The 57,067-nt window shown below is 63.3% G+C and carries 50 protein-coding genes, 1 pseudogene and 2 riboswitches (1 of these 53 running past the window's edge); of the genes and pseudogenes, 32 read left to right on the top strand and 19 right to left on the bottom strand.

The window, feature by feature from the left end:
• On the bottom strand, positions 1-333 hold the beginning of the coding sequence (locus tag OZ911_RS10325) for a sugar transporter (protein WP_023048834.1). Its footprint begins 867 nt before the window's first position; only the first 333 of its 1,200 coding nucleotides appear in the window; its start codon is at positions 331-333; its stop codon lies off the left edge, out of view.
• A gap of 205 nt (positions 334-538) precedes the next feature.
• Between OZ911_RS10325 and OZ911_RS10320 the strand changes: the two genes are divergently transcribed.
• Positions 539-1,855 carry a hypothetical protein gene (locus OZ911_RS10320; RefSeq protein ID WP_023048835.1) on the top strand — a complete coding sequence of 439 codons (1,317 nt, stop codon included), beginning with the start codon at positions 539-541 and terminating at the stop codon, positions 1,853-1,855.
• Positions 1,856-1,996: 141 nt separating this feature from the next.
• Here the strand turns inward: OZ911_RS10320 and calA are convergent, their stop codons facing one another.
• Positions 1,997-3,049: a vanillin reductase gene (gene calA, locus OZ911_RS10315; protein ID WP_070086464.1), complete on the bottom strand. Its 1,053-nt coding sequence runs from the start codon at positions 3,047-3,049 to the stop codon at positions 1,997-1,999.
• 181 nt (positions 3,050-3,230) lie between these two features.
• On the opposite strand from calA, the gene OZ911_RS10310 reads away from it, so the two are divergent.
• Complete coding sequence (locus OZ911_RS10310) at positions 3,231-4,136, top strand: AraC family transcriptional regulator (protein ID WP_060518777.1); 906 nt, start codon at positions 3,231-3,233, stop codon at positions 4,134-4,136.
• 128 nt (positions 4,137-4,264) lie between these two features.
• Here OZ911_RS10310 and OZ911_RS10305 read toward each other — a convergent pair whose 3' ends face one another.
• Positions 4,265-4,864, bottom strand: coding sequence for a TetR/AcrR family transcriptional regulator (locus OZ911_RS10305; protein WP_016486003.1), 600 nt, complete (start codon positions 4,862-4,864; stop codon positions 4,265-4,267).
• Between the two features lie 91 nt (positions 4,865-4,955).
• Between OZ911_RS10305 and OZ911_RS10300 the strand changes: the two genes are divergently transcribed.
• Positions 4,956-5,552 (top strand): NAD(P)H-dependent oxidoreductase, encoded by a 597-nt coding sequence (locus OZ911_RS10300; RefSeq protein ID WP_016486002.1) that lies wholly within the window; start codon positions 4,956-4,958, stop codon positions 5,550-5,552.
• A 139-nt stretch (positions 5,553-5,691) separates the two neighbouring features.
• On the opposite strand, the gene thpR is transcribed toward OZ911_RS10300, so the two are convergent.
• Positions 5,692-6,237 (bottom strand): RNA 2',3'-cyclic phosphodiesterase, encoded by a 546-nt coding sequence (gene thpR, locus OZ911_RS10295; protein WP_070086465.1) that lies wholly within the window; start codon positions 6,235-6,237, stop codon positions 5,692-5,694.
• A 158-nt stretch (positions 6,238-6,395) separates the two neighbouring features.
• Here thpR and lpxO point away from each other — a divergent pair, with 158 nt between their 5' ends.
• The 3 genes from lpxO to OZ911_RS10280 all read left to right on the top strand — a co-directional run bounded on the left by lpxO (position 6,396) and on the right by OZ911_RS10280 (position 8,401).
• Positions 6,396-7,295, top strand: coding sequence for a lipid A hydroxylase LpxO (gene lpxO, locus OZ911_RS10290; protein ID WP_016485997.1), 900 nt, complete (start codon positions 6,396-6,398; stop codon positions 7,293-7,295).
• Positions 7,296-7,408: 113 nt separating this feature from the next.
• Positions 7,409-7,753: a carboxymuconolactone decarboxylase family protein gene (locus OZ911_RS10285; protein ID WP_013973174.1), complete on the top strand. Its 345-nt coding sequence runs from the start codon at positions 7,409-7,411 to the stop codon at positions 7,751-7,753.
• A 78-nt stretch (positions 7,754-7,831) separates the two neighbouring features.
• Complete coding sequence (locus OZ911_RS10280) at positions 7,832-8,401, top strand: GNAT family N-acetyltransferase (RefSeq protein ID WP_016485996.1); 570 nt, start codon at positions 7,832-7,834, stop codon at positions 8,399-8,401.
• Positions 8,402-8,532: 131 nt separating this feature from the next.
• Here OZ911_RS10280 and OZ911_RS10275 read toward each other — a convergent pair whose 3' ends face one another.
• Positions 8,533-9,279: an outer membrane beta-barrel protein gene (locus tag OZ911_RS10275; protein WP_023048891.1), complete on the bottom strand. Its 747-nt coding sequence runs from the start codon at positions 9,277-9,279 to the stop codon at positions 8,533-8,535.
• Positions 9,280-9,439: 160 nt separating this feature from the next.
• Positions 9,440-9,647, top strand: a riboswitch (cobalamin riboswitch).
• Positions 9,648-9,756: 109 nt separating this feature from the next.
• Between OZ911_RS10275 and OZ911_RS10270 the strand changes: the two genes are divergently transcribed.
• The 7 genes from OZ911_RS10270 to OZ911_RS10240 all read left to right on the top strand — a co-directional run bounded on the left by OZ911_RS10270 (position 9,757) and on the right by OZ911_RS10240 (position 18,169).
• Positions 9,757-11,883, top strand: a complete 2,127-nt coding sequence (locus OZ911_RS10270; RefSeq protein ID WP_268968644.1) for a TonB-dependent receptor — start codon at positions 9,757-9,759, stop codon at positions 11,881-11,883.
• 185 nt (positions 11,884-12,068) lie between these two features.
• Complete coding sequence (locus OZ911_RS10265; protein ID WP_023048892.1) at positions 12,069-13,235, top strand: acetyltransferase domain-containing protein; 1,167 nt, start codon at positions 12,069-12,071, stop codon at positions 13,233-13,235.
• A 28-nt stretch (positions 13,236-13,263) separates the two neighbouring features.
• Positions 13,264-13,460, top strand: a riboswitch (cobalamin riboswitch).
• Between the two features lie 111 nt (positions 13,461-13,571).
• Positions 13,572-14,582, top strand: coding sequence for an ABC transporter substrate-binding protein (locus OZ911_RS10260; protein ID WP_023048893.1), 1,011 nt, complete (start codon positions 13,572-13,574; stop codon positions 14,580-14,582).
• Positions 14,582-15,598, top strand: coding sequence for a FecCD family ABC transporter permease (locus OZ911_RS10255; protein ID WP_070086466.1), 1,017 nt, complete (start codon positions 14,582-14,584; stop codon positions 15,596-15,598). Before OZ911_RS10260 ends, OZ911_RS10255 begins: the two co-directional genes overlap by 1 nt.
• A complete protein-coding gene (locus tag OZ911_RS10250; RefSeq protein ID WP_031312375.1) occupies positions 15,595-16,383 on the top strand; it encodes an ABC transporter ATP-binding protein in 789 nt (262 codons plus the stop codon). Before OZ911_RS10255 ends, OZ911_RS10250 begins: the two co-directional genes overlap by 4 nt.
• Positions 16,384-16,400: 17 nt before the next feature.
• The gene (locus OZ911_RS10245; RefSeq protein ID WP_023048895.1) at positions 16,401-16,835 is read left to right on the top strand and encodes a pseudoazurin; all 435 of its coding nucleotides are present in this window, start codon (positions 16,401-16,403) and stop codon (positions 16,833-16,835) included.
• Positions 16,832-18,169, top strand: coding sequence for an OprD family porin (locus OZ911_RS10240; protein WP_016485988.1), 1,338 nt, complete (start codon positions 16,832-16,834; stop codon positions 18,167-18,169). Before OZ911_RS10245 ends, OZ911_RS10240 begins: the two co-directional genes overlap by 4 nt.
• A gap of 47 nt (positions 18,170-18,216) precedes the next feature.
• On the opposite strand, the gene OZ911_RS10235 is transcribed toward OZ911_RS10240, so the two are convergent.
• On the bottom strand, positions 18,217-18,540 hold the full coding sequence (locus tag OZ911_RS10235; protein ID WP_016485987.1) for a hypothetical protein: 324 nt from the start codon (positions 18,538-18,540) through the stop codon (positions 18,217-18,219).
• Positions 18,541-18,662: 122 nt separating this feature from the next.
• Positions 18,663-19,160, bottom strand: a complete 498-nt coding sequence (locus OZ911_RS10230; protein WP_024717700.1) for a GNAT family N-acetyltransferase — start codon at positions 19,158-19,160, stop codon at positions 18,663-18,665.
• Between the two features lie 130 nt (positions 19,161-19,290).
• Here OZ911_RS10230 and OZ911_RS10225 point away from each other — a divergent pair, with 130 nt between their 5' ends.
• The 6 genes from OZ911_RS10225 to OZ911_RS10200 all read left to right on the top strand — a co-directional run bounded on the left by OZ911_RS10225 (position 19,291) and on the right by OZ911_RS10200 (position 26,664).
• A complete protein-coding gene (locus OZ911_RS10225; protein ID WP_016485985.1) occupies positions 19,291-19,770 on the top strand; it encodes a hypothetical protein in 480 nt (159 codons plus the stop codon).
• A gap of 64 nt (positions 19,771-19,834) precedes the next feature.
• Complete coding sequence (locus OZ911_RS10220) at positions 19,835-21,406, top strand: sensor domain-containing diguanylate cyclase (protein ID WP_016485984.1); 1,572 nt, start codon at positions 19,835-19,837, stop codon at positions 21,404-21,406.
• A gap of 146 nt (positions 21,407-21,552) precedes the next feature.
• Positions 21,553-22,329 carry a ParA family protein gene (locus OZ911_RS10215; RefSeq protein WP_023048898.1) on the top strand — a complete coding sequence of 259 codons (777 nt, stop codon included), beginning with the start codon at positions 21,553-21,555 and terminating at the stop codon, positions 22,327-22,329.
• A gap of 169 nt (positions 22,330-22,498) precedes the next feature.
• Complete coding sequence (locus OZ911_RS10210) at positions 22,499-22,909, top strand: DUF2946 family protein (protein WP_016485982.1); 411 nt, start codon at positions 22,499-22,501, stop codon at positions 22,907-22,909.
• 68 nt (positions 22,910-22,977) lie between these two features.
• Positions 22,978-25,128 carry a TonB-dependent receptor gene (locus tag OZ911_RS10205; protein ID WP_023048957.1) on the top strand — a complete coding sequence of 717 codons (2,151 nt, stop codon included), beginning with the start codon at positions 22,978-22,980 and terminating at the stop codon, positions 25,126-25,128.
• A 198-nt stretch (positions 25,129-25,326) separates the two neighbouring features.
• Positions 25,327-26,664 (top strand): MFS transporter, encoded by a 1,338-nt coding sequence (locus tag OZ911_RS10200; protein WP_023048958.1) that lies wholly within the window; start codon positions 25,327-25,329, stop codon positions 26,662-26,664.
• A 132-nt stretch (positions 26,665-26,796) separates the two neighbouring features.
• Here OZ911_RS10200 and OZ911_RS10195 read toward each other — a convergent pair whose 3' ends face one another.
• Genes OZ911_RS10195 through OZ911_RS10185 form a run of 3 tightly spaced genes read right to left on the bottom strand, consistent with a single transcriptional unit; the run spans position 26,797 to position 32,420 of the window.
• Positions 26,797-29,943 (bottom strand): efflux RND transporter permease subunit, encoded by a 3,147-nt coding sequence (locus OZ911_RS10195; RefSeq protein WP_016485979.1) that lies wholly within the window; start codon positions 29,941-29,943, stop codon positions 26,797-26,799.
• Positions 29,944-29,959: 16 nt separating this feature from the next.
• Complete coding sequence (locus OZ911_RS10190) at positions 29,960-31,174, bottom strand: efflux RND transporter periplasmic adaptor subunit (RefSeq protein ID WP_023048959.1); 1,215 nt, start codon at positions 31,172-31,174, stop codon at positions 29,960-29,962.
• Positions 31,167-32,420, bottom strand: a complete 1,254-nt coding sequence (locus OZ911_RS10185) for a TolC family protein (protein ID WP_070086467.1) — start codon at positions 32,418-32,420, stop codon at positions 31,167-31,169. Before OZ911_RS10185 ends, OZ911_RS10190 begins: the two co-directional genes overlap by 8 nt.
• A 247-nt stretch (positions 32,421-32,667) precedes the next feature.
• On the opposite strand from OZ911_RS10185, the gene aroQ reads away from it, so the two are divergent.
• Positions 32,668-33,117: a type II 3-dehydroquinate dehydratase gene (gene aroQ / locus OZ911_RS10180; protein WP_016485976.1), complete on the top strand. Its 450-nt coding sequence runs from the start codon at positions 32,668-32,670 to the stop codon at positions 33,115-33,117.
• On the top strand, positions 33,114-33,962 hold the full coding sequence (locus OZ911_RS10175) for a shikimate dehydrogenase (RefSeq protein ID WP_016485975.1): 849 nt from the start codon (positions 33,114-33,116) through the stop codon (positions 33,960-33,962). Before aroQ ends, OZ911_RS10175 begins: the two co-directional genes overlap by 4 nt.
• A 114-nt stretch (positions 33,963-34,076) precedes the next feature.
• Here the strand turns inward: OZ911_RS10175 and OZ911_RS10170 are convergent, their stop codons facing one another.
• From OZ911_RS10170 to OZ911_RS28875, 3 genes are all read right to left on the bottom strand, one after another.
• Positions 34,077-34,595, bottom strand: coding sequence for a thioredoxin family protein (locus OZ911_RS10170; RefSeq protein WP_031312552.1), 519 nt, complete (start codon positions 34,593-34,595; stop codon positions 34,077-34,079).
• A 10-nt stretch (positions 34,596-34,605) separates the two neighbouring features.
• Entirely contained in the window at positions 34,606-34,881 is a 276-nt protein-coding gene (locus OZ911_RS10165; protein WP_016485973.1) for a DUF2790 domain-containing protein, read from the bottom strand.
• A gap of 1,239 nt (positions 34,882-36,120) precedes the next feature.
• The gene (locus OZ911_RS28875; RefSeq protein WP_349816354.1) at positions 36,121-36,294 is read right to left on the bottom strand and encodes a hypothetical protein; all 174 of its coding nucleotides are present in this window, start codon (positions 36,292-36,294) and stop codon (positions 36,121-36,123) included.
• Between the two features lie 273 nt (positions 36,295-36,567).
• Between OZ911_RS28875 and OZ911_RS10155 the strand changes: the two genes are divergently transcribed.
• Entirely contained in the window at positions 36,568-37,308 is a 741-nt protein-coding gene (locus tag OZ911_RS10155) for a response regulator (protein WP_016485970.1), read from the top strand.
• On the top strand, positions 37,305-38,591 hold the full coding sequence (locus OZ911_RS10150; protein ID WP_070086468.1) for a sensor histidine kinase: 1,287 nt from the start codon (positions 37,305-37,307) through the stop codon (positions 38,589-38,591). Before OZ911_RS10155 ends, OZ911_RS10150 begins: the two co-directional genes overlap by 4 nt.
• Before the next feature lie 107 nt (positions 38,592-38,698).
• Here the strand turns inward: OZ911_RS10150 and OZ911_RS10145 are convergent, their stop codons facing one another.
• The 4 genes from OZ911_RS10145 to OZ911_RS10130 form a co-directional block, all read right to left on the bottom strand.
• Positions 38,699-39,256, bottom strand: coding sequence for a DUF4174 domain-containing protein (locus OZ911_RS10145; RefSeq protein WP_016485968.1), 558 nt, complete (start codon positions 39,254-39,256; stop codon positions 38,699-38,701).
• A 213-nt stretch (positions 39,257-39,469) separates the two neighbouring features.
• Positions 39,470-43,891 (bottom strand): NEL-type E3 ubiquitin ligase domain-containing protein, encoded by a 4,422-nt coding sequence (locus OZ911_RS10140; RefSeq protein ID WP_016485967.1) that lies wholly within the window; start codon positions 43,889-43,891, stop codon positions 39,470-39,472.
• 78 nt (positions 43,892-43,969) lie between these two features.
• The gene (locus tag OZ911_RS10135; RefSeq protein WP_070086799.1) at positions 43,970-46,330 is read right to left on the bottom strand and encodes a DNA polymerase II; all 2,361 of its coding nucleotides are present in this window, start codon (positions 46,328-46,330) and stop codon (positions 43,970-43,972) included.
• Positions 46,331-46,364: 34 nt separating this feature from the next.
• Entirely contained in the window at positions 46,365-47,555 is a 1,191-nt protein-coding gene (locus tag OZ911_RS10130; RefSeq protein ID WP_016485965.1) for an MFS transporter, read from the bottom strand.
• A gap of 118 nt (positions 47,556-47,673) precedes the next feature.
• Here OZ911_RS10130 and OZ911_RS10125 point away from each other — a divergent pair, with 118 nt between their 5' ends.
• Positions 47,674-48,570: a LysR family transcriptional regulator gene (locus tag OZ911_RS10125; protein ID WP_024717702.1), complete on the top strand. Its 897-nt coding sequence runs from the start codon at positions 47,674-47,676 to the stop codon at positions 48,568-48,570.
• Here OZ911_RS10125 and OZ911_RS10120 read toward each other — a convergent pair.
• Positions 48,551-49,471 carry a LysR substrate-binding domain-containing protein gene (locus OZ911_RS10120; protein WP_016485963.1) on the bottom strand — a complete coding sequence of 307 codons (921 nt, stop codon included), beginning with the start codon at positions 49,469-49,471 and terminating at the stop codon, positions 48,551-48,553. The genes OZ911_RS10125 and OZ911_RS10120 overlap by 20 nt on opposite strands.
• Before the next feature lie 159 nt (positions 49,472-49,630).
• Here OZ911_RS10120 and OZ911_RS10115 point away from each other — a divergent pair, with 159 nt between their 5' ends.
• The 7 genes from OZ911_RS10115 to OZ911_RS10085 all read left to right on the top strand — a co-directional run bounded on the left by OZ911_RS10115 (position 49,631) and on the right by OZ911_RS10085 (position 55,114).
• Positions 49,631-50,419 (top strand): YqcI/YcgG family protein, encoded by a 789-nt coding sequence (locus OZ911_RS10115; RefSeq protein WP_016485962.1) that lies wholly within the window; start codon positions 49,631-49,633, stop codon positions 50,417-50,419.
• A gap of 2 nt (positions 50,420-50,421) precedes the next feature.
• A complete protein-coding gene (locus OZ911_RS10110; RefSeq protein ID WP_016485961.1) occupies positions 50,422-51,048 on the top strand; it encodes a LysE family translocator in 627 nt (208 codons plus the stop codon).
• Between the two features lie 39 nt (positions 51,049-51,087).
• Positions 51,088-52,170: a hypothetical protein gene (locus tag OZ911_RS10105; protein ID WP_060518814.1), complete on the top strand. Its 1,083-nt coding sequence runs from the start codon at positions 51,088-51,090 to the stop codon at positions 52,168-52,170.
• Between the two features lie 138 nt (positions 52,171-52,308).
• Entirely contained in the window at positions 52,309-53,004 is a 696-nt protein-coding gene (locus tag OZ911_RS10100) for an SEL1-like repeat protein (RefSeq protein WP_016485959.1), read from the top strand.
• A gap of 264 nt (positions 53,005-53,268) precedes the next feature.
• Positions 53,269-53,961, top strand: a complete 693-nt coding sequence (locus tag OZ911_RS10095) for an AzlC family ABC transporter permease (RefSeq protein ID WP_024717703.1) — start codon at positions 53,269-53,271, stop codon at positions 53,959-53,961.
• Positions 53,958-54,272: a branched-chain amino acid transport AzlD family protein gene (locus OZ911_RS10090; protein WP_010953340.1), complete on the top strand. Its 315-nt coding sequence runs from the start codon at positions 53,958-53,960 to the stop codon at positions 54,270-54,272. The genes OZ911_RS10095 and OZ911_RS10090 overlap by 4 nt, the downstream gene beginning before the upstream one ends.
• Positions 54,269-55,114, top strand: coding sequence for an AraC family transcriptional regulator (locus tag OZ911_RS10085; RefSeq protein WP_016485957.1), 846 nt, complete (start codon positions 54,269-54,271; stop codon positions 55,112-55,114). The genes OZ911_RS10090 and OZ911_RS10085 overlap by 4 nt, the downstream gene beginning before the upstream one ends.
• A 47-nt stretch (positions 55,115-55,161) precedes the next feature.
• Here the strand turns inward: OZ911_RS10085 and OZ911_RS10080 are convergent.
• A pseudogene (locus OZ911_RS10080) lies at positions 55,162-56,378 on the bottom strand (MFS transporter).
• Between the two features lie 402 nt (positions 56,379-56,780).
• On the opposite strand from OZ911_RS10080, the gene OZ911_RS10075 reads away from it, so the two are divergent.
• Positions 56,781-57,008, top strand: coding sequence for a hypothetical protein (locus tag OZ911_RS10075; protein WP_024717704.1), 228 nt, complete (start codon positions 56,781-56,783; stop codon positions 57,006-57,008).
• Positions 57,009-57,067 lie beyond the last annotated feature (59 nt).

The raw sequence follows: 57,067 nt of genomic DNA, 5'->3' as shown, positions 1-57,067 counted from the left end.
CAGCAGCATGGCAAAGCTCTGCGACAGCCACGACAGCAAGTGGCTGACGATGAACACCAGGAACACGAACAACAGCAGGCGCCGCCGTTCGATGTTGCGGGTCAGCAGCATCATCGGCAGCGAGGCCAGCGCCACCACCCAGGCATAGATGGTCAGCATCAGCCCGACCTGGGCGGTGCTCATGTCGAAGCTGCGGCCAATGTCACTGAGCAACGCCACCGGGACGAACTCGGTGGTGTTGAAGATGAAGGCCGCCAGGGCCAGGGCGATGACGCTCAGCCAGCTGCCGCTGCCGGCCGCGGGCGGCATGTGGGTGGGTATGGGTCCGTTCATGGGTGGAAAACGCTTCTCCGCAGACAAGGCAACAGTTCGCACGCCAGCCACCCGCTTGCAGGGGTGCCGACGTACGCGCTGTTATTGATAGGAATGCACGGCATGGTACGCGTCAACCCGGGGCCTCACAACCGCAAGGCAGGCAGAAGGAGTACCATGCGCGCTTTGTGTGAAACGCGTGTGCAACAAGGAGCCCGATCCGCTCATGGACAAGCAGCACCCCCAGCAGCAGTGGCAGCAGGCAGTCATTGCCTATGCCCAGGCCGTCAACGAATACGTCGCGCAGGGCCGTGCGCAAGGCTGGGACAATCTTGAAGAGCCGCAGGCGCCAGCCACCGGGCACCTGCTGGACGCCTGGCTGACAGCCCTGCAGGCAGCCAATCACCCTGGCGCCGACGAACAACAGCGTCGAGCCTTCCGCGAAGCCTGGCCACCTGCGCACCACCCCCTGGTACCGTTGCTCGAAGACCACGGCCAAGGCATCAGCAATGTCCTGCTGCTGGAGGATGGCAGCCTGCTGGCACGCATCGGCATGCCTTACGACAAGGGCCATGTGGTGCGTATCGGCCACCAAGAGGTAACCCCGGTCATCGGTATCGAACACTTTGGCCGCTGCCCGGCCCGTCGCTACTTCGCCCTGGCCAACGCCGAAGGCGTGCGTGTGACCGATGGCTGGGGCGGCCCACACGTGCAGCGCCTGGCCTGGCCAACCGGGCTGGAGGGGTTGCCGCCAGGTTACCCGTTCGAACCGTTCGACCTGCCGCCCACCCCGACCGCGCTGATCCCCTTCCCGGATGGCCAACGCGTGCTGCTGGTGAGTGCCGAAGGTATCTTCGTGCTGTCCACCGAGGGTGCGACTCGCCTGCTGCCACAGCAGACACGCGTGCTCGATGAATTGGCCGAAGGCACCGACCCGGACGACATCAGCCTGGGGCTGAGCATGGAGCATGGCGCGGTGTCGGCGGATGGCCGGCTGATCGTGGTGGGTGAGCAAGGCAGCCGGCACCTGGTGCTGGACGCGCAACTCAGGCTGCTGGCGGACATCGGCCCTGGCAGCGAGTACCCGCACTTTGCGTTGTTCAACCGCGCGGGTGACCACCTGGCCCTCAATGCCTGTCATTTCTACAGCGGCGCCACGTTGGGGGTAAACGTCGCCGATTTGCCGGGGCTGGAAACCGACTACTACAGCCAGGACCCACGTACCCCACTGCTGCAGGATGGCGCGCGGGTATACGCCGGCGTAGCGCGTAATGGCGAGTACATTGTGGGCGATGCCTATGGCTACCTGCGGGCGTTTGGCGAGGACGGTACTGAACACTGGCAGCATTACCTGGGCTCGACCATCAGTGCGATGGATATCAGCGCCGACGGGCAAACGCTGGTGGCGGCTAGCCACGCGGGGGTGGTGTCGGTAATTGCGCTGGATAACGGGCGGCCTGAATGGCAGATCGGCACCGGGGCACATGGCGAGGTGCGGCGGTGGTTGTTCTGGCGGGGGTGGGACAAGGCGATGGTCTGGTAACAGAACCAGGATTTGTTGCAGCCTGTACTGGCCCCTTCGCGGGTGAACCCGCTCCCACGGGACCGCACATAGCGTGAATGCCGTGGTGCAACTGTGGGAGCGGGTTTCCCCGCGAAGAGGCCAGGACAGGCAGCCGATCAATCAGCCTTGCAACGTGGCCATGTCGATCACGAACCGGTACTTGACATCACCGGCGATCATCCGCTCATACGCCTGGTTGATGTTACGGATATCCAGCATCTCGATATCGCAGCGGATGTCGTGCTCGGCGCAGAAGTCCAGCACTTCCTGGGTCTCGGCGATGCCACCGATCAACGACCCCGCCAGCACCCGGCGCTTCAACACCAGGTTGGCCGCATGCACGGGCGGGTCGATCGGTTCGATCAGGCCAACCAGGATGTGCACACCATCGAACTTCAGCGTTTCCAGGTACGGGTTGAGGTCGTGTTGCACCGGAATGGTATCGAGCAGGAAATCGAAACGACCAGCTGCAGCCTGCATCTGCTCGGGGTCGGTGGACACGATCACATGGTCGGCACCCTGGCGACGGGCTTCCTCAGCCTTGGCCTGGGAGCGAGTGAACAGGGTCACTTCCGCACCCAGAGCCTTGGCCAGCTTGATGCCCATGTGGCCCAGCCCTCCCATGCCGAGGATGCCGACCTTGTGGCCCGGACCGACGCCGTGATGCTTGAGCGGCGAATAGGTAGTAATGCCGGCGCACAGTATAGGTGCGGCGCTGGGCAGGTCCATGCCGGCCGGGATGCGCAGCACGAAGTGCTCGCTGACCACGATGCTGCTGGAGTAACCGCCCATGGTGTTGCTGCCGTCGACCCGGTCCGGGGTGGCGTAGGTCATGGTCGGGCCTTCCGAGCAGTATTGCTCCAGGTCCTTGGCGCAGGCTTCGCAATGGCGGCACGCGTCGACCATGCAGCCGACGCCAACCAAGTCACCCACCTTGTGCGCGGTGACCTTGGCGCCCACCGCCGTGACCCGGCCAATGATCTCGTGGCCAGGCATCAGCGGGTACACGGCAATGCCCCATTCGTTGCGTGCCTGGTGGATGTCGGAGTGGCATACGCCGCAGTACAGGATGTCGATGGCGACGTCGTCCGGGCGCGGGCTGCGGCGCTCGAAGGTCATGGGGGCCAGAGGGCTGGAAGGGGTTTGGGCGGCGTAACCGATGGCGGTATACATGCAGGTCCTCGCAGGGAAGTGAAACGATTCAGGCGACGCATTTTGCGCGTCCAACCGCGTCACGCCCACGGCAGATTCTCCGGCATCCATGCCTGATTATCCGAAGATGCCATCTGATAACTCGCGCCATCCCCTTAATCTGCGATGATTAAGCTGTCTGATCCTCTGCCCTTGGTTTAACATGCAACTGACCCGCCACGTCGACGCCAATTCGCCACTTTGTACGCTGATCCGCAGCCTCGCCACGCGCCCGGGCTTTGTGCCCACGCACCTGCCCCAGGTACAGGTGCTGAGCTGGGACCACTATGTGGCCAGCAGCCCGCAGATCTACGAACCCAGCCTGATGATCCTGGCCCAGGGCAGCAAGCTGGCGCGCCTGGGGCCGCGCACCCTGGAGTACGGCGCCGGGCATTACCTGGTGCAGGCGTTGTCGGTGCCGTTCATGTGCGAAACTTTCGCCACCCCTGACGCGCCATTGCTGGGCGTGGCGGTGGACATTGACCGTGGCGTGCTGGGTGAACTGGTGCAGAGCATGGGCTTGGTGCCGGACGCTGCAGTACAGGCACAAACACCGCAATCGATGACCTCGGCGGCACTGGATGCGCCAATGCGTGACAGTGTGGAACGGCTGCTGCACTGCCTGCAGGACCCGCTTGACGCCAAAGTACTGGGCCCAGCGCGCGTGCGTGAGGTGCTGTATACCGCGCTGCGCGGCCCGCAGGCCGGTGTGTTGCGAGCACTGGTGGAGCAACAGGGGCATTTTGCCCGCATCGGCGCCGCCCTCGCCCACCTGCGCGAGCACTACGCCGAGCCGCTGAGCGTGGAGGCACTGGCCGCGCGGGCCAACATGAGCGTTTCGACCTTCCATGAACACTTCAAGCGCTGCACCGACATGGCACCGATGCAGTACCTCAAGCGCTTGCGGCTACTCAAGGCGCAGCAGATGCTGATCGGTGAGGGCCTGGGGGTGGCGCAAACAGCGCACCGGGTGGGTTACCAGAGCACCTCGCAGTTCAGCCGCGAGTACAAGCGCCAGTTCGAGCGCAGCCCGGGGGATGAACAGCCCTACCAGAGCTTGCCTGTGTAGCGAAGCCAGTTATCAAGCATGCTCGATCACTGTGGGAGCGGGCGCGCCCGCGAAGCAGACAACGCGGTGGATGGCACCGGCTATGCCGGTGTTCGCGGGTGCGCCCACACACAATGGTCGCATGCGCTTCATGTTTGCCGTTCGACCATGGCGATAATGGCGGCCTTGAGCTCAGCCTTGGCCTGCCCGGCTTCCAGCTCTCCCGCTGCAGCCGCCTGGGACAGCGCATCCGCTGCCCCGACCAGCAGGCGCATGCCGGCAACCCCTACATTGCCGCTGGGCGAAAACCCGGCCAAGGCTTCGCGGCACTTGTCCAGGAACGGCTGCTCGTACGCCCGTTTCAGCGCCTCCAGTTCCGGCGACCCGGCCAGCGCTGCCGACACCCCGGGTATCTCCCGGCCCTGGCTCATCACGCAGTCCACGTAGGCCTCGGCAATCACCCGGGCGCGGCTGGCCAAGCTGGCTTCACAGCTGGCCAAGGCTTGCGCCAGCATCTGCGACTGACGCGCATCGTATTCCTGGTACAGCGCCATCAGCAGCCCGTTGCGGGTCTCGAAATGGTCATAGACCACCGGCTTGGTTACCCCCGCCTGTTCAGCCAGGCGGCCCAGGCTCAAGGCATCGGTACCCTCCTCCCGCACCAATTGCCAGGCCATGTCCAGCAACTGCCTGCGTCGGTCGTCGCGGCTCAGGCGCTTGCGGGAACGGGCTTGATCGTTGCTTGACATCGATTACCTACCAAAAGTAACTTACTAAACGTAACTTACCTGGAGTATATAACGCTTCAGGCTACCCTGCACCGTTGAATGGAGAGCCACCATGCACGCTCTGATCGTCGTCGGTCACCATGACCCGCAATCCCTCACCCACGCGCTGGCCCGGCAGGTTGCCGACGGCCTGGCCAGCGTCGGCCACAGCAGCGAAATCGCCGACCTGGCCAGCGAAGGCTTCGACCCCCGCTTCAGCCTGGCAGACCATGCCGTGCACCGCCGGCTGGCAGCACCGCCGGCTGATGTACTCAACGAGCAGGCACGCATCGAGCGCGCCGATGCCCTGGTGCTGGTCTATCCGGTCTACTGGTGGTCACTGCCGGCCCTGCTCAAGGGCTGGGTCGAACGGGTATTCAGCAATGGCTGGGCGTTCGACTATGAAGAAGGCGCCACGGTGAAGAAATTGCGTGGCATGAAGGTTCACCTGATCGGCGTTGCGGGTGCCGATACAGGCACCTTCGAACGGCACGGCTATGGCGAGGCGATGCGCGTGCAGATCGAGCACGGCATCTTCGACTATTGCGGCGCCGAGGTACTCAGTTCCACCTTGCTGGATGACAGCGAAGGGCCTGACCAGCTTCCCCACTTGCACCATGCACACGCCTTGGGCAAAAAACTGTTTGCAGATTGCCAGGCCGCAGCCTGAACTGGCACAGGGCGGCTACTCAAGTAGCGGCAGCCTCGGTTGGGCACGCCACCTGTTCGACAAGAAGTACTGGGTTGCAGGCTTCAACCAGCTCAATGGCAGCAACAACTATGGCGAGCCACGCAACGCTGACCCCGGGTCAGTCTGCCAGCGGCCACTGCGCCAAGGGCCAGTAGGCGCCCTTGCGCGACTCGTAGAGCGTGAAGTGGCGCGCGCTGAGGTAGAACTCCGGCGCGCTGCTGGCCTCGGGTGGTTGCCCGTGGTAATCCCAGGACAGGGTCAAGTGCGGCCGATACTCACGGTTGGCCGCCTCCACCCCCAACGGCAGCAGTGCCTGCTGCAAGCCATACACCAGTTGCAACAGGGCCGGCGGTGTCTGCTGTGCCTCCAGCACCAACGCGCCGGCCCGCTGCCACACCTGCAAACGGTCAAGCAACAGCCGCGGTGCCAGGGTTGGCAACGTCAGTTGATCGACTGCCGCACAGATCGCCGGCACCTGTGCGGTATCCACATCGCCGAGGAACAACAGCGTGACATGGAAGTTGGCCGCGGGGACGGGTTTGCCGCTGCGCAGGTTCAGCGCCCGGCGCCACTGAGCCAAGGCATGGCGCTGGGCATCGCTGACCGGCAAGGCGAAGAACAGCCGTTTGAACGGGCTACCGCTGGGGCGTATATCCTGAACCATACCAACTCCCTGACATGAAACGTTTGCGCAAGACTGTAGGGCATTACACCAATGTCGCCCCGGTGTTTCGTAACAATAAGTACAAACTACCCCCATGATTGTTTATGCTGGCGAGCTTATGCCATGACGCATGGCCATTTTTCGACAAGTAAACGTCCATGAAAATTGCACTCGTACTTATCTTCGCCCTCTCGATTGCCTACGTGCACCTGCGCGGTCGGGTTCGCCACAAATTGACTCGCCAGCTGGGCGACCACTCCAGCTTCCTCGCCCCGGTCAACAGTTTCCTGTACCTGTTTTCCAAGCTCCCGGCCAAGCCATACTTGCCGGTCGAAGCCTTCCCCGAACTGAAGCCGCTGCAAGACCACTGGCAGGAAATCCGCGAGGAAGGCCGCCAGTTGCTGCGCGTGGGCGAAATCAAGAAGTCCGACAACTACGATGACGTCGGTTTCAACTCGTTTTTCAAGACTGGCTGGAAGCGCTTCTACCTGAAGTGGTACGGCGAAAGCCACCCTTCGGCGATGGCCCTCTGCCCACGCACCACCGAACTGTTGCAAAGCATCGGCACGGTCAAGGCTGCCATGTTCGCTACCCTGCCGCCGGGCGCCAAGCTGGTGCGCCACCGTGACCCGTATGCCGGCTCGTACCGCTATCACCTGGGCCTGGACACGCCGAACGATGACGGTTGCTACATCGACGTGGACGGCGAGAAATACTCATGGCGCGATGGCGAGGGCGTGATCTTCGACGAGACCTACATCCACTACGCGGCGAACACGACCGAGCACAACCGCATCATCCTGTTCTGTGACGTCGAGCGCCCGCTCAAGTACCGCTGGGCCACTGCGTTCAACCGCTGGTTCAGCCGCAACGTCATGGCCGCCGCCGCCGCGCCCAACGGTGCCGGCGACAAGACCGGCGGTATCAACCGGTTGTTCACCCGCATCTACAAGATCCGTGAACGCGGCAAAGCGCTGAAGAAGCGCAACCGCCTGCGCTACTACGTGGAAAAGTGGGCGGTGGTTGCAGCGCTGGTGCTGGTGTTCATCTACATTTGAAGGCTCAACGCGCCCACAAGTGCTGCTGCACACCCACCAAAGTACAAGCCTCGCAGGTGTCACTCTTCGACTAGCCTGAAAGCTCCACTCGCAACCACCACAAGGTGAAGACGATGAGCATGATGGACTGGGACGCCTACCGTAAGCAGTTGATGGCCGGCATCGGCGATCTCAAGCAACTCTCCCCCGACACCGTGGCCGGTTACATGACCGCCAGCGGTGCGGGAGCCAAGACCAACCACCTCGACGCCAAGACGCGTGAGTTGATCTCACTGGCCGTGGCCGTGACCACCCGTTGCGACGGCTGCATCGCCGTGCATTCGCAGCAGGCGGTCAAGCACGGGGCCAGCCGCGAGGAAATTGCCGAAGCCCTCGGCGTGGCCGTGGCGATGAACGCCGGTGCTGCGCTGGTGTACTCGGCGCGAGCCATGGATGCGGTGGGCAAGGCCAACGGCTAGGCCCAAACGGCGTCGCCGCCCTTGCGCGACGGCGCCGCGCCCCACAGACTTGGCGGCCCAGCCCTTGCAGGAGCCCGCATGATCCACGTTCGCCCTATGACAGCCGAAGACTTCGAGCGCTTCTGGCCCACCTTCCAGGCCATTGTCCAGGCCCGTGAAACCTACGCCTTTGACCCCGAGCTGAGCATCGATCAGGCCCGCCAGCTGTGGCTTGAGCTGCCGCAACACACGCTGCTGGCCGAAGAAGATGGCGAGCTGCTGGGTTCTTATTATCTTAAGGCCAATGCCGCCGGGCCTGGCGCGCACGTGGGCAATTGCGGCTATATGGTGTGCGAACAGGCACGCGGCCGAGGTGTGGCACGCCTGATGTGCGAGCACTCGCAGAAGCTGGCGCGCCAGGAGGGCTTTCTGGCCCTGCAGTTCAACTCGGTAGTGGCCAGCAATGAAGTTGCGGTGGCACTGTGGCACAGGCTGGGATTTGAAACAGTCGGCCGCTTGCCCAAGGCTTATCGCCATGCCCGCCTGGGGCTGGTGGACTGCCTGGTGATGTACAAGTGGCTGGCAGAGGAGCCGGTGGTGGAGAAACCACCGCTGCTGATCGGGCGCAAGAACATCGAGGCACGGGTGTCGCGGCGTCGCGGGCGCTGACCTCTCTTGCAGGTTCGGCCCCTTCGCGGGCTTGCCCGCTCCCACAAGTACTGCGCAGCACCTAAAGGCTGTGCGGTCCTTGTGGGAGCGGGTTCACCCGCGAAGAGGCCGGGCCTGCTAAACGCTCAGCTTCAGAACGCCAAGCCCACCTTTACACCAAACTCGTCACGCTTGAGCTTGGTGTTGTCTGCCACTGGCGAATCTTCGTCCAGCTTGTATTCGGTGCGGGTGTAGTACACCCCGGCCTGCACCGGCAAAGCGCCCTGCTGGTTCATCAGCAACGTCACTTCAGCGTACGGGTTGGTGCGGTCTTTGAGGTCGACCGTGTCGCTGCCAAAGTCGTCCACTTTCAGCCGCGCACGGCCGTCCAGGGTGTGGCGCGCGCCCACTTCCACCCGCAGGGTCGAGGCGTCGAACTGGTGGTTGTAGCCCAGCGCCGCCTTGGCAAAGGGCGACTTCACGGTGAGCTTGGTATCAAGGTCGTTGATTTCCGGCTCGAAGCGCGACCAGCTGTAGCCGCCGCCCACGGTCACATCGACGAAGTTGCGAGCGTCCAGCGCCGCACGCCAGCCAAGGTCCAGGTCAGCCTGGGCCTCCTTGAGCTTGTTGTCGTTCTTCTTGCCGTATTTGGCTTCGGCGCCGATTTGGTAGATGAAACCGGATTCGGCTGTCAGCTTGTTGCCGAAGGTGGCGAACACACCGCCCTGGCCCATGTGTTCCTTGTCGTTTTCACTGCCACCTTCGAACTTGAACTTGTCGTAGGCGCCCTGCAGACCGATGGTGAACAGCGGGTCGGTGCTGGGTGCGGCGGTGGCGGCCAGCGGTGCGGCGATCAAGGCGAGCAGGCAGGTGTGGCGCAACAGATGACGAGCAGGCATGCGTAAAGTCTCCATGACTTGGTAACGAAAGACGAACGTGCGGTTCGAGACAAACGCCACACGAAAAGTTCGAAAAAAAATCAGTAAAAACACGCAACCCTGTGTTTTATCGGCGTATTCATGGCACGCCAACATTTGACGCCTTAGCCTTTCAGTGGTCAGATGCGCGCCAGTTTCAGGTGCCCTTCGCCGCCGCGCGCAGGGTGAAACGGGAAGCCGGTGCGTCATGTTACCCATGACAAGTCCGGCGCTGCCCCCGCAACGGTAAGCGAGTGAACCCTTCGAGATACCACTGTGCACGTGCATGGGAAGGTGAAGGTTTCATGCCCCTCGCAAGCCCGGAGACCGGCCTGGAGCTTCACTTGGCAACCCGCGGTGGGCGGGCGCAGGCCGGAATCCGTGCGCGCGCCTGCCTGCATGGTTCGCCTTTGCGTGTTTTCCACCGGGATCCATTCATTCCTGCAGCAGTGGAACGACATGTCCCGTATGTTCAAGCTTCACCCCCTGGCGGCCTGCCTGGCCGTCGCCCTCCCGGCCCTGGCCGATGGCCATGACCAGCAGCCCTTGGCCTTGCCTTCCACGGCCATCACCGACACCCTCGACAGCCGCACCCTCGACCTGGCCACGCCGACCCAGGCAGGCTCGCGCCTCGGCCTCAGTGCCCTGGAAACACCGGCCAGCACCAGCAGCATCAGCGCCGAGCAGATTCAGCAGCGCAACAACCTCACCGTGCAGGATGCGGTGACGCGGTCGCCGGGCATCACCTTCGTCGGCTCCCCCGGCGACGGTGGCACAGGCCTGTCCGCCCGCGGCTTTGCCGGTCACAGTTCGGTGATGACCCTGTTCGACGACGCACGCCTGTACACCGGTGCCGGCACCCAGACGTTCCCGGTCGACCCGTGGATGGTCGAGCGTATCGATGTCATTCGCGGCCCGGCTTCGGTTCTGCATGGCGAAGGCGCCACCGGCGCGGTGATCAACGTGATCCCGAAAAAACCGATTGCCGGCGAGGTGCGCAACCACCTGCGCCTGGGCTACGGCTCGTGGGACCGCCAGCAGCTCGGCCTGGACAGCGGCGGCAGCCTCAGCGAGCGCCTTAGCTATCGCCTGACCCTTAACCAGCAGGCCGGCAACGGCTGGGTCGACCGCACCACATCGCGCAGCCTGGCCCTGAGTGCCGCGCTGCGTTTCGATGCCAGTGACGACCTCAGTTTCACCCTTGCCCACGACCGTGGTGATGCAGAGCCTGCCAACTACTACGGCACCCCGCTGATCGACGGCCACTACCGCAGCAGCCTGCGCAAGAAAAACTACAACGTGCAGAACGACGTGCAGCACTACGTCGATGAGTGGACCCGGCTGACCACGGACTGGACGCTGAACGACCACGTCAGCGCCAGCAACCAGCTGTACTACATCAAAAGCCGCCGCCACTGGCGCAATGCCGAAGACTACAGCTGGGACGCCGAGCGCCAGCAATTGCAGCGCGGCAGCTACCTGGAGATCAAGCACAACCAGGAACAGTTCGGCGACCGCCAGACCTTCACCTTTGACCACAGGCTGTTCGGCCTGGCCAGCAAGACCGTGGTCGGCGCGGAATACAACAAGGTCCGCTTCAACGTCGACAGCAACGCGCCCTACAACGATGTGGGCGGTGACTACATCGACCCATGGCAGCCAGAACCGGGCGGGTTCCACAGCGCCTCGCCACTGCGCCCGCAAACCTTGTCCAGCACCCACACCTTCGCTCTGTTCGCCGGGAACCGCTTGCAGCTGAGCGACCGGCTGTCGCTGGTCACTGGGGTGCGCCGCGACCAGAACCACATCGACCGCACCAACCTGACCAACGACAGCCGCAGCGACCGCAACCTGCAAGGTGGCAACTGGCGCGCCGGGCTGGTGTTCGCAGTCACCGATGACTTGGCGCTGTTCGGGCAGTACTCCACCAGCCAGGAGGGGGTCAACAACCTCATCAGCCTCAGCCCCACCCAGATGCACTATGACCTGACCGAGGCGAAACAGACCGAGGTTGGCCTCAAGCAGCGCTTCTGGGACGGCCGTGGCGAATGGACGCTGGCCGCCTACCACATCGTCAAAAAGAAGCTGCTGGTGGACGACCCGATCACCCACGAGAAACAACAGGCTGGGCAGCAGACGTCAGATGGCCTTGAGGCAACCCTGGAACTGGCACTGGCGCATCAGTGGCAGGTGTCGGCCAATGCGTCGCTGGTACGCGCCAGGTATGACGATTTCGACGAGATGGTCGGCGGTGTAGCGCAGGACCGTGCCGGCAACCGGCCGGCCAACGTGCCACGGCGTACCGCCAACCTGTGGCTGAGCAAAGGCTTCGGCCAACAGGTAGAGGCCGGCATGGGTGTGCGCTACGTGGATGAGCGTTATGCCGATACTGCCAATTCCCAACGTGCCCCCAGCTACGCCGTGGTCGATGCCAACATCGCCTGGCAGGTGCTGCCGGATGTGAAGTTGGGGTTGCAGTTGAACAACCTGTCTGATCGTGAATATGTGCAGTCGGCGTTCAGTGGGCAGCAGTGGTTGATGGGGATGCCACGATCGTACTTTGCGACGGTTGATTACACCTTCTGACCTGAGTTGCCTGTAACGGTCTCTTCGCAGCACCAGGCTGCTCCTACCAGTCACCACCGACCGGTAGGAGCAGCCTTGCGCAGCGAAGAGACCGGCACACGCAACACAAAAACCTCTACCAACCTCTCATCGATTAGTTATAAGATAACGTTTCACATGACATTAATTCCTATCAGCGACCCTCCATGACAAGCGCCAGCGCCACGCCCTCCTTGATCACCCAGCGCCTGCAAAGCATCGATGCCCTGCGCGGCCTGGTGATCCTGTTCATGCTTCTGGACCACGTCCGCGAAACGTTCTTCCTGCACCGACAGGTCAGCGACCCGATGACCATCGACGCTACAGAGCCGTCGCTGTTCTTCAGCCGGACCCTGGCCCACCTGTGCGCGCCAGTGTTTGTCCTGCTAACCGGGCTGTCGGCCTGGCTGTACGGCGAAAAGCACCAAGGCCGCGGCGATGTCTCGGCGTTTCTGTTCAAGCGCGGGTTGTTCCTGGTGGTGCTGGAATTCACCCTGGTCAACTTCGCCTGGACATTTCAGTTGCCCCCCAGCGTCATCTACCTGCAAGTCATCTGGGCCATCGGTGTCAGCATGATCGCCCTGTCGCTGCTGGTATGGCTGCCACGTGCTGCCCTGCTCGCCCTGGGCGCAGCCATCGTTGCCGGCCACAACCTTCTCGACGGCCTGCACTTTGGCGTGGAGTCAGCCCTGCACGTGCCATGGGCAATCCTGCACGACCGGGGCTGGCTTGAGTTTTCCGAAAACCTGCGCCTGCGCACGTCTTACCCGGTGCTGCCATGGATCGGCGTCATCGCGCTGGGTTATGGCCTGGGCCCCTGGTTTGCCCGGGGCAGTGCGGCTGGCCAACGCCAGCAGCGCCTGCTGCTGGCGGGTTTGATCGCGTTGCTGGGCTTTGTCGCGTTGCGCATGTTCAACGGCTACGGCGAGGCGCCGTGGAGCGGTTACCCCACCTTCACACAAACCGTGATGAGCTTCTTCAACATCACCAAGTACCCGCCTTCACTGCTGTTCCTGGCCTTGACCCTGGGCTGCGGCCTGCTGTTGCTGCGCGCCTTCGAGCGCGCCGGCCAGGCCCGCTGGGTCAGCGCGCTGGCAGTGTTTGGCGCAGCACCGATGTTTTTCTACCTGTTGCACCTGTACGTGCTGAAGCTGTTGTACCTGGCCTGCGTGGCGCTGTTCGGCCTCAACCATGGCGACTATTTCGGCTTCGACGGCATCGCGGCGGTGTGGCTGGGTGCAGTGGTGCTGGCGGTTTCGCTGTACCTGCCGGTGCGCGGGTTCGCTCGCCTGAAAGCGCGCCGCCGCGACATCACCTGGCTGAAGTACTTCTGAAAAGCGTTTTCACCCGGCGGCACGATGGTCTACCATGCGGGCCGCCGGTTTCCACCACGGAATTAATAGGGAATCCCAGGCCCGCCAATACGGGCCAAACGGAACTGCCCCCGCAACTGTAGGTGCCGAGCCTGCTCCATTGATGCCACTGGGCCACAACCCGGGAAGGCCGGAGCCGGGCCATGACGCACCAGTCAGGAGACCTGCCGGCCTACATTTACCAACCGGCGGGGTGTCCGGGATTGGCCATCAGTGTTGCCCCTGCCCTCGGCGGGGGCTCGGCGATGCCTGTCCGTGCGTTCCTCACCCGAACTGTCCGATAGGAGATCGCCCAGCATGCTGCCCCGTTTCGCCACCCTGCTCGCCGGCCTCGGCCTCACTGGCCTGGCCCAGGCCGCCGCCACCCACTACCCGCTCACGGTCGAGAACTGCGGCAAACCGCAGACCTTCGCCCAGGCCCCGCAGCGCGCCGTCACCATCGGCCAGGCCGGCACCGAGATACTCTACGCACTCGGGCTTGGCGACAAACTGGCGGGCACTTCGCTGTGGTTCAACAACGTGCTGCCCGAGTACCAGGCGCAGAACGACAAGGTGCCGCGCCTGGCCGACAATGACCCCAGCTTCGAGGCCGTGGTCGGCAAGCGCCCGCAGCTGGTGACCGTGCAGTTCGAATGGATGGTCGGCGCCCAGGGTGTGGTCGGCACCCGCGAGCAGTTCGATGAGCTGAAGATCCCCACCTACCTGCTGCCGTCGGACTGCGAAGGCAAAGACAACCTGGTCGGCGCCGACGGCACCCGCCTGCAGGCGTTTCAGGTAAACAGCATCTACAAGAGCGTCAGCCAGCTGGCCGAGATCTTTGATGTGCAGGACCGCGGCACTGCGTTGAACGCCGAGCTGAAAGGCCGCCTGGACAGCGCCAAGGCACAACTGGCCGGCAAGGACCTGTCTGCCACCTCGGCACTGTTCTGGTTCTCCAGCGCCGACCTCGACATCGACCCTTACGTGGCGGGCCGTCAAGGGGTCGCGGACTTCATGCTACGCACGTTGGGCGTTCGCAACGTGGTCGAATCCACCGAGGAGTGGCCGACCGTAGGCTGGGAAACCCTGGCCAAGGCCAACCCCACCTGGCTGATCATCGCCCGCATGGACCGCCGCCGCTTCCCCGCCGACGACTACCAGAAGAAGCTGGAGTTTCTGCGCAACGACCCGGTAACCCGCAACATGGACGCGGTGAAACACGATCGCATCATCGTCCTCGACGCCGACGCCATGCAGGCCGGCATCCGCCTGTTCCGTGGCCTGCAGACGCTGTCCGCCGCCTTTGCCAGCGGTAAAGCACCCCAGTGATGAGCCGCCTGCTACCTTGTATCGCCGTTGCCCTGGCGGCACTGCTGACTGCCTTGCTGGCCGGCACCGCCATTGGTGAGACCAACCTGTCGCCCAGCGTGGTCGGCCAGGTGCTGGCCAACCAGCTGTGGCAGGCCGGCTACCCGGTTGACCCGATCGACGCCGGCATCGTCTGGAACTACCGCCTGACCCGCACCCTGGTCGCGGCAGCCTGCGGTGCCGGCCTGGCCACCTGCGGTGTGGTTCTGCAGGCGCTGTTGCGCAACCCGCTGGCCGAGCCGTACCTGCTGGGGTTGTCGGCCGGCGCCTCGACCGGTGCAGTGCTGGTCGGCCTGCTGGGCCTGGGTAGCCTGACGCTGAGCATGTCCGGGGGCGCCTTCATGGGGGCGCTGGCTGCGTTCGCCCTGGTGCTGGTACTGGCCCGCGCGGCCGGCCCTGGCAGCAACAACGCGCAGGTGATCCTCGCCGGTATCGCCGGCTCGCAACTGTTCACCGCTCTCACCGCCTTTCTCATCACCAAGTCGGCCACCGCCGAACAGGCACGCGGCATCCTGTTCTGGCTGTTGGGCAATCTCAGCGGCGTGCGCTGGCCATCGGTGTGGCTGGCCGTACCGGTGGCGCTGTTTGGCCTGGTAGTGTGCCTGTGGCACCGCCGCGCACTGGATGCCTTCACCTTCGGCGCCGATTCGGCTGCATCGCTGGGCATCCCGGTGCGGCGCACCCAGCTACTGCTGATCAGTTGCACAGCGCTGGTGACGGCCGTGATGGTGTCCATCGTCGGCGCCATCGGTTTTGTCGGGCTGGTGATTCCGCATGCCCTGCGCCTGCTGCTCGGCCCAGGCCACAGCCGCCTGTTGCCCGCCAGCGCACTGGGCGGTGCACTGTTCCTGATTGCCGCCGACGTCCTCTCACGCACCTTGATCACGGGCCAGGTGATTCCCGTGGGCGTGGTCACCGCACTGATCGGGGCGCCCGTCTTCGCGCTTATTCTGGTCAGCCGCCGAGGGCACTCATGACGGTCATGACAGCTGTACAGCTTGCGCCGCTGAGTTGCCAGGGCCTAGGGCTGCAACTGGCCGGCACTGCCGTGCTGCGCGATATCGAGCTGAGCGTTGTAGCAGGTGAAACCCTGGGCATCGTAGGCCCCAACGGCTCCGGCAAGTCCTCACTGCTCAAGTTGCTGGCCGGGCTGCGCAAGCCGGCCAGTGGCAACGTGCAACTGCTGGGCGAACCGCTGGCACAACTGCCCCGCCGCCGGGTTGCGCAGGCCGTGGCACTGGTCGAGCAACAAGCTGACACCCTCGACGCAATCCGTGTGTTCGACGCCGTTGCCTTGGGCCGCACACCTTGGCTGTCGGCATTGGCACCCTTCTCTCGAGAGGACCGTGCCATCGTCGAACAGGCCCTGGCTGACCTCGACGCCCTGCACCTGCGCGCACGCCTGTGGGGGTCGCTGTCGGGTGGCGAGCGCCAGCGCGTGCACATCGCCCGCGCCCTGGCACAACGGCCACAGGTACTGTTGCTGGACGAGCCGACCAACCACCTGGACATTCAGCACCAGCTAAGCCTGCTGCAACAGGTTCAAGCCCTGCCCGTGACCACGCTGGTGGCCTTGCACGATCTCAACCAGGCACTCACCTGCGACCGCGTCGCGGTACTGGACAAGGGCCGCCTGGTCGCCCTTGGCAAACCGTTCGAAGTCCTCACCCCCGAGCGCCTGCTGTGCACCTTTGGCGTGCATGCCCGCTACCTCACCGATCCCTTCGATGGCGCGCGCATCCTGCGTTTTCGCGCCCCCTGAACCAGGAAGTTCCACTGATGCTGTTGCGCCCTGTCGCCCTGCTGCTTGCCAGCGCCCTGCTTGCCCCGGCCGCACTGGCCGAGGTGCATGAAGTGAAAATGCTCAACCGCGGCAGCGAGGGCGCCATGGTGTACGAGCCGGACCACCTGCGCATTGCCCCCGGCGACACGGTGCGCTTTCTGCCCACCCAGAACGGGCACAATGCGGCCAGCGTGACCGGCCTGCTACCGGCGGGGGCCGAGGCCTTCAAGAGCAAGTTGAACCAGCCGTTCGAGCAGACCTTCAGCGTGCCGGGGGTATACGGCATCCAATGCATTCCGCACCTGGCGATGGGCATGGTGATGGTGATTCAGGTCGGTGACGCGCCGGCTACCGAGTTGCCAGCCAGCTTGCCTGCGCGGGCGCAAGCCCGCTTCGCAGCCCAGTTGCAGAAGCTTGAGGCAGCGCGATGAACCGGCTGTTGTTGGCGCTGCCACTGTTGGGGTTGTCGCCCTTTGCCCTGGCCGACTCCGCTCAGTCGCAAAGCAACGGTTTTGTCGAAGACAGCAGCTGGAGCATCCTCAACCGCAGCGTATTCGACCAACGCAACTACCGGCACGGGGGGCGCAACAGTGCCGCGCGCAATGCCTACAAACCGCGCAGCGAACGTGATGGCAAGGCTGAGGAATGGGCCTACGGTTTGATGGGGACATTTCAGTCCGGCTTCACTCAGGGCCTGATCGGTGTCGGCGTCGATGCCCATGCCTATCTGGGCGTACAACTCGACAGTGGCGGCGGGCGCGCGGGCAAAGCACGCCTGCTGGGGATGGATAACGACGGGCATCCAAAAAACGAATACAGCCGCGCAGGCGCGGCGCTGAAGTTGCGGGTATCCAATACTGTACTGTCCTATGGCGAACAACGCGTCAAAACCCCGGTGTTCAGCTCTTCCGACAGCCGCCTGCTGCCCGAAACCGCCACAGGGTTCTTCCTCACCAGCAACGATTTGGACACGCTAACGCTGGTGGCCGGGCACTTCAACGAAAGCGCCGACCGCAATGCCTCCAGCCACGACCAGGGCTTCGTGGTGAATTACTCCAACGGCAAGCAGGGCAACAGTTTTGACTTGGCGGGCGTGGTCTGGAACCCCGGTGCAGCCTTCAGCGGCAGCCTGTACACCTCGCGCTACGAGGACAGCTGGAACCAGCACTACCTGGGTAGCACCCTCAGCCACGCGCTGGATGACCGACGCAGCATCAGCCTGGACCTCAACCTGTACCGCACCACAGACACCGGCAAGGCGCTGTCCGGGCGCATCGACAACACCACCTGGAGCCTGGTCTCGCGCTACAACCAGGGGCCGCACGGTTTCAGCCTTGGCTGGCAACAGGTCGACGGCAACACCCCGTTCGACTACGTGACGCGAGGGGCAATCTTCATTGCCAACGCCGTGCAGATGTCGGACTTCAACGCCCCGAACGAGAAGTCCTGGCAGGCACGCTATGACCTGAACATGGGGGCCTATGGGGTGCCGGGGTTGAACCTGACGGCGTTGTATGTGCGGGGGTTCGATATCGACGGCACGCATGTCGACCCCAATGGCGGGTATGCATACCTGGGGTATGGCAAGGGTGGCAAGCATTGGGAACGCGACCTCGAGGCGAGGTATGTGGTGCAAAGTGGCAAGGCCAAGGGGACGACGTTCTCGGTGAGGCATAACGTGCACCGGGGGAACACGGCGCAGGCGGAGCTGGACGGCGACCAGATACGCTTGGCGGTGGAGTGGCCGTTGTCTGGGGGGGGCTGATAGACCGGGTTGCCTGGACTGGCGGCGGTTTGCGGCCCCAGGATCCATCAGGCAACAGCGCTACCCGCAGGCAGCAACCCCCACTGCGCTTGCTCCTGCTCACTCATCGCGGCCAGCACCTCGGCAAACGTGCGCTGCAGCTCCGAACTGACATTGCCAAACGCCCGGTAATGGGTAAGCAAGTAGCGCTTCACCGTCCTGGGCCAGCGCCGCTCGTTGTGCGCCGCGTTGATAATACCTTTGGCATCATGGCGCGTCGCCCCACGCCACAGTTCCATCAACCTGTTCTCGAAATCACCGAAGGTCCACAGGCCAGTGCGGTCTTCGAATTCGTCAAGCAGTTTGAGTTTGTACAGGGCCATGTGTGGCATCGTGAGCCTCCCTCGTGTGCAGTGAATAAGCCGTGCACAGGGGAAGGTAAGCAAGCAGGACCGGCCTGGATATGAACGCGTCGATCACACCCAAAGCGCCGTTGTAGGCAATTTCCCACAGATCAGGGCAATCGCAAGTGCATGTGCGTGGTCTGCCAGACCGGGTCTTGCTCCACATTCACCACGGCAAACCCTTGCCGCTCCCAGAACGCAATCGCACCCGGCAGAAACGGATGCGTATGCAGGTACAGGCAGTCGATACCTGCCTGCTCCGCCCGCTCGCGCAACGCGCCGAACAACGCGGCAGCCAGGCCATGCCTGCGGTAGGCCGGCAACACGAACAGGCGCACCACCTCGACCACCCGCTCAGCGTGATAATCAAGCTGAGGGAAGCGGTGGTCATAGGGCACGTAGCCGATCACCGCAACCAGCCGCCCGGCATCACGCGCCTCAAGGAAGCACCCCGCACCGTCCAGGTAAGTCTCGGCAAAATGCGCAAGGTCGTGCGGCAATGGCGCTTTTGCAAGCATCGGGAACAACTCGCGGCGTGCGCTATCGACAAACGCCACGACTTCGGCAATGGCGACGCGCGCCACAGGTTGCAGGGTCCAGTTCGGCATGGGGCTGTTGGCAGTGGTGGGAGGGCAAGGTTCTACCCCAGTGTGCCGTTCAAGGCAAATCACAAAGCTCGTCGTGGCCGGGCGGACATCGGTATAATCGGCCGTCTTCACTGCCCGACCAGGCCACGCCATGCCTCGCTTCCAGACGTTGCTGTTGCCCCTGCTGCTGACTGCCGCCCTCACCGCCTGCGACCAGAAACCCTCTCGTGAAGACCAGATCCTCGCTCAGTTGCCGCTGCAAGAGGCCTATACCCATAACATCGAGCGCATGGCCGCGCTGCTCGGCCGCACTCACCCGCAGCTGTCGCAAGCCACCATCCAGGGTGTACTGCGCAAGTACCTGACCGTCGAGGACCAGCGCCAGGACCTGTTCCGGCTGTACAGCGAAAAGAACTTCAGCGACGCCGAATTTGCCACCATCGTTGCTGCCACCCAGGACCCGGCCAAGGCCAGAGCGCTGGAAGACACCGAAGCGGGCAAGCGCCTGAGCGAAAAACTCACCGCCCTGATGCGTGAGACCGCCCGCGACGTCAAGGTGCAGGCACTGGTCGAGCGACGCATGCAGCAGGTAGAAGACGAGCTGAATGCGCTGGACAGGGCTGGTTCCTGAACGCGGTTCCCCACTTCCCCTAGCGCGAAAGGTCGTCGCTACTTTCAATCAATCGAGGTCAGGATTGCCACACGCCAAGCACGGATTGCGCCTGGATCTACGCACACTCATTCTGGTGCTCTGCGCCCTTACCGCCCTGGTCATGCTGTGCGCCAGCTATTTCGCCAGCTACCGGGTGCAGCGCCAACTGCTGATCGACCACGCCCTGGAAGCCAACCGGGTGTATGCGATGAAGCTGGCCAGCATCACCGAGACATTCATCGGCAACGCCCAGCAGCAGCTGAGGTTCAGCGCCGGCGTACAAGGCCGGCAGCTAAGCGATGCCGCGGCGCTGCTGGGGGAAACCGACCGTGTACTGGGCCAGAGCATGGCCTTCAACTCCACTTTCGTCATCGATGCCAACGGCGTGCTGCGGGCCGTATCCCCCGCCCCGCTGCGTCATCTGATTGGCACCCTTGTCCAGTCGCCCGGCGCTCAGGAAGCACTGCACGAACGCCGCCCGCTGGTTTCCACACCCTACCTTTCGGCGGCCGATAACCTGGTGGTGGCGCTTTCACACCCTATGTTCGACAGCGACGGTCGCTACCTGGGCTATGTCGGCGGCAGCCTGTACCTGCGTGAACGCAACATCCTCAACAGCCTGCTGGGCGAACACTTCTACAAGGACGGTTCGTACCTGTATGTGGTCGACCGCAACCGTCGCCTGCTGTACCACCCCAATCACGAACGGGTAGGCACGGTGGTAGAGGGCAACGCCCTGATCGACCAGTTGGCGACGCTGGACAACGGTACTCGGCAAATCACCAACAGCCTGGGCGTGGAAATGCTCGCCGGGTTCGCCACCGTACCCAGCGCCGGCTGGGGGGTAGTGGCGCAGCAACCGCTGGCGCAGACGGTGACGCCACTGAACCACCTGATCCTCAACGTGGTGGGCACTTCTGCGCCTCTGGCGCTGGTGGGCTGCCTGTTGCTGTGGTGGCTGGCCATGACCATCGCCCGGCCGCTGTGGCAACTGGCTGCCGGTGCCCGCTCGATGGACCGTGCAGGCACCGCCGAGCGCTTGCACCGCGTGCGGGCCTGGTACTTCGAGGCGGCCGAGCTCAAGCGTGCCCTGCTGATCGGGCTGAACCTGCTGCAGGAGCGCATCGGCCGGCTCAACCGCGACGCCCAGACCGATCCGCTGACCGGCCTGGGCAACCGCCGCAGCCTGGAGTTCAGCCTGTCATTGCTGGAAGCCGAAGGCCGGGCCTTTGCCGCCATTGTGCTGGACATCGACCATTTCAAACAGGTCAATGACAAGCATGGGCATGAGGTCGGCGACCAGGTGCTGCGCCGACTGGCAGAGTTGATGCGCCGCTGCTGCCGCGAGGGCGACCTGCTGTGCCGCACCGGGGGCGAGGAATTCCTGATGCTGCTGCCGGGGGCCAGCCTGGACGTGGCGACAGTGGTGGCCGAGCGGCTGCGGGTGACGGTGCAGGATACGCCCGTGCCGCCGGTGGGCGCGGTGACGGTTTCGCTGGGGGTGGCACGCTGGGATGGCGAGGCGGGCAGCGAGCCTGTGGAAGCATTGAGCAAGGCTGATCGGGCGCTCTACCTGGCAAAGCAGAGCGGGCGCAATCGGATGTGTGTGGCCTGAGCCTCCTGTTGCACCTTTACCCGCGAAGAGCCCGGCACAGGAGAAGTTGAAACCAGCAGCTGTAACAATCTTTGTCATAAAACTGTCGCGTTACAGTCATAGGATTGACCCCAACCTGACATTTTCACTTCATGGATGAGCGTCTCATGCGTCGTGTGGTCTTCAATCAGAAAGGTGGCGTCGGCAAGTCCAGCATCGCCTGCAACCTCGCCGCTGCCAGTGCTGCCGAGGGTTACCGAACGTTGCTGGTCGACCTCGACCCGCAAGCCAATGCCACCTATTACCTCACCGGCCTGGTCAATGACGCCATACCTGCCGGCATCGCCGACTTCTTTCGCCAGACCCTGTCAGCGGCCACTGCCGCCGGCAAGAAGCACCGGGTGGCGATCACCGAAACCCGTTACAGCAACCTGCACCTGGTCACCGCAAGCCCCGATCTCAGCGACCTGCAAAGCAAGCTGGAGAGCAAGTTCAAGATCAACAAGCTGCGCAAGCTGCTGGTGGAACTGAGCGAGGACTACGAGCGGATCTACATCGACACCCCGCCAGCGCTCAATTTCTACACCTTCAGTGCACTGGTGGCAGCAGAGCGCCTGCTGATCCCGTTCGACTGCGACAGCTTCTCGCGCCAGGCCCTGCACAGTGTCATGGCCGAGGTCGAGGAACTGCGCCAGGACCACAACCCGGCGTTGCAGGTAGAAGGTGTGGTGGTCAACCAGTTCGCCGGGCGCACCGCCCTGCACCGGACCCTGATCGACCAGTTGCGCAGCGAAGGCATGCCCGTGCTGCCGGTGTACCTGAGCAGTTCGATCAAGATGCGTGAATCGCACCAGGCGTCAGTGCCGTTGGTGCACCTGGCGCCACGGCACAAGCTGGCGATGGAGTTTGTCGATTTGCTGGATGTGCTGGAGCGGGCGGCCTGATAGACCCTGGGGGCGCTCTGCGCCCCTATCGCGACACAAGGCCGCTACCACAGGAGATCGCGGTTGTCTGTGGGAGCGGCCTTGTGTCGCGATAGGGCTGCAACGCAGCCCCAAAAACTTGCAGTAAAAGCACTACCCGACCGTTCATCCGGATGGTAGATTCGCCGCCATGAAAATCACCCGGCACACTCGCACGCTGACTGCCTGGACGCTCTATGCCAGCGTCCTGTTCAGCCTGTTGCTGTGCGGCCTGCACCATGGCCAGATGGGTGGCCTGCGCCTGGCCGGGCTGGAAGGCGGCTTCTGCTCGGTCAACAGCGAACACGGCGTGGCCATTGACCTGGACGGTGCCGGCGGTGACCAGCACATGGCCCAGCTCGACTGCCCGGTGTGCTCCTCGTTTGGCCTGGCCGTACCGCTCAGCAGCGGCGGCTGGTCATTCACCCCGGCGCAAGCCGTGGCCACCTCGCCCATCGTCGTGCGCAGCTGGGCACAACCGCCGCCACGCTACCAACGCCCCGCCCTCAACCCACGTGCCTCCCCCGCCGCCTTCCCCGCAGCCGTACTTCATTTCGCCTGACATCAGCCGGGCGCGCCTGCGTGTGCGCTCGCCGTCAGCCATGACCTTTGCGTGGAAGACATACCAACATGCTTCGCAAGACCTCCCTGGTGCTCCTCATGGGCACCTGCAGCTTTGCCTGCGCTGAAACAGCCCCTGTGGAACTCGGCGCCACCACCATTGACGGCGAACGCGACGCCGCCAGCGGCGTGCAACTGGACGAGCCGATCCGTACCGGTTCGCGCCTAGGCCTGACCGCGCGGGAAACACCCGCCTCGGTCAGCGTCTCGGACCGTCGCCTGATCGAAGAACGCGGCGCCAAGGACAGCCAGGACGTGGTCAACGCCATGACCGGCGTCAACGCCTCGGCCAACCCCGGCTTTGGCGGCTTCGTTGCCTACCGCGGCTTTACCCAGAACCAGGTCACCCAGTTGTACAACGGCATCAACCTGGGCTACAGCAGCGCCACCCGCCCAGTGGACGCCTGGGTTCTCGACCGTGTCGAGCTGATTGGTGGGCCGTCTTCGTTCCTGCACGGCGCGGGTGCGGTGGGCGGCTCGATCAACTACATCACCAAGCTCGCCAGCCGCGACCAACAGACAATCGATGGGCGTATCCGCTATGGCAGTTTCGACGACAGCGAGGTGGCGTTCGGTATCAACCAGGCGCTGGCCAGCAACCCCGCCGATGCCCGCCATTTCATGCGCCTGGACTTCAGCCGCGGGCATGGCAACGGCTACGTCGACCGCAACGAACGGGATACCGACAGCCTGGCCTTTTCGCTGCTCAGCGACCTGGCCCCCAACCTCACGCACACCCTGGCGGTCGAGTACCAGGAAGACCGCGAACAAAGCCCCTACTGGGGCTCACCGATTCTGCCCGGGCGCAGCACGATGAAGATCGACAACAGCCGCCGCTTCGAAAACTACAACGTCGCTGACGGCCGCTATGAGCAGCGGGTGCGCTGGCTGCGTTCGATCCTCGACTACCAGATCAGCGACAGCACCAGCGTGCAGAACACGCTGTACCACTACAATGCCCAGCGCGATTACCGCAACCTCGAACGCTACGCCTACACCCGCGATGGCAAGGTGCAGCGCAGCAGCCCCTACCTGCAGCGCCACGACCAGAACCTGCTGGGCGACCGCATCGAACTGCGCCATGACAACCAGCTGCTGGGCCTGACCAGCCAGTGGTCGCTGGGGCTGGAGTACTCGCGCATGCGCCAGACCCTCTACCCCACCTCCGGCAGCTGGAGTGACGTGGTCGATGCCGACCACTTCAACCCCGGCAGCTTCGATGACATCCCCGGGGTGAATGCCGGCCTGACCAAGCAACGTCACCACGAGGTCATCAACCGCGCCGTGTTTGCCGAAAACCGCTTGCAGCTGACCGAGCGCCTGGCCCTGCTGACCGCCCTGCGCTACGACTACCTGGACATGGAGGTCACCAACTACGGCGCAGTCTCTCCCACCTCGCCGGCCTATTTCGAACGCCGCTGGGAACCGCTGTCCGGGCGCATCGGCCTGACCTATGCGCTGACGCCTTCGGCCAGCCTGTATGCGCAGTACAGCACCTCCGCCGACCTGCCCGCCGGCTCGCTGGCGGCAGCGACCTATTCCAACGTCGGGCTGTTCGACCTGTCCAAGGGCGAGCAGTGGGAAGTGGGCAGCAAGTTCGACTTCCTCGATGGTCGCGGTGCGGCCACGCTGGCGCTGTACCAGATCGTGCGCAAGGACTTTGCCGTGCGCGATTCGAACGACGCAAACCTCACGGTCCAGGCCGGGCAGCAGACCTCACGTGGTGTCGAACTGTCCGGGCGCCTGCAGGTAACGCCGAAACTGCTGGCCGAGGCCAACTATGCCTATGTCGATGCGCGGTACGATGAGTTCAACGAGGCAGTCAGCGGCAAATCGGTTTCACGCAAGGGCAATGCGCCGACCAACGTGCCGGCCAATGTCGCCAACCTGTGGCTGACCTACAGCCTGTCGCCGGCATGGTCGGTGGGCGCCGATGGGCGCTACGTGGGCTCGGTGTATGCCGACAACGCCAACAGCCTGAAGGCCCCGGCCTACACCCTGTTTGGCGCTTTCGCCCGCTACCGGCTGGATGAACACACCACGCTGACCGGGCGGGTGCGCAACATCACCGATGAGGTGTATGCCAAGCAGGCCTATAACAGCCAGTACTACATGGGGCCGCCACGCACCTTCGAGCTGGCGCTGGACATGCGCTTCTGACGCAAGCCAGGTTGCCGTATTCATTGCTCTGGCAGGTTGGCTGTTAACCGCAATGGCGGTTAAATCAGGTATCCCGAGGTCGCACTCGACAAAGCATCGTCCAGCGCCCGGTTATCTACTGGCAAGCACAATAATGATGGCGCGGCCCGACCGCGCCACTTTTCATCATGGCTGCCAATGGAACCGGAGAGCACCCGCATGTCCGCACCTCATGAGGTATCCCCCGCCACCCTGCGCAGGGTGATCGCCGCCTCGGCCATCGGCAATTTCGTCGAATGGTTCGACTTCGCCGTGTATGGCTTTCTCGCCACCCTGATCGCCAGCCAGTTCTTTGCCAGTGAAGACCCCAGCGCGGCGTTGCTCAAGACGTTCGCGGTGTTTGCCGTGGCCTTTGCCCTTCGCCCGCTGGGCGGGATCGTGTTTGGCGCGCTGGGCGACCGCCTGGGACGCAAGCGCATCCTGTCGCTGACCATCCTCTTGATGGCAGGCTCCACCACCCTGATCGGCCTGCTGCCGACCTACGCCAGCATCGGTCTGGCAGCCCCAGTGCTGCTTACCCTGGCGCGCTGCCTGCAGGGTTTTTCTGCCGGTGGCGAATACGCGGGGGCCTGCGCCTACTTGATGGAGCATGCACCCAATGACAGGCGTGCCTTCTACGGCAGCTTCGTGCCGGTCTCGACTTTTTCCGCCTTCGCCTGCGCCGCCGTGATCGCCTATGGGCTGGAAGCCAGCCTGTCGGCCGAGGCGATGGGTGCCTGGGGCTGGCGCGTTCCCTTCCTGGTTGCCGCACCGCTGGGGCTGGTCGGCCTGTACCTGCGCTGGCGTATGGAAGAAACCCCGGCATTCCGCGAAGCCGTCGCCCAGGGCAAGGAACATGAGCATTCACCGCTCAAAGACACCCTGCGTCACCATGGCCGGGTCATTCGCAATCTGGGGGCCTTCATCTCGCTGACTGCCCTGTCGTTCTATATGTTCACCACCTACTTCGCCACGTACCTGCAACTGGTGGGCAACCTGACCCGCGCGCAGTCACTGCTGGTGACCACCGTGGCGCTGCTGTTCGCCGCCGTCGGCTGCCCGCTGGCCGGGGCGTTCTCGGACCGCGTGGGGCGGCGCAAGACCATTGGCTTTACCTGCCTGTGGGTGATGCTGTGCGTGTTCCCGGCGTACTGGCTGGCCAGTTCGGGCTCGATGTCCGGTGCGCTGCTGGGGGTGATCCTGCTGGCGGTGGGGGCCTTGTGCAGTGGTGTGGTGACCGCAGCATTGCTGTCGGAGAGCTTCCCCACCCGCACCCGCTATACCGCTTCGGCGATTACCTACAACGTGGCCTATACCCTGTTTGGCGGTACCGCGCCGCTGGTGGCGACCTGGCTGATCGGGCAGACCGGCAGCAGCCTGGCACCGGCGTTTTACCTGGTGGTGATTGCGCTGGTAGCGTTGGTGGGGGGGTTGGCGTTGCCGGAGACTTCGCGGATTTCGTTGCATGATGAGGTGGGATCGGATGCTGTACGGCCTGGAGTCCGTCGTACCGTCTGAGATTATTGGGGCTGCTTTGCAGCCCATCGCGGCACAAGGCCGCTCCTACAGGGACCGTGTCAGCCGGAAGATGACGCGGCCCCTGTAGAAGCGGCCTTGGGTCGCGATGGGCCGCAAAGCGGCCCCAGAATCTCACCCCTCCTGCTGCTCTTCGCGCCGATACGCCCACTGATACAAAGCCGGCAGCACCAGCAATGTCAGTGCAGTAGAAGACAGGATCCCGCCAATCACCACCGTCGCCAACGGCCGCTGCACCTCAGCCCCGGTCCCCGTAGCCAGGGCCATCGGAATGAACCCCAGCGAAGCCACCAGCGCGGTCATCAGCACCGGGCGCAACCGCGTCAACGCGCCCTCTTCAACCGCCGCCCGCAATGGCCGCCCCTCTTCGCGCAGGGCACGGATAAAGGCGATCATCACCAGCCCGTTGAGCACCGCCACTCCCGACAGGGCAATGAACCCTACGCCAGCTGAAATGGACAACGGGATGTCCCGCAACCACAGCGCCAGCACCCCGCCGGTCAGGGCAAACGGAATGCCGGTGAACACCAGCAAGCCATCCCTGAGGTTGTTGAACATCATCAGCAGCAGCGCCATGACCAGTAGCAAAGCCACCGGCACCACCACCTGCAGGCGCTCGGTTGCCGATTGCAACTGTTCGAACTGGCCCCCCCAGCGCGTCCAGTAACCCGGCGGAATCTGCACCTGCCGGATCAGGGCCTGTTCGGCATCCGCCACAAACGAGCCCAGGTCACGCCCACGTACGTTGGCACTGACCACCACCACCCGCTTGCCATCCTCGCGGCTGACCTGGTTAGGCCCCAGTTGCAGGTTCAAACTGGCCACTTGGGACAGCGGGATGAAGCCGATTTGCGCAGCGCCCGCAGCGGCACTGGCCGGTACCGGAATCAGCAGGCTGGACAGCCCGTCCACATCGGTGCGCAAGGTTTCGGGCAGGCGCACCACCATGTCGAAGCGCCGGTCGCCTTCATACAGCGTGCCTGCCGTGCGGCCACCCACAGCAATTGCGATGGCGTCCTGCACGTCACCCACGTTCAGGCCATGGCGGGCCGCCTTGTCGCGGTCGATGTCGATGGTCAGCACCGGCAGGCCGGTGGTCTGCTCGACCTTGACCTCGGACGCACCCGCTACCCCCTGCAGGCTGCTGGCGATCTGTGTGGCGGTGCGGTTGAGCACATCCATGTCATCACCGAACAACTTCACCGCCACATCGCTGCGCACCCCGGAAATCAGCTCGTTGAAACGCAACTGGATCGGCTGCGACAGCTCGTAGTTGCTGCCCGGTACGCTGGCGGCAGCACGTTGTACCTCGGCGATCAGTTCGTCACGCGGCTTGCCAGGGTCTACCCACTGCTCGCGCGGGCGCAACATCACATAGGCGTCGGAGATGTTCGGTGGCATCGGGTCGGAGGCGATCTCGGCGGTACCGGTACGGGCGAACACCCGCTCCACTTCCGGCACCTGGGCGATGATCGCCTGCTCCAGGCGCTGCTGCATGTCTACCGACTGCGACAGGCTGGTGCCCGGCACACGCAGGGCCTGCAAGGCAAAGTCGCCCTCGCTGAGGCTGGGGATGAACTCGCTGCCCATGCGGCTGGCCATGACCCCGGACAGCACCACCAGAGTGGCCGCGACGGCAAACGCCAACTTGCGTCGCCCCAGCACCCAGGCCAGCACCGGGGCATAGCGCTGACGCGCCGTGCGCATCACCAGGCCTTCCTCTTCCTTGACCTTGCCGGTGACGAACAGGGCGATGGCTGCCGGCACGAACGTGACCGACAGGATCATGGCGCCGAGCAGGGCCATGACCACGGTAAAGGCCATGGGGTGGAACATCTTGCCCTCGACCCCGGTCAGGGCAAAGATCGGCAGGTACACCACCATGATGATCAACTGCCCGTAGATCAGGGGCCGGCGCGCCTCACGGGCGGCAGCGAACACTTCATGGAAGCGCTCGCTGCGCGTCAGCATGCGGCCATGGCGTTGCTGGGCATGGGCCAGGCGGCGGATGGCGTTTTCCACGATCACGACTGCGCCGTCGACGATGATGCCGAAGTCCAGTGCCCCCAGGCTCATCAGGTTGGCGCTGACCTTGTTGCTGAACATGCCAGTGAAGGTGAACAGCATCGACAGCGGAATGACCATGGCGGTGATCAGTGCGGCGCGGATGTTGCCCAGGAACAGGAACAGCACAGCGATGACCAGAATGGCGCCTTCGACCAGGTTCTTCTTCACCGTGGCGATGGCTTTTTCCACCAGGTTTGTGCGGTCGTACACGGTCACTGCCACCACACCCTTGGGCAGGTTGCGGTTGATCTCGACCAGTTTGGCGGCAACGGCCTGGGATACCGTGCGGCTGTTCTCTCCAATCAGCATGAACACCGTACCCAGCACCACTTCCCGGCCGTTTTCGGTGGCTGCACCCGAGCGCAGTTCTAGGCCCAGGCCAACCTCGGCAACATGGCTGACGCGGATCGGCGTGCCATCGACGCTGGCGATGACGATGTTGGCGATGTCTTCGGCCGAGGCCACCTGGCCCGGTGCCCGGATCAGCAACTGCTCGCCATTGCGCTCGATGTAACCGGCGCCAACGTTGGCATTGTTGCGCTCCAAGGCCGCGATCAGGTCGTTGAGGGTGAGCTTGTAGGCTGCCAGCCGCTTGGGCTCCGGTGCAATCAGGTACTGCTTGGCATGGCCGCCGATACTGTTTACCTCGGCCACCCCCGGCACATTGCGCAGCTGCGGCTTGATGATCCAGTCCTGGATCACCCGCAGGTCTGTCGGGGTGTACGGGGTGCCATCCTCTTTGAGAGCGCCCTGTTCGGCCTCCACGGTCCACAGGAAGATTTCACCCAACCCGGTGGAAATCGGCCCCATGCCCGCTTCTATCCCTTCGGGCAGTTGCTCGCGGGCCACTTGCAGGCGCTCGTTGACCAGCTGACGGGCGAAGAACAGGTCGGTGCCATCATCGAAAATCACCGTGACCTGCGACAGGCCCGAACGCGACAGCGAGCGGGTTTGCTTCAACCCAGGCAGGCCGGCCATGGCGGTCTCGATGGAGAAGGTGATGCGCTGCTCGGTCTCCAGCGGCGAGTAACCGGGTGCAGCGGTATTGATCTGTACCTGGACGTTGGTAATGTCCGGTACAGCGTCGATCGGCAGTTTCTGGTAGCTGTGGATACCCACCGCGGCCATCAGGACCACGGCCAGCATCACCACCAGGCGCTGCTCGATGGCAAATTGGATCAGGCGTTCGAACATGCAGGTGTCCCCGTGATCAATGGCTATGCTCGGCCGAGCCCTTGCCCAGTTCCGACTTGAGGACAAAGCTGCCGGCGGCGGCTACCTGGGTGCCGGCGGCCAGGCCGCTGATAATTTCCACCTGGCCGGCGTCGCGGCGGCCGGCCTTTACCGGGCGAGCCTCGAAGCCTTCCTCGGTGCGGGCAAACACAACGGTCTGTTCTTCCCAGATTTGCAGGGCGCTTTCCGGCACCACCACGGCGGCATTGAAGCGCTCGACGCTGACCGCGATATTGACGAACAGCCCGGGGCGCCATGCGCCGTTGGGGTTTGCCAGGGTGGCGCGGACCGTGGCGGCGCGGTTCTGCTCGCCGAGCAGGCTGCCGACATAGTTGACCTTGCCCTCAACCTGGGCGCCCAGGTCTGGTGCGCTGACCGTGACATTGCGGCCGGTCACCACCTTGTCCAGATCACGCGGCGCCACGGCGAAGGTGGCCCAGACCCGGCTCAGGTCAGACAAGGTGAAGGCGTTGCTGGTCGCGTCGACCACCTCGCCCACGCTCAGATGCTTTTCCACCACCACTGCATCGAATGGCGCGCGCAATTCATAGCGGTTGCCAGCGCCCGCCGGGCCTACTGCGGCGACCTTTTGCCGGGCGTTGGCCAAGGCGATTTCGGCCTCCTGTAACACCTGCCGCGCTTGCAGGTAATCTTGCTCGGCACTGATACGCTCCTGCCATAACTGCTGTTCGCGCTGGAAGGTCAGGCGCGCCAGCTCCAGACGGCGCTGGGCTGCCTGCTGCTCGCTGCGCAGGTCGGAAATCTGCTGGCTGGCGATCACCGCCAATACCTGGCCGCGCTTGACCGCCTGGCCCAGTTCGGCTTGCACCGCCTCGACCACACCGGGTACACGCGGCACCACGTGGGCAGTGCGGTCCTCGTCGAAGCGGATTTCCCCCGGGAAGCTGAAGGCGGTACCCAACTCACGAGGGCCGGCGACAGCCAACTGCACACCGGCCGCCTCGATCTGGGCGATGGACAGGTGCAATTGGCCCTCTTCTTCGCCGTGCCCTTCCCCTGCATGGCCTTCATCGGCCTTCTCGGCACCATGGCCGTGGCTGTCTTCGCCATGGTCGTCGTGGCGGGCCTGGGCATTCGACGCCTGGCCCAGGTTGCCGGTCCAGGCCAGGCCACCCAGGCCGAGCGCGGCCATGGCGGCGACCAGAAGGGCTATCTTGCGTGGGTTAGTCATGCTTGCTCCTGCTGTTCAAGGGGGTGCTCAGGTCATCGAGGTCGCCATAAATCCGCTCGACCTGCGCCCGTGCGTCGGTCGCCGAAGCCAGCGCCTCGAGGTACAACCCGCGGGCCTCGATCAGCGTGCGCTGAGCGTCGAGTACATCGAGGAACGCGAACTTGCCCATTTCGAAACCACGGGTGGCGGTGTCCACGGCCTGCTGCGCCGAAGGCAGGATGGTGCGGTCGTAGGCGTCCACCTCCTGCATCGCCGTGTGCCACTGGCTGACTGCGCTGCGGGTTTCACTGCGCAGGCGCAGTTCCACGGCGTTACGCAAGTCACGCGCCTGGTCGGCACGGCGTGCAGCCGCCAGCACGTTGCCCTGGTTGCGGTCGAACAGCGGCAATGGCATGGACAGGCCCACCACATTCACCCGCTCGCGGTCCTCGCGGCTGTACTGGCTACCGAGGCTGACAGTGAGGTTGGGAATACGCTGAGCCTTTTCCGACCCCAGGGACGCTTCGCCGCGCTCGACCTGTGCAGCAGCCAGACGCCATTCGGCGGTGTGTTCGACCCGGTCGAGCAAGGCATCGGCGCTGGGCGCGACGCCAGGCGAAAGGTTGGCAGCCTGCAACTGATCGAAGCTTGCCAAGGGGCTACCGGTCAGGCGTGCCAGCGCCTGATAAGCCACGCCGCGCTGGGTCTGCGCGCGTCGTACTTCAGCCTGGGCCTGGGCCAGTTGCACCTGGGCGCGGGTGGCCTCCACGGGGGATGACTGGCCAGCGGTCACCCGCCCCTGTACCACGCGCAGCCCGCGCTCGGTCAATGCCTGCGACTGCTGCGCCAGTTCCAGTGCTGTCTGCGCGCGCAAGGCGGCGTGGAAGGCCTGCACCACATCGGCACGCAGGCCATTGCGCTGGCGCTCCAGGCCAAGCTGGGCAATGGCCTGGCCGGTGCCAGCCACAGCAATACGTGCGCCGCGCTTGCCGCCCAGTTCCAACGGCTGGCTGAGGGTGACGGTGGTGGTGCTGGTATCGCGGCGGGTGTCCTCGACCTCCCAGGCGAGCTCTGGGTTGGGGATCAACCCGGCCTGGCGCCGCTCGCCGTCGGCAATGCCGATTTCCCGGCCGGCTGCGGCCAGCTCTGGGTTTTGAGCAAAGGCGGCGGCAAGCGCCTGGGGCAGGCTCAGGCTCTGACTGGCCTGGGCACTGGTGACACTGGCCAGCAACAGGCAGAGCAAAGCGGTCTTGCGGGGGATGGGCACGAACAAATCCTCGTCGACGCGTTTAGGCGAAGGACTGTAGGAAGCCGTGCTTATCGGGGCGGTGGCAGGAAAATTACAATTTTGTAATGCAGGCGCAGAAAGCCAAATCCCCCGTAGGCGGGGGCCTGCACACCTCAACAGTTCGATAATCGCCCACTTTCCCGGTGCGGCGTTTTAGTCCAATTGACTAAACTAACCAGGCGGTACAAAACTAGGTGCATCCAACAACAACAAAGCGATGCTCGTCATGAACCCCCTTATTCTCGTGCTCAACGGCCCTAACCTGAACATGCTGGGTACCCGCGAGCCTGCTCAATATGGCCACGAAACCCTGGCTGACCTGGCCCAAAGCTGTGCCGACACTGCCCATGGCCATGGCCTGGAAATCGAATTCCGCCAAACCAACCACGAAGGTGAACTGATCGACTGGATCCACGCCGCCCGCGGCCGCTGCGCCGGTATCGTGATCAACCCCGGCGCCTGGACCCACACCTCGGTGGCCATCCGCGACGCCTTGGTGGCCAGTGAACTGCCGGTCATCGAAGTACACCTGTCGAACGTGCACAAGCGCGAGCCGTTCCGCCATCTGTCATTTGTATCGTCCATCGCCGTCGGGGTGATTTGCGGGCTGGGCAGCCATGGCTACCGCATGGCCCTCAGCCACTTCGCCGAAATGTTCCAGGAGCGCACGGCATGAGCCAGCACGCCATCCTTGCCGGCTTGATCGGCCGCGGCATCCAGCTGTCGCGCACCCCTGCCCTGCACGAACACGAAGGTGACGCCCAGGCCCTGCGCTACCTGTATCGGCTGATTGATGCCGACCAGTTGCAACTGGAGGACAGCGCCCTGCCCGGGCTGCTCGACGCCGCGCAGCACACAGGCTTTACCGGGCTTAACATCACCTACCCGTTCAAGCAGTCGATCCTGCCGCTGCTCGACGAACTGTCGGATGAAGCCCGTGGCATCGGCGCGGTGAATACCGTGGTGCTCAAGGACGGCAAGCGCGTCGGCCATAACACAGACTGCCTGGGTTTTGCCGAAGGCTTGCGCCGCGGCCTGCCTGATGTGGCCCGGCGCCAGGTGGTGCAGATGGGTGCCGGTGGCGCCGGGTCGGCCGTGGCCCACGCCCTGCTGATTGAAGGGGTCGAGCAACTGGTGCTGTTCGAAGTGGATGCGGCCCGCGCGCAAGCGCTGGTAGACAACCTGAATGAGCATTTCGGCACGGGCCGCGCAGTACTCGGCACCGACCTGGCCGCGGCGCTGGCCGAGGCAGACGGGCTGGTCAATACCACGCCGGTGGGCATGGCCAAGCTACCGGGCACACCGCTACCGGTCGAGCTGCTGCATGCGGGCCTGTGGGTGGCGGAAATCATCTACTTCCCGCTGGAAACCGAACTACTGCGCGCGGCTCGGGCACTGGGTTGCCGCACGCTGGATGGCAGCAATATGGCGGTGTTCCAGGCGGTAAAGGCGTTCGAGCTGTTCAGCGGGCGCCAGGCGGATGCGGCGCGGATGCAGGCGCACTTTGCCAGTTTCACCTGATAGGCAAGTGTTGGCTTCTTCGCGGGCACGCCCGCACCCACAGAGAGTGCGCATACTTCGCTGATTGCACTGTCGTTGTAGGAGCGGGCATGCCGGCGAAGAGGCCGGCACAGCCTAGTCACCTTTCTCATACAGCAGTGCCTGTATCAGCTGTTCCTGCCCGCCATAATCGCCTTCGCCAAAGTGCACATGGCGCACCTGTCCTTTACGGTCGACAAAGTAATGGGCCGGCCAGAACTGGTTGCCCCAGGCATTCCACACCTTGTAGTCATTATCCACCGCCACCGGATAACCGATACCCAGCCCGGCCACCTTGTTTCGCAGGGTGCCCAGGTCATGTTCGTAGGCGTACTCCGGCGTATGCACGCCCACCACCACCAGCCCCTGATCGGCATAACGCCGCGCCCAGTCGTTCACATGAGGCAGGCTGCGCTGGCAGTTGATGCAGTCCCAGGTCCAGAAGTCCACCAGCACCACCTTGCCCTTAAGCGCCGGCCCATCCAGCGGGGTCGAGTTGAGCCACTGGCTGGCCCCCGACAGCGACGGCATGGCGCCGTAGCGGTCACGGGCCATCAGGTGCCCGGCCAACCCCAGCCCCGTCAGCGCCAGGGCTATGCCTCCCGCTTTCAGCATCAGGCGGCGATCAGTTGTCATGGCAACCGCCAGTGGCGTAGGTGCGGTACTGCACGCTCTGCTGCTGGCCCTTGGAGTCGAGGTAGTCCATGCGGGTGTTCACCAGGCCGCAGGCGTTGCTCTGCTCGTCCTGTACCGACAGCACTTTCTTCACATCCAGATGCTCACCGTAGCGGTACTGCATGGCGCCGGCAGCGCCCATGGGTGCGGTGGTGGCCTGGGCGGCAATGGCACCAAAGCTGAGCACGGCGAACAGGCTGGCGCTGGCGACAGTCTTGAAATTCATGGCATCTCTCCTGTGTAACGTTTGGCAGAGGGGCGTGTGTTCCCCGGTCAAGAGCCATTTGACGCCTGCCAAGTATCCCGTCTGTGTCACTCAACGCCGGGATGTGCGTCCTTCTGTAGCTGCATTCCTGTCAGCGAAACCTCGTAGAATCCTGGAAAACCCTGCGCGGGCAGGTCGTTATAAAAAAGAAGGCGCCCACGAAGGGCGCCCCGGCTGTACAAACGGATACAATAGCTTCAAGTTTTTAGAAACTAACGTTTGTTGTCACTCGCCGGTTCAACTTTATCGTGACGACTGTACAACTCAGCCCTCGACGCACGCTCTGTAAGCGGCCCCCTGTTTTCACCCTTGCTGGAACGCTGAGTGGATTTATTGTCGCCCTCATCCGAGCAACTACCGCGTTGAACAGTTTGCTTGTCTTTCATAAAAACCTCGATAAAGCCACCTGCTTACAATGGCTCATCATCATTTTCTTCGAGAAGTGGAGCGCTGGTAAAAGCATGCTTTGTCATGCGATCTGTCAGCGCAGGGCTAGTGCAGCCAAGCGCGTCTCCACGGGGTATCCGGGCCGTCAGAATAGCGGCTGAATTTCGGTGCATTCGAGGCCAAAAGCTTGTCTGCAGGCTCTGGCCCGGCCTCAGTAACAGGTTCAGGATCGATGTAATTATTCCGATCATCAGTTATAGGCTGAACAAGACGATCATTGCCCAAGCCTTGGCGATCCTGATCTATTTCCGGATCACTCTCCGATGAGCCCTGCCCTGCCTGGTTTTTACCGTACATAAGCACCTCTCATAAGCCCAGATAATCTGAGCTTAATGAGTATGCGCCCTGCCTGAAAATAAAAGACAGGTATCAGACCACTGGACACAATCTATTTATGAGCATAAATAACAACGACCTTCTTTACGTACAGTGCCTGTATTGAACCTTCCTCACGGTCCTACCTCGTCTGCCTGTCGGGTATCGCCAGGCGCTCGAGAGGCCTTCAACAAGAGTGTAAAACTGCCTGTGAGTTGATGACGAAGCGCTTTGGGCATGATGAAAGCGAAATGCACGAGCCATGAGCCGTCCCCCAGCAGAAAGCTCTCCCGCCGGTAGTGGGCCACTTGTTGCTCAGAAATACCTATGCAAACGGCGATTACACAATCGCTCGGCTCTTCGCTCACGGGCGTGCCCCTTCAAGAATGGGTATTGAAGCGCCTGAAGGGTGGTGGGTTCAGGCGCAAAGGCAGGCCATCAAGGCTTGGCTGCACGCTCCTTGTGCCACTGGACTTTAGCTACGCCATAAGGGGAACCGGTGACACCGATGGCTACGTGCTGGATCTGGCCGCCACGCTGGAGAAACGTCTCGATTTGCTCGCAGAGGCGTTCGTGGGCTCTTTGGGGCGTTCCGGGGTGTGTCTGGTACATGCAGGCTACTCGGTGATGAGCCACTGAAATACAGTTACCCGAAACGACATTGTACGCTTTGTTCTGCAACCAGGCTCCGAGCCGGAGCAGAACCCGGCTTTTATCGGCCAAGCGGTCAACTCCCAGTGCTGTGCTGCTTTGACCCGAGCCGCTTCACCCGCCCCCGCTACAGTTCTATACACCTGCCAGATACACTGCAATACAAACCCCCGCAGGCAAGCGCAAAAGGGCCGGGTACACTGCGCCAAACCCACTCGAACAGGAACGCTGCGCATGGAACACGTCGATCACATCCTGATCGTCGACGACGACCGCGAGATCCGCGAACTGGTCGGCAACTACCTTAAGAAGAACGGCCTGCGCACCAGCATCGTCGCCGACGGCAGGCAGATGCGGGCCTTCCTTGGAGCCAGCAGCGTCGACCTGATCGTTCTCGACATCATGATGCCCGGCGACGATGGCCTGCTGCTGTGCCGCGAACTGCGCGCCGGCAAACACCGCAATACGCCCGTGTTGATGCTGACGGCCCGCAACGATGAAACCGACCGCATCATCGGCCTTGAAATGGGCGCCGACGATTACCTGACCAAGCCGTTTTCTGCCCGCGAACTGCTTGCCCGTATCAATGCCGTGCTGCGCCGCACGCGCATGCTGCCACCCAACCTCACCATCAGCGAAAGCAGCCGCCTGCTGCGCTTCGGCCAATGGCGGCTGGACACCACCGCCCGCCACCTGCTCGACAACGAAGGCACCCTGGTGGCCCTGAGTGGCGCCGAGTACCGCCTGTTGCGGGTGTTTCTGGACCACCCACAGCGGGTGCTCAGCCGCGAACAACTGCTCAACCTGACCCAGGGCCGCGAAGCCGACCTTTTCGACCGCTCCATCGACCTGCTGGTCAGCCGCCTGCGCCAGCGCCTGGGCGACGACGCCCGCGAACCCAGCTGCATCAAAACCGTGCGCAGCGAAGGCTATGTGTTCTCGCTGCCGGTGCAACTGCTCGAGTCGCCGTCATGAAGTGGCCTCGTACCCTGGCCTCGCGCCTGGGGCTGATCTTCTTGACCGGCCTGATCCTGGCCTACGGCTTGTCGTTTGGGCTGCAGGCCTACGAGCGCTACATCAGCAGCCGCTCGATGATGCTCAGCAACCTGGAACAGGACGTGGCCACGTCAGTGGCCATCCTCGACCGCCTGCCTGCAGCCGAACGTGCGGCCTGGCTGCCGCGCCTGGAACGGCATACCTACCGCTACCGTCTCGACCAAGGCCTGGCCGGCGAGGCGATGCCCGGCAGCGACCCGCCCATGGCCGCCGAGTCGATCGTCAAGGCCATCGGCAGCGACTACCGCCTGACCTTCCAGGACATCCCCGGCCCGAATGCCCACTTCCAGGCCCACCTGAGCCTTGCCGACGGCGCGCCGCTGACCATCGACGTCACCCCATCGGCGGTCCCGGTGGCCCGCTGGCTGCCCATGGTGCTGCTGATCCAGCTGGCAGTCTTGTTGCTGTGCACCTGGTTGGCCGTGCACCTGGCCATTGGCCCTTTGACTCGCCTGGCCCGCGCCGTGGACAACCTCGATCCGGACAAACCCGGCGTACAGCTGGATGAAAGCGGCCCGCGCGAGGTGCGCTACGCCGCGGCGGCCTTCAACGCCCTGCAGGCGCGTATCAGCGCCCACCTGAAGGAACGCATGCAGCTGCTGGCGGCCATCTCTCACGACCTGCAAACACCGATCACACGCATGAAGCTGCGTGTCGAAGTGATGGACGACGGGGTCGAAAAGGACAAATTGTGGAGCGACCTGGGCGAGATGGAGCACCTGGTGCGCGAAGGCGTAGCATACGCCCGCAGCATGGATACCAGCACTGAAGCCGCGTGCAGAATTGACCTTGATGCCTTCCTCGACAGCCTAGTGTTCGACTATCAGGACAGTGGCGCCCAGGTGCAGCGTAACGGCAGCACGCGCAGCCTGCTGGAAACCCGCCCGCACGCCCTGCGCCGAGTGCTGGTGAACCTTGTGGACAACGCCCTCAAGTTTGCCGGCGCTGCCGAGCTGGAGGTGTGCCGCGAGGGCGGCATGACCGTGATCCGCGTGCTCGACGATGGGCCTGGAATACCCGCTGACGAGCTGGACGAAGTGCTCAAGCCATTCTACAGAGTGGAGGGCTCACGCAATCGCAGCACCGGCGGCACCGGGCTGGGGCTGGCCATTGCCCACCAGCTGATCCAGGCCATGGGTGGTCGGCTGACCCTGAGCAACCGCGACAGTGGCGGGCTGTGCGCGCGAATCGAGCTCAACTGAAAGCCGAGCCACCACCTGCAATTCGGCACACAACCCCAGCACCGTCGATACACTGCTGCCCCCCACCGCTACACACGCCCGGTCGCACGGCCAGCCAATGCAGGTGTTCAGTCTTCCAGCGGCTTTGGCGGCGCAGCCGGCTTGGCTGGCTTGGCTGGCTTGCTGTCCTTGGCCTTGGCCTTGGTTTCCGGTGCCGCCGCTACCGGTTCAGGTGCAGCCACGGCCTTTTCGCTTGCGGGCAGTTCATCCACCGCCTTGAGGATCACCTGCGGGTCGATGGCCTCGCCTGAGTCGTCGTCCTTGAGCATGTGCCGCTCACCGTCCTTGCCCACCAGGATCACCTTGGTGCCCTTGCTCGCGCCCAGCTTCAGCTCACGAATCAGGGCCATGGTGGTCTGTTGTTCGAGGTTCTTGTCCTCGCGCTTGCCCATCATGTTGGCGACGCTGTACAGCACCAGGTTGCGCTCCTTGAAGGCCGCCTGGGTGGCCGGGTCCTCCAGAGCCTTGTTCAATCCGCGCAAGGTTGGGTCTGCGCTGCTAGGCGCAATGACCACCAAGGGCCTGGCCTTGCCCACTTCCTTGGCCAGCGGTGCGTCACTGTCAGCCGCCAGCAGCGGGCCGGTGACAGCGAGCAAAGTAGCGAGGGTCAGTGACCGGACGAGCATGCGTATCTCCTTATTCTCTCGATAAACCAAAGACTACAGATCATGGAGAAAGATCCGACGCGGGAGACTAAACCAGCAGCCCCAGACGTGCTCGGCACAAAGGTAACTTCCGATTTCCATAACCGGCCGGCAACATCTGCGCAAACATCACCGCCACTCAGAGCATAGCGCAAAGCCACTGGCGCAACGCCCACCTGCCCGAGGTCTGAACCGCTACTGGAGAAGACGCGGCGAATGCATGTCCAGCGCTTCCAGCGTCAACTGCAGCAATACTGCGTGCTCCCGTTGCTGATTGCTGATCTGCAACCGTGCGATTTCCTCCTCCCGGCCACCCAGGGCCATCAGCCGCTCCAGTTCGTCGTGCATGTGATGCGGCACTTGCAGGCGAACGGGGAAGCGCTTGCGCAGGTAATCCTGCCAGAACCACTGACGTGACAGATAATGTGCAACGCCTTCCCGGGTCTGTGCCGCCAGGACCATGTCCCGGGCCACACGAATATCCTGCTTGCTTAGCGCAGCAATACCTGGATAGAGCATTTCGTCTGGCTGGCCAGGCAAATCCAAAGCCCTGCGCAAGGCGATCCGGTATGCCAAGGCGAATTCGATCGACTCATTGCCCGCCCCCTGCCGTTGGGCGTGTTCTGCGGCAATCTGATCGAGCAACGCCAACCGCCACAACCGACCACCGAGACAGAGCAAGGCCCGCTCAGGCTGCTGGGCAACCCCGCCGCGTTGCGCCCGCCATATCATCATCCGCAGTTCCAGATCAGCGAAGCGGGCCGTGGCGTTATCCTGGCAGTCGGTCGCCGCGGCGTGTTCGAACACTTCACGCTTGAGTGCATCATCCTCGTTCATCGCCTGGAACATGTCGAACACACGGGATGCGAGCGCGCACGCGGTCGAAGAGAACTTGAATGCTCCCGAGGCCGTGAGCACCGACAGGGTATTGAAGAAATCGGCCGATTGCTCGTCGGCTTCAAGATGGACCCACAGCATGGCCATTTCATCGCGACGTTCAGCTGCCGATACATCGAGAAAACGCAGCCGGTAGGGAACCCGGCTTGCCTCAAGCCAGTGCCAGGCCGAAAACCCTTCAGGCGTCGCCGCCAGCAGGTTGCCAGAAAGCCCGACTCTGCCTGCGCGCCATAGCTGCGACCGGTAAAAGCCATCGGGCAGTGCAGAGATACTGTTGTCACTCAGGTCAAGGGTTTGCAGGTCAGGCACCTCGAGCACCCCATAAGGCAACTCGGGCATTTGGGTGCCTGACAGGTGCAGCGCATGTAGCTCGGTCATTGCGAAAACGGAAAATGCCCTGCCCAGAGGGTTGTCCGAAAGGTTCAGGTATACCAGCGAACGACAAGCCGCAAGAATCAGTGCCTGGCTTTCGTCAAGCACGATCTGGTTACCCGACAGATCGAGCACCTCCAGCCTTTGGGTAAGCATCATCGGCAAAGGCAAACGCCTGAGCCGACAATGGGTGATTTCCAGGTTGCGCAAGTTGGGAAATGCCCTCAGGAACTCATCCGGAATCCGCTCCAGGCGCATGGAGCGCAAGGCCAGGATTGAGACGTGCGGAAAAGTTATTTGCGCCGGCAGTACTGGCAGTTGTTGCAAGCGGCTGCGGGTCTGGGTCAGCATGAAGCGCCCCCTCTGCACAGCCGCACTGTCTTGAAGCTCGGGGACAAGCAAGCGCCAGCAGTCGGTCAGGCCCTTTCTGAACTCACGCCGGGCGGCCAGCTCAGGTGTCGGAAAGGCATTGCGTACCCATCTGTTCAGGTGGGTGTTGAGCAGTGCGAATTGCTGTTCCAGCGTACGCAACCTGGCTTGCGCGTTGTCTTGCGCCAGCCAGCGGCCGATCTGCTCATCACTGAAGGCCGGGTACAGGTCTCGAAGCCGTGCCTGAGACGCCCTCGGTCTGGACAGCCCCAGCGCGGCCCATAACCGGCCGCCAGCAAGGGGGTAGCCAATCCGGCCATCATCAAGCCTTTGCGGCGCGAAAAACGAGCCGCTTGGCCGCTCCAGCCTAAGCAGACTTACCACCGCCTGCCTTTGACCGGTTGCAACATTCGCCAGCGCCTGGCGCAGTGCGGGCACGAAAGCATGGCCTTGGCCGATGGCCGCCTGAGACGGGTGGTCATAGGCTGCAGCCAGGGTCTCGAACAGCTCGCCCGCCTGACTGACAGAAGGCCGCGCAGGATCGCGCAAGCGAAACACCCCATGCTGGTGAAGCAGGTCGAATGTTTGCCCCGTTCCCTCGATCGTCAGCAACGGCTCGCTGGCATCCCCGTCAAACAATCTCCACCCAGGCCCCTGCGCACCCCGCACGTGGCCCAACAGATTCAGCACCACCCGCGCCAGGTCGAGGTTTTGCGGTGTATCAATGCTCAGCGCCTCATACACGCGCGCGATTCGGATCCGCGCAACCTGCAACCTTGCCGCCTCGGCCATGAACAAGGGCACGCGGCCGGTCTCGCGAAGCTGCTGCAGGTCATCCTCGCTGGCATCGCGCAGCACCTCATCTGCCGCCAAGCGGTGCAGGCTGGCAAAATCCCGGCGTAGCGAGCGACCCGTCGGCGTGTCGGGATTCTGCTCTTCGTACAATTCCTGGAACAGCTCTCGCCGCCCTGCCCAAGCCACATCAGCCAGTGCTGCACCCTGCATGCCGGCGGCTTGAGGAAGATTAATCACCCGCTCCAGCAACTGCGCATCAGCGGTGGCCACGCCTTCACGCAACTGATTGACCAACGTGCGGATGCGGCCGGCGAGGAGCACGCGGTAAACGGTGTCCACCAGCACGGCTTCTGGCGCCCGGCCATACACATGCCAAGCCCGCAAGTGCTGGTCATCAAGGCCATGGATGGCCAGCGACTGATCGATCTGCGCGTCATCGAGATCGCTCAATGGCCTGCCCAGACGACGAAACAGCTGGCGTGTGTCATCCCACTCGGCGGGCTGCTCGCACCACAGCCGCCACGCGCCGGCACCGTTGTGACGCAGCGGCGGTGCATACCCTTGATAAGGGAGCAGTTGCCACTGTTCATCGGCGTCGCGCCAACTCACCTCATACCAGTGCCCATCCATGCTGATCCAGCGACGCTCGCCCAGCTGGTGAACCCCCTCCCTGTCCAGCACTGCCGCGTCCGGCGGGGCTTCGCCGCGATAGGGCACCAGGTCTGCGTTCCACAGTTTTTCTTCACCGCTGGCCAACTGCGCCGGCACCAGCTTGTCCACCTCGATGCAGGCGCGACGCACCGTGGCGACCACGGCGACGGTTGCCCCGACAGCCAGCAGGCCTTTGCCTACATTCAGCAGGTGCGCCAGCGCCGCATTGCGCTCGTTGTCCTGCCAGTCCCCGACAGCCTGAAACGTCTGCTCAAGCAGCTCCCAGGCCATCACCCCCAGCAACACCGCGCCAATGCCGGGCACGAAGTACCCTGCGATCCCCGCCAGGGTCCAGCCTTCAGCGCGCAAACGGCGGTTATGCGCTGCCTGGACCTCGCGATCAAGCATGGCCACGGGTGGGGCAATGATTGCAGCATCGTCCTTGATCCGGGCGACCCAGTCGTCAGCGATATGTTCGAACAGCGGCAAGCGATACGCACAGGTTTGCTCATCCAGGTCCCTGGTTGCCCAGTCGCTAACGTCATCGAGCCGTTCGCTGACGGCCGAGAAGAATCGCTGGCTATCGCGACGGCGCACGAAACGGTTGAAAAACCGCCGATAGCCCTCTTCGCGCAGGCGGTTGCCAAGCACCCGGCGGGCATAATCTTCCAGGTCGCTGCGCACGCTCCAGGGGCCGTGCGGGTCACCCGGTACATACACCAGCACTAGCTTGCTGGTGTTGTACAGCAAGCCCTCATCGATCACGTCCAGCACCACGATCTGCTGCAAGCTGCAACCGAGCACCCTCAATTGCCGGATGTGAACAGGTGCGCCTTCGAGCTTGCCCAGCGTGCCCTGAAGGCAAAACTCCACCACCCACTGCAGCTGGCCTGCGCTCAACACATCTTGCGCCCTGGCTTGCAGAGCATCTACCAGCATGCTGTAACGTTCCCTTCGCGCCAGCAACCCTCTGACTTCGGGCTGCAGGACAGCGTCCAGATGCGCCTGGTACTTCTGCCCAAGGTCCAGCGCTCGACACATTTTGGCGAAGGCCAGTGCAGACAGTTCACTGCGCTTTACGCCGTGCTCATCCACCAGGCAGTTGCCACGCGGCTGCTCGCGCAGCTGGTCTGCGGTAAAGTTGCCCAGAGCGGCCTCGAGCAAGGGGAGTTCGTAGTAGTCGCTGCCTACGACTGGGAGCCTGCTGGTCACATAACTGACGGTGGGCGAGGTGAAGGTGTACCACTGGCGAAAGTACAGCCGATCAGCGTCGAGTTCGCCGTGAGCGCCAAGCGCTTCTTGCAGCAAGGTCTGTGTGAATGCATCCAGGTTGCTTAGCTGCGCCAGCGCTGCCGACAGGCCTTCGCGGCAGGCCAGCAATTGCGTCAGCGCCTCAGTCAAGAGAGTGAATTCTGCCACGCTCAGCCGCATCATCCAGGTCGGCAGCCGCTGCGCGATGTACTGGTCCTGGCAGGCTTGCGCCCTGGCAAGGGTATCGGCCGCAGCTGGTAGTTGACTGCTAGTGTTCTGCATCTCTGCCTCCTTGATGGCATGGAGATGCGAGTCTGAAGACTGTTGCGCCGGGTTGACGCCTACCCGACTACCACCCGTTCAGAACAGCAGCAACTGTTGGTCGGTAAGGCGAGCGAAATCATCGCCGACAAAGGGCAGGATGGCATCTGCCACCGGTTGTAGCTGCCGGCTGATGTAGTGGTCGTAGTCGATCGGTGCCTGCAGGTTTTCCAGCGGCTCAGGGCCGGCGGTGGTAATCACGTAACTGATCCAGCCGCCACGTTGGTACTGCAGGGGGCGCCCCAGGCGCTTGTTGTACTCGTCGGCAAGACGTGCGGCACGCACATGCGGCGGCACGTTGCGCTGGTAGTCGGCCAGCGGCCTGCGCAGGCGCTTGCGATATACCAGCAGTGCGTCCTGCTCGCCCGCCAACGTACACCGCACATACTCGCGGACATAATCGCGGTAGGGTTCGCCGCGAAACACACGGCCATAGAGCGCCTGCTGAAACGCCCGGGCCAGCGGCGACCAGTCGGTGCGTACCGACTCCAGGCCTTTGTAAACCATCTCCTCAGAACCGTCGGCCCGCTGCACCAGGCCGGCATAGCGCTTCTTGCTGCCCTCTTCGGTACCGCGAATGGTTGGCATCAGGAAGCGCCGGTAATGTACTTCGAACTGCAGTTCGAGGGCACTCTGCAGGTTCATGGTTTCGTGCAAATGTGCTTGCCACCATCGATTGACTTCGGCCACCAGTTCGCGGCCGATACGCGCCGCGTCTTCCTCGGCATGGGCACCCTTGAGCCAAACGAAGGTAGAGTCGGTGTCGCCATAGATCACGTCATAGCCGCGCGCCTCGATCAATGCCCGGGTCTGGCGCATGATCTGGTGCCCACGCATAGTGATGGACGAGGCCAACCGGGGGTCGAAGAAGCGGCAACCGCTGGAGCCCAGCACACCGTAGAACGCGTTCATGATGATCTTCAGTGCCTGCGACAATGCCGCGTTACCATCACGTTTGGCGGCCTCCCTGCCCTGCCACACACGCTCGACGATGGCCGGAAGGCAATGCTGGCTTCGCGAAAAGCGCCCACCCCTGAAGCCTTCCACCGAATGCTGGTCATCGGGAACACGCAAGCCTTCCACCAAGCCCACCGGGTCGATCAGGAAGGTACGAATGATCGACGGGTACAGGCTCTTGTAGTCCAGCACCAGCACCGAGTCGTACAGGCCTGGACGCGAATCCATGACGAAGCCACCGGGGCTGGCTTCTTCAGGGCGGCTGCCAAGGTTGGGGGCGACAAAGCCCATGCGGTGCATCTGCGGCATGTACAAGTGGCAAAACGCGGCGACCGATCCGCCGCTACGGTCTACCGCCAGGCCAGTGACCGACGAGCGCTCCAGGAGGAACTCGAGCAGGCGGGTGTGGGCGAAGATGCGAGTAACCAGCTCACAGTCCTTGAGGTTGTACCGCGCCAGGGCCGGTTTGTCCTCGGCGAAGCGCCGGTTGATCTCGTCCATGCGCTGGTACGGCGTGTCGATGGCTTTGCCTTCACCGAGCAGCGTCTGGGCAACGCTCTCGAGGCTGAATGACGGGAAGCTCCAGGTTGCCGAGCGCAGCGCCTCGATGCCGTCGATCAACAGCCGCCCCGGGGCATCGGCAAATACGTGGCCACCACCGGCATGGCTACGCAACGTCATCAGTGCACCCTTACGCCCCAACGCCAGCGGTACCTCCAGCGATTTGGCGTGTTCATGCAGCAGGCGCAGGTCGAACTGGACTAGGTTCCAGCCGATGATTGCGTCCGGGTCATGCTCGGCCATCCACTGATTGAGGCAGCTCAGCAGTGCAGCACGGTCGGCGCAGTAGTGCAGGTCGAAATCGAGGCCGTGGACCTTGCCATTGGCCGGGCCGAGCATGTACACCTGGCGCTGGCCACAGCCTTCAAGGGCAATGCTGTACAGCTCGCCGCGCTCGCTGGTTTCGATGTCCAGCGACACCAGGCGCAGTGGCGGGCGATAACCTGCCAAGGGCTTGAGCTGAGCATCGCAGAGCACGCCCTGGGCATCGGGCTGGCCGGTGAACTGTACCGGGGCAGTGATAAAGCGCTCCATCAGGTAGCGTTCGGGTGGGCGGATATCCGCTTCGAACACCTCGATACCCGCCGTGCGAAGGCGTTGCTCGAGTTGCATCAGTTGCCGGTGCTGCCGGCAGTACAACCCCAGCACCGGGCGCTGGTCGAAGTCCTTCAGGCGCAGTGGCCGCAGCTCGACGCCGGGCTCGTTGGCCAGCAACACCCGCGCATGCGCCTCATGCACCTGCGGGATGAATGCCACCGAAACCTGTGGGGCCAGACGAAGCTGCCGTGGCCCATGATCAGTTGCCAGCCAGAACTCCACGCAGGTGCCTTCGGGCGTGTCATGCCAATGACGGGTCAGCACAAAACCCTGCTGCAACTCCACTGCGTCGACCTCTGCTGAAAAACGCAATTCTACGCTAGCGAGCCCCCGCCACGAAGCCACTTCTGCGCGCCGCCCAGGCCAGCGACCAAGCCACTGCGATCAACACCAACACCACTGCGCCAAAGGCTTTGGTCCCGCCCCCCGCGAGCAACACGCCCCCCACGATCCCACCCAGGGCGATAGCACTGTTCCACACGGTCACCAGCATCGACTGCGCCACATCTCCGCCCTCGCCCGCAGCATCGGCACAGGCGGTCTGCAGCAGGGTGGGTGCGCCACCGTAGGTCAGGCCCCACAGGGCGATGCTCAGGTACATCAACCACGACGACGCCTGCCCCAATGCCAGTGTGGCCAAGGCAAAACCGACCAGGCTGAGCAAGACCAGCGTGCGCAAATGCCGGTCGACCAGCAACCCCACCATGCCAATTCCGGCCAGAGCCGAAAGGCCAAACACCATCAGCACCGGGCCAATGTCGGCAGCCATGCCGGCCGCCGCGAGCAGCGGCACAATGTAGGTGTAGAGAATGTTGTGGCCAAGGATCCAGCTCAGGATCACCAGCAGCACGAGCAACACCCCCGGCGTGCGCAGCACCTGCTTGGCCGCCCGGCGGTTGCCGGCGGCATGCCCCGGGTACTCCGGCACCGAGCGCAGCACCCACACCACCAGCAGCAACGCCACCACGGTGACCACAACAAACGTTGCACGCCAGCCCAGCCCGGCGCCCAGCCAGGTGGCAATCGGCAGCCCGAGCGACAAGGCAATCGGCTGCCCGAGCATGGCCAACGCCATGGCCCGGCCCTGCTGTGCCACCGGCACCATGCGCCGGGCATGGCCAGCGATCAGGCCCCAGGCCAGCCCGGCGGCAGCGCCGGTGAAAAAGCGCAGGACCAAGGTCACGCTGTTGGAGGTCGACAAGGCAGTCAGCCCGTTGAACAGCACAAAGCCGATGATCGCCAGCAACAGGGCCCGCCGGCGATACCAGCCCTGGGTCAGGGTCACCAGCGGGATTGCCGTCAGCAACGAGCCAAGCGCATAGGCCGTGACCCATTGCCCGGCCATGGCCTGGCTGATGTGCATGCCGTTGGCGATCTGGTCGAGCAAGCCCGCCGGCAAGGTTTCGCTGAGGATGGCGATAAAGCCGGTCATGGCCAACGCCAGCAGCCCGCTGACGGGCAGGCGTTCGCGGCTGGCATCCAGCAGCAGGGGGGAGGATGTCTGTGACATTGCAAGTGCCTTGAGCAGGAAAACAAGGCGGACAGTCTGCAAGGGAAGCCTACTGCGGAAAAAGGTGGCTACAATGCCGCTCACCCCGGACACCCATGTCCGCAATCAGGAAAGCAGCATGGACAGCCTCAGCGGCTTCGTGGTCTTCAACCGGGTGGCCGAAACCCGCAGCTTCGTCGCCGCCGGCCAGTCGCTGGGTATCAGTGCCTCGGCCGTGGGCAAACGCGTTGCGCGCCTGGAAAGCCGCCTGGGTGTGCGCCTGTTCCACCGCAGCACACGCAGCATCACCCTCACCGCCGAAGGCACGCTGTTCCTCGAGCGCAGCCGGCGCATCCTGGCCGAAATCGAGGCCACCGAGCAGGCGCTGTCTCAGGCCAGCGTAAGCCCGCGTGGCCGCTTGCGCGTCAGCATGCCACAGGTCACAGCGCTGGTGATGCCGGCGCTGGCGGAGTTCATGGCGCTGTATCCGCAGGTGGAACTGGACCTGGACTTTTCCGACCGCATGGTGGATATCGTCGGCGAAGGCTTCGATGTGGTGATGCGCGGTGGGCAGCCGGTGGATTCGCGGCTCAACGCCAAATTCCTGGGGCACTTCCAGCACCGCCTGGTGGCCTCGCCCGGGTACCTGCACGAACGCGGCACACCCTTGCACCCGCGCGACCTGGCCGCGCATACCTGCCTGCATTATCGCTTCCCGAGCAATGGCAAGCTGGAAACCTGGCCGCTGCGCCAGGAGCACCCCGAACAAGCCTACGACATCCCCATCTCGATGGTTTGCAACCATGTCGAGACACGCGTCTGCTTTGCCTTGAACCACCGTGGCATCACCTGCCTGCCGGACTTCAACGTACGTCGCGAACTGGGCAACGGCTCACTGGTCAGCGTACTCGACAGCTTCATGGAGCGGCGTGGCAGTTTCTATCTGCTGTGGCCGTCCGGGCGGCAGGTGCCGCCGAAGTTACGGGTGTTCATCGATTTCATGCTTGAGCGGGTGTTCAACCGTACAGATAGTTGATGTCCTTGTGGGCCAGCGGTGGCACCTGGCCAAGCAGGAAGTCGCGCAGCTTGTGCATTTGCCGCGCTTTCGGGCTGGCCTTGAGCCAGGTCATGTAGTAACCGTCACCGGTGGCCACTGCATGCTTGAACGGCGTGGCCAGGCGCCCGGCCTGCAGGTCGGCACTGGCCAGCACCAGGTCGACCACCGAAATACCCAGGCCTTGCTGCGCAGCCGAAATACCTTGGTCGAGCGTATCGAACACCTGCCCCTGGTCGATGCTGATGTCCAGTGCGTCCATCCGCGCCAGCCAGCGCCGCCAGTCGCGCCGGTCGGGTGACGGGTGCAGAATTTCGCACTGGGCGAGGTCGGCCAAGGCCGGTTGGGCCTGTGGCATGTAATCGGGGTGGCACACCGGGATCAACCACTCATCGAACAGCTTGAAACTCTCGATATCGGCGGGGAAACGCCCGCTGGCCAACAGAATGGCGCAGTCGTAGGGCTCGGAATAAAAGTCCACGGTGTCGATGTCCATCCACACGCTGGACAGTTGCACGCTGCAGTTGTCCTCGGCCTTCTTGAACGCATCCAGCGCCCGCAACAGCCAGCGCACGGTGAGCGTGGAAGGCGCCTTCAAGCGCAAGCCGTAGCGGTCCTGGCGCAGCAATGCGCAAGCATTTTCGATGATCTTGAAGCCAACTTTCAGCTCTTGCGCCAGCAGGCGCCCGTGCTCGGTCAGGCTGAGTTTCGGGCCACGCCGTTCGAACAAGTCGCAGCCAAACAGGGCTTCCAGGGTCTTGATGTGATGGCTGACCGCCCCCTGGGTCAGGGCCAGTTCTTCCGCCGCACGGGTAAAAGAGCCATAGCGAGAGGCCACCTCGAAGGCACGCAGGGCGTGCAAGGCCTGAATCCGTTCCGACATGGCGGCGTCCCGAGCATGAATAAGACTAATAGTAGGTCACAGTTCCACGCGTTTTACAACGTCGAGAGCGTCTCGGAAAATGCAGGTAAATAATAAAGATAACCAAGATCCTGCCTGCATATGACTGGAACGTTCACTTAATTAACGCCTGGGGAAATCATGTTTACGGGATATGGAACTTGCTATCGCCTGGATGCGCTAGAGCTGGCCGTTGAACATGGATGCACTACGCAACACTGGACTTTCAAAACCATAGAACACTTTCGCAGTATTCTCGCCAACCCCGACTTCCCTTGCCTGTTCGGCCGCAAGGCGGTAAACGGCGAAACCTGCCACATACTCTTCGCCCGTGCCGAGCAACTCGCCGATGATATCGCCCAGGGTCTGGCCGACTACGTGCGCGCCATCGCCCCGATCACACCCAAGCAGCGCATCGGCAGCCCGCTGGTGGTGTTTCTCGAAACCGCCGCCGATTACACCCTGGCCGAACAGCAGGCACTGGCCTGGAAGGTGCTGCGTGGCGTGCATGCGCGCGACCCGCACCCATGGCCGCAGGGCATGCCGACCGACCCCGACGACAACGGCTGGTCGTTCTGCTATGCCGGCATGCCCTTGTTCATCAACATGAACTTCCCCGGCCACCAGCAGATGAAAAGCCGCAACCTGGGGCATCACATCACCTTCGTCATCAATCCACGGGCGAACTTCGACGAAGTGGCCAACGCCAGTACCGAAAGTGGCAAGCGAATCCGCGAGCGTATTCGCGAGCGCGTGCACCACTACAACGACGGCGTCATGCCTGACACCCTGGGTTTTTTCGGCGATGACGACAACTTCGAGTGGAAGCAGTACCAGTTGCAGGAGGCTGGCTCGCTCAACCCGTCACGCTGCCCGTTCCACGCACATGCCGCATACCCGGCGACACCCGACCTACTGATCGAGAACTGACCGTGAATACCGCACTCACCGCCACCTATGCCCTCACCGTCCTGCTGCTCATCGCCACCCCAGGCCCCGTAGTGGCACTGATCGTCAACACCGCGGCTGCATCCGGTTCGCGCAAGGCCATGTTCACTGCCGTTGGCACCAACTGGGCCTCACTGGTGCTGATCGGTGCCGCAGCCTGGATCATCCTCACCAGTGCCGCCATCGACAAGGCATGGCTCAGCACCATGAGCCTGCTGGGCTGCCTGTTCATCGGCTACATCGCCGTGGGCACTTTAAGAGATGTGCTGCAGGCGCCGGCCCCGGACGCGACGAGCGAAACACCCAAAACCGGGCGTGGCGGGCTGCTGCAAGGCTTCATGGTGGGCATTTCCAACCCCAAGGACATCATTTTCTTCATTGCCTTCTTCCCCCAGTTCATCCAGATCACCGAGTCATTCGGCAAAAGCATGGTGGTGTTGTCGCTGCTGTGGGTGGCCATCGATTTCGCCGTGCTCAGCCTGTACATCTTCGCCATCGGCAAGATCGCTTCGCAGCGCAGCAACCGGGTGATCAGCCTGGCTTCGGGCGTTGCCCTGCTGCTGATTGCCGCTGGCGGCCTGCTGTACAACCTCAACGAACTGGCGGCCTGAAGCGGATGCGAAACGCCCGGTGCAACAGAAGGAAAGACCATGACAGCGACTGATACAGGCCCGTCTCCTTCACCGTTGCAGCAGGACTACCAACGCTTTCTGCTGTTGGGCAGCCGCCGTGCGCCGCACACTGTGCACGTGCATGAAACCGGCTACCGGTCCGGAACCATCAACACTGATGCCCTTGGCCTGCGCTACAGCCACTTTGCCGGCAAGCGTTTTTCGGCGGCAGAACGCGGCGGCGCCTCACGTATCAACCTGCTGGTCGGCGGCTCGACCGCCTTGGGTATCGGCGCCAGCTCCGACGAGCACACGGTGGCCTCGCACCTGTCGGCCCTTACCGGCGAGGTGTGGCTGAGCCTGGCCGGTTGCGGTCTCAATGCTGGCCAGGAACTGCTGATGTTCCTGACTCACCAGCACCGCCTTGGCCAACTCGGCCACGTGGTGGTGCTCAGTGGCCTCAACAGCCTGGCCCATGAAGCGCTGTGCGAAGTCCTCGCCAGCCCCAACGACCCACAGCACGCCAAGGCCTACCAGGCCTTTCTCAACAGCTTCAGCGAAGGCATGCAGCCTGCCGCACCACCCCGCCGGCAGTCACTGTGGCGGCGCATCGGCCAGGCCCTGACCACACCTGCGACCGCCCCCCCGGCCTTCTGGCCGCTGTCACCCCCGGAGAAGCGCTTGGCTCGCGCGGCCGACAGCATTGGCCGGACCTTGCGTCAGTGGGACAGGTTGCTGGCAGACAGCCATGCCACCCTCACCTTCATCCTGCAGCCGCTGCTGCCCTGGTGTCGGGACACCTTGCCCGTTGGTGAGCAAGCCATGTTGGCCGCGCTGGAGCAACAACCGGCGAACTTCGACCGGCTGCTCGACGGCGCATTCGATAGCCAGTTGCACTCGGCCTTTTTCCGCCGTATCAAAAGCCAGGCCGACCCAGTGCCCTGCTACGACATGAACAGCATGCTCAGCAGCTCGCCGGTGTTCGGCGCGGACCTGTTCATCGACCGCCTGCACCTGAACGACCTGGGTAACAACGCCCTGGCCAAAGTGATTACCGCAAAACTTGGCCTCGCCCAGGAAAAACACGCTCAACGCAAGGTCACACCGATCAAGCTCGTCTGACAGTTGCCGAGTGGTCTTCCGGCCACCCCCCTTGGGTGGCTAGAATAGGCCGTCGTTCCGATTTTCCCGAGGCGTACGCTTGACCGCTATTAACATCGAAGCCGCCCCTCCTTGCCTGGCCGTCCACGGGGCTTGCCTGTGAGCCGCACGCGACGCCTGACCCCGCTGTTGGTCGCCCTGATGCCGCTGGCTGCGCACGCGCTGGAGGTGAGCATCGACCCTCACGCCGACCTGCTCTACCGCCAGGCCTTGCCGCTGCTGGAGCAGGCCGATCGTCAGGGCGACGATACCAGCACCCTGCGTACCGCCCTGGGCAGCGACCCCGAGCTCAGCCGCCAGGGCCAAGCCATGGCCCACACGCTGCCGACAGCGGTTGCCCTGTTGAAAAAGTCGGTAGAGCTGGGCCACCCGGTTGCGCAGTACCGCCTGGCGCTGTACTACATGACTTATCTGCCCGCCACGCAAATACCGGATGCCGCCTGCCCGTTGCTCGAAGCCAGTCTCAAGCAGGGTTTTGCTGCACCCGCGCCAGCGATCGCTACCTGGTGCCGGCCCTACAACACCAGCAGCGAGTACCGTGCAGCGCTGGAAGCCATCCCCAGCATGGCCACCGTGTACGCCCCTTACTACCCGCAGCCAGCCACCCGCCTGACCTGCAGCCGCAGCCAGCCTCAAGGTCTCGAAATGCTCTGGGGCCGGCAGCGCGACTACCAGGCCGAGGTGTACCGCCTGCTCGGCGACCTGGACCCACCGCACCGTCTGAGCCTGCTGCAGAAAGCCGTGGACATCAACGGCTGCGTGACAGCGCAACAGCACCTGACCAGCCGCCCGTGATCCTCTGCCAGACGCGGTCCCTGTTGGGCAACTGTCTCACTCAAACTTTGTATTCCGCGCGATCACTGCAGGCGCAGCCTTGTGCTGCGAAGAGGCCGGTAAGGCTAAAGATTGTTTTCGGCTGTAATGACCTCTTCGCAGCACGAGGCTGCTCCTACAGGGCTTGTGTTTGCCTTGAAATCAAACCCGATCAGCAAGATCGTTCAAGCCATCCCCCGCCCCGTCTGGCATGCTGATCTGCCTCGTACACGCGTTGCAGCCATCATGCCCCACATCGCTCGCCAAGCCTTCCTTCACGGCGCTATCGCCATCATGCCGTTGTCCCTGGCCGTCGCCCCCTGGGGCCTGCTGGCCGGTTCCATGGCCATCGAGGCCAACCTCAGTGCCTGGCAGGGGCAAGGGCTATCGGCCATCGTCTTCGCCGGTGCCGCGCAATTGGTCGCCATTGGTATGCTCAAGGGCGGCGCCAACCTGGCGTCGATCCTGCTCACCACCCTGCTGCTGACCTCGCAGCACCTGCTGTATGGCCTGTCGATGCGCCCGGTGCTGTCCAGCCAGCCATTGCGCTGGCGGTTGGGCCTGGGCTTTCTGCTGACCGACGAATTCTTCGCGTTGACCAGCCAGTACGACCAGCAGCAATTCAACCGCTGGTACGCCTTGGGGGTAGGCCTGACGTTCTACGTCGCCTGGAACCTGTTCACCCTGGCCGGTATCCTGCTGGGCCAGAACATTCCCCACCTGGACCAACTCGGCCTGGACTTTTCCATCGTCGCCACCTTCGTCGCCCTGATTGCACCGCTGGTGCGCAACCTGCCGACCGTGGTGTGCGTCGCCGTGTCGCTGTTCTGCTCGGTCCTGTTCAGCCACTGGCATTGGGAAACCGCCCTGGTGGTCGCAGGCCTGCTGGGCATGAGCGCCGGGTTCATCTGCCAGAAATTTGCCGGAGCCCGAGCATGACCTGGATCCTGATTTTCGCCATGGGCGCCATTGTGTTCCTCAACCGCTACGCGTTCCTGGAGCCACGGCTCCCCTTGCGGCTGAGCTCCAACGCCCGGCAGTTCCTCGGCTTTGCCGTGCCGGGCATGCTCACTGCCATCTGCGGCCCGATCATCTTCATGCCCGACCACCAGCTCAACCTGAGCCTGCTCAACCCCTACCTGCTGGGTTCTCTGGTGGCCATCGCCCTGGTACTGTTGACCCGCAGCGTGTTGCTGAGCATGCTGGTGAGCATGTTGATCTTCTTCCTTCTACGCAGCTGGCTGGCATGAACCCGCCCCTGCGCGAACAGACACACCTCTGGCAAGCGCCGGCCCTGGGCGACGTCGAGATGCTGCACGCGCGCTACGTCCAGCAGCGGTTCGCCCCGCATGTGCATGAAGGCTATGTATTCACCGTGATCGAATCCGGCGCCCAGCGCTTCTGGCACCGGGGCAGTGAGCACCTGGCGCCGGTCGGCAGCATGGTGCTGATCAACCCCGACGAGCTGCATACCGGCGCCACCGCCCATGAGGCGGGCTGGCGTTATCGCGGCTTCTACCCCGAGCACGAGCGGGTCACCGGTGTACTGGACGAACTGGAACTGGGCCGCCACGGCATGCCCAGCTTCAAGGACAGCGTGATCCACGACCCGGCCCTGGCCATCGCCTTCAGCCAACTCCATCAGTTGTCCGAAAACGGCGCCAGCGCCCTGCAGCAACAGACCGCCTGGCGCCAGGCGGTACTGGCCCTGGTGCAGCGGCACGGGCAATGCGCCGAACCCTCGGCCCCCGGCCACGAACCCCTGGCCGTGGCCCGCGCCCGCGAACTGCTGGAAAGCCAATTGGCCGACCCGCCCTCGCTCGAAGCGCTGGCGGCAGCCGTCAACCTGTCGCCCTTCCACTTCGCCCGGGTGTTTCGCCAGGCCACCGGCCAGCCGCCGCACGCCTGGCTGAAGCAGCGGCGCCTGGTCCGCGCCCGGGAAATGCTGAAGAGCGGCCTGACCGCTTCGGAGGTGGCGTTCGACCTTGGCTTTGCCGACCAGAGCCATTTGAGCCGGCAGTTCAAGCAGGCCTACGGGGTGACACCAGGGGCGTATCGGCAGGCATGCGCTCACTCGGCATTACCCGCCTGACGCCCTGCAACTCAAGCTTGCCCCATGCGCCAACATCGCACGTCGGGCTATTCACGATGGTCGCCATCAAGGGAATGTGCTTTCAGGTTCCAGCGCACTGGCGCGATGAACAGCATGAGCGTCATCCAGATCAAGGTGGCCGGCCCCGCAAGCACAAAGACCAGGCTGGCAACCAGCCCTGAAGCGGCGTCACCAATGACAGCTGTGAAGTAATAGAGGGAAAAATTTCTGCCAACTTCCTGCTCGTTCGACAAGCACTGGATGTTGGTCACGATCGCGATGTCGACAAATGCCCCCATGAAGCCGACCATGAACAAGAACAGCAGAAACAGCCAGCTGTTGAATTGCAGTGCCACGGCTGCAGCAAAAAACAGTGCGCCGTACAGCACCCAGTAACGCACCACCAGTCGTGCGGTTGTGCGCGGGTTGAAGCGTGTGTAGAGCATGCCACCCAATACGGTGCCTGCAGCAAGCAGTGAAAATACGTAACCCACCGCCGCTTCAGAGGCGAAGTGTTCCAGCACTGACGCAGGAAGAATGAAGCGAATCACCGACGTGGCGAACATCGCACAGAGCGTGGTGCAGCCAATAACAGCAAACAAAGGCGCATTGCTGACCCTGAGCTGACTTACACTACGCGCCGCATCCCGGACAATGGCGCGCCCATCGAATACCTGCCGGACGCCCTGCCTGGCAGGCCCAAGGGTAGCGATGGAAATGGCCGACAACACCAGGCACGCCGCAAAGAACAGGAAGGTTGCTTCGCGAGACAGCAGTGACACACATGCCGAAAACACCAGAGGCCCGATAATCGAGGCAGCATCCTCGATCACCTGAATACCGCTGTTGACCGAGGCCTGCTGTTGCTTTGCGACAAGTTCGGGAAAGTACGCGCGAAACGCAGGCACATAAAGGCATTCGAGCGCTGTCATCACATCGCAAGGCCGACCAGGACCGGTAACACGGGTGAGGACAAGCTGAACAAGGTAAAGAAGGCAAGTGCCAGCAGGCCTTTGGCCGCCTCTACCGCCAAAAGTATTCGTTTCTTGTCGGCGCTATCTGCCAGCCAACCGCCCAAGGGTGAACACACCATGCTCGGCAAGTAGCGGAAGAAATAGGCGATGCCAATCAAAAGCAGATCCGCCTCGGTCATGGACACGATTGCCACAGCAAACGCAGCTTCGAACGCAAACTCACCACATTTGGAAAAGCAATAGCCCACCGCCAGAGAACGTGTTCCGGGGTTACGACTCAACGCCTGCATCATGGCTGTATTCCTGAGCCAGCGGTTTAGGTCGGCTGAATTTAGAGTTCATTCAACACCGGGCTCAACGCTAAAGTTGTAACCATTGCGGCACGGCCAGCGCAGGAAAATTCAGGCTTGGAATATTCCTACACCCATTAATTAATGCCGAAAGCAGGCCTACCCCTTGCAAAACTGCATCGCAGAACTATTCAGCACACCTGATCAAGCAGTGCAGGTTGGTACCGCATGCGGAGTGGTGGCAACGGTTTAAACATTGCGTTTATCCGCCCAAAATAGCAACTCGATGTTACTTGGGCAACGGAGCGGCCATTTTTCCGCGTTTTCGCCATGTCCTCCAGAGGCAGCAGGAGCCCCGCCAACCCTCTGCTACACTGACAAGGCTGAATGGAGGATCCTGCCATGTCCGAAAGAGAGCTCACCACCCTCCTGTCGCTGATGAACCAGCGCCAGGCCTGCCTGAACAGCGCCTGCAAGGAGATTGCCGACTGGATCGACCGGCAGGGCGATGTGCCCGCCGCCGGCAAGATCCGCGCCAGCCTGAAGGCACTGGAGGCCGATGAGGCCCAGGTTCGAAAGACCCTGACCTCGCTGACACTCGACAGGCCGCTGCCCAAGTTTCGCAGCTGATTGAACCAGGGGCCGCCGTGGGAGCGAGCTTGCCCCGCGAAGGAGACAACGCGGTGAAT

Origin of the sequence: Pseudomonas fortuita (assembly GCF_026898135.2) — a bacterium.
GTDB lineage: Bacteria > Pseudomonadota > Gammaproteobacteria > Pseudomonadales > Pseudomonadaceae > Aquipseudomonas > Aquipseudomonas fortuita.
This window is presented reverse-complemented; position numbering and strand designations above follow the sequence as displayed.

Excerpts from the sequence above, each read along its gene's own strand:
- OZ911_RS10260 (WP_023048893.1), top strand. The coding sequence starts at position 13,572 with ATGCTGCCCCGTTTCGCCACCCTGCTCGCCGGCCTCGGCCTCACTGGC.
- OZ911_RS10095 (WP_024717703.1), top strand. The coding sequence starts at position 53,269 with ATGCCCCACATCGCTCGCCAAGCCTTCCTTCACGGCGCTATCGCCATC.
- OZ911_RS10320 (WP_023048835.1), top strand. The coding sequence starts at position 539 with ATGGACAAGCAGCACCCCCAGCAGCAGTGGCAGCAGGCAGTCATTGCC.
- lpxO (WP_016485997.1), top strand. The coding sequence starts at position 6,396 with ATGAAAATTGCACTCGTACTTATCTTCGCCCTCTCGATTGCCTACGTG.
- OZ911_RS10285 (WP_013973174.1), top strand. The coding sequence starts at position 7,409 with ATGAGCATGATGGACTGGGACGCCTACCGTAAGCAGTTGATGGCCGGC.
- OZ911_RS10090 (WP_010953340.1), top strand. The coding sequence starts at position 53,958 with ATGACCTGGATCCTGATTTTCGCCATGGGCGCCATTGTGTTCCTCAAC.
- OZ911_RS10150 (WP_070086468.1), top strand. The coding sequence starts at position 37,305 with ATGAAGTGGCCTCGTACCCTGGCCTCGCGCCTGGGGCTGATCTTCTTG.
- OZ911_RS10195 (WP_016485979.1), bottom strand. The coding sequence starts at position 29,943 with ATGTTCGAACGCCTGATCCAATTTGCCATCGAGCAGCGCCTGGTGGTG.
- OZ911_RS10130 (WP_016485965.1), bottom strand. The coding sequence starts at position 47,555 with ATGTCACAGACATCCTCCCCCCTGCTGCTGGATGCCAGCCGCGAACGC.
- OZ911_RS28875 (WP_349816354.1), bottom strand. The coding sequence starts at position 36,294 with ATGTACCAGACACACCCCGGAACGCCCCAAAGAGCCCACGAACGCCTC.
- OZ911_RS10265 (WP_023048892.1), top strand. The coding sequence starts at position 12,069 with ATGACAAGCGCCAGCGCCACGCCCTCCTTGATCACCCAGCGCCTGCAA.
- OZ911_RS10225 (WP_016485985.1), top strand. The coding sequence starts at position 19,291 with ATGCCTCGCTTCCAGACGTTGCTGTTGCCCCTGCTGCTGACTGCCGCC.
- OZ911_RS10170 (WP_031312552.1), bottom strand. The coding sequence starts at position 34,595 with ATGCTGAAAGCGGGAGGCATAGCCCTGGCGCTGACGGGGCTGGGGTTG.
- OZ911_RS10125 (WP_024717702.1), top strand. The coding sequence starts at position 47,674 with ATGGACAGCCTCAGCGGCTTCGTGGTCTTCAACCGGGTGGCCGAAACC.
- OZ911_RS10310 (WP_060518777.1), top strand. The coding sequence starts at position 3,231 with ATGCAACTGACCCGCCACGTCGACGCCAATTCGCCACTTTGTACGCTG.
- OZ911_RS10190 (WP_023048959.1), bottom strand. The coding sequence starts at position 31,174 with ATGACTAACCCACGCAAGATAGCCCTTCTGGTCGCCGCCATGGCCGCG.
- OZ911_RS10230 (WP_024717700.1), bottom strand. The coding sequence starts at position 19,160 with ATGCCGAACTGGACCCTGCAACCTGTGGCGCGCGTCGCCATTGCCGAA.
- OZ911_RS10300 (WP_016486002.1), top strand. The coding sequence starts at position 4,956 with ATGCACGCTCTGATCGTCGTCGGTCACCATGACCCGCAATCCCTCACC.
- OZ911_RS10215 (WP_023048898.1), top strand. The coding sequence starts at position 21,553 with ATGCGTCGTGTGGTCTTCAATCAGAAAGGTGGCGTCGGCAAGTCCAGC.
- OZ911_RS10155 (WP_016485970.1), top strand. The coding sequence starts at position 36,568 with ATGGAACACGTCGATCACATCCTGATCGTCGACGACGACCGCGAGATC.
- OZ911_RS10235 (WP_016485987.1), bottom strand. The coding sequence starts at position 18,540 with ATGCCACACATGGCCCTGTACAAACTCAAACTGCTTGACGAATTCGAA.
- OZ911_RS10245 (WP_023048895.1), top strand. The coding sequence starts at position 16,401 with ATGCTGTTGCGCCCTGTCGCCCTGCTGCTTGCCAGCGCCCTGCTTGCC.
- OZ911_RS10210 (WP_016485982.1), top strand. The coding sequence starts at position 22,499 with ATGAAAATCACCCGGCACACTCGCACGCTGACTGCCTGGACGCTCTAT.
- thpR (WP_070086465.1), bottom strand. The coding sequence starts at position 6,237 with ATGGTTCAGGATATACGCCCCAGCGGTAGCCCGTTCAAACGGCTGTTC.
- OZ911_RS10270 (WP_268968644.1), top strand. The coding sequence starts at position 9,757 with ATGTCCCGTATGTTCAAGCTTCACCCCCTGGCGGCCTGCCTGGCCGTC.
- OZ911_RS10305 (WP_016486003.1), bottom strand. The coding sequence starts at position 4,864 with ATGTCAAGCAACGATCAAGCCCGTTCCCGCAAGCGCCTGAGCCGCGAC.
- OZ911_RS10105 (WP_060518814.1), top strand. The coding sequence starts at position 51,088 with ATGACAGCGACTGATACAGGCCCGTCTCCTTCACCGTTGCAGCAGGAC.
- OZ911_RS10240 (WP_016485988.1), top strand. The coding sequence starts at position 16,832 with ATGAACCGGCTGTTGTTGGCGCTGCCACTGTTGGGGTTGTCGCCCTTT.
- calA (WP_070086464.1), bottom strand. The coding sequence starts at position 3,049 with ATGTATACCGCCATCGGTTACGCCGCCCAAACCCCTTCCAGCCCTCTG.
- aroQ (WP_016485976.1), top strand. The coding sequence starts at position 32,668 with ATGAACCCCCTTATTCTCGTGCTCAACGGCCCTAACCTGAACATGCTG.
- OZ911_RS10075 (WP_024717704.1), top strand. The coding sequence starts at position 56,781 with ATGTCCGAAAGAGAGCTCACCACCCTCCTGTCGCTGATGAACCAGCGC.
- OZ911_RS10165 (WP_016485973.1), bottom strand. The coding sequence starts at position 34,881 with ATGAATTTCAAGACTGTCGCCAGCGCCAGCCTGTTCGCCGTGCTCAGC.
- OZ911_RS10115 (WP_016485962.1), top strand. The coding sequence starts at position 49,631 with ATGTTTACGGGATATGGAACTTGCTATCGCCTGGATGCGCTAGAGCTG.
- OZ911_RS10255 (WP_070086466.1), top strand. The coding sequence starts at position 14,582 with ATGAGCCGCCTGCTACCTTGTATCGCCGTTGCCCTGGCGGCACTGCTG.
- OZ911_RS10085 (WP_016485957.1), top strand. The coding sequence starts at position 54,269 with ATGAACCCGCCCCTGCGCGAACAGACACACCTCTGGCAAGCGCCGGCC.
- OZ911_RS10120 (WP_016485963.1), bottom strand. The coding sequence starts at position 49,471 with ATGTCGGAACGGATTCAGGCCTTGCACGCCCTGCGTGCCTTCGAGGTG.
- OZ911_RS10205 (WP_023048957.1), top strand. The coding sequence starts at position 22,978 with ATGCTTCGCAAGACCTCCCTGGTGCTCCTCATGGGCACCTGCAGCTTT.
- OZ911_RS10250 (WP_031312375.1), top strand. The coding sequence starts at position 15,595 with ATGACGGTCATGACAGCTGTACAGCTTGCGCCGCTGAGTTGCCAGGGC.
- OZ911_RS10140 (WP_016485967.1), bottom strand. The coding sequence starts at position 43,891 with ATGCAGAACACTAGCAGTCAACTACCAGCTGCGGCCGATACCCTTGCC.
- OZ911_RS10275 (WP_023048891.1), bottom strand. The coding sequence starts at position 9,279 with ATGCCTGCTCGTCATCTGTTGCGCCACACCTGCCTGCTCGCCTTGATC.
- OZ911_RS10280 (WP_016485996.1), top strand. The coding sequence starts at position 7,832 with ATGATCCACGTTCGCCCTATGACAGCCGAAGACTTCGAGCGCTTCTGG.
- OZ911_RS10175 (WP_016485975.1), top strand. The coding sequence starts at position 33,114 with ATGAGCCAGCACGCCATCCTTGCCGGCTTGATCGGCCGCGGCATCCAG.
- OZ911_RS10145 (WP_016485968.1), bottom strand. The coding sequence starts at position 39,256 with ATGCTCGTCCGGTCACTGACCCTCGCTACTTTGCTCGCTGTCACCGGC.
- OZ911_RS10200 (WP_023048958.1), top strand. The coding sequence starts at position 25,327 with ATGTCCGCACCTCATGAGGTATCCCCCGCCACCCTGCGCAGGGTGATC.